This window comes from Pseudomonas sp. GW821-FHT03A09 (genome assembly GCF_059421065.1).
Map to the genome: position 1 here is coordinate 115343 of NZ_JBWKUX010000007.1, position 55583 is coordinate 170925.

General features: G+C 59.6%; 58 protein-coding genes and 1 pseudogene (2 of these 59 running past the window's edge). 44 read left to right on the forward strand and 15 right to left on the reverse strand.

Features of this window, described 5'->3' with window-relative positions; genetic code table 11:
• From AC07V4_RS14865 to metG, 4 genes and pseudogenes are all read right to left on the reverse strand, one after another.
• Window positions 1-173: the 5' portion of a PA3496 family putative envelope integrity protein gene (locus AC07V4_RS14865; RefSeq protein WP_492637115.1), read on the reverse strand. Its footprint begins 10 nt before the window's first position; only the first 173 of its 183 coding nucleotides appear in the window; its start codon is at window positions 171-173; its stop codon lies beyond the left edge, outside the window.
• A 107-nt stretch (window positions 174-280) separates the two neighbouring features.
• Window positions 281-919 carry an endonuclease III gene (nth, locus tag AC07V4_RS14870; protein ID WP_106577263.1) on the reverse strand — a complete coding sequence of 213 codons (639 nt, stop codon included), beginning with the start codon at window positions 917-919 and terminating at the stop codon, window positions 281-283.
• Between the two features lie 870 nt (window positions 920-1789).
• Window positions 1790-2188 (reverse strand): annotated as a pseudogene (rsxB, locus tag AC07V4_RS14875) (electron transport complex subunit RsxB); the annotation flags it as partial.
• Window positions 2189-2264: 76 nt separating this feature from the next.
• Window positions 2265-4316, reverse strand: a complete 2052-nt coding sequence (gene metG, locus AC07V4_RS14880; protein WP_492637114.1) for a methionine--tRNA ligase — start codon at window positions 4314-4316, stop codon at window positions 2265-2267.
• A 171-nt stretch (window positions 4317-4487) separates the two neighbouring features.
• Between metG and apbC the strand changes: the two genes are divergently transcribed.
• Window positions 4488-5582, forward strand: a complete 1095-nt coding sequence (gene apbC, locus AC07V4_RS14885; protein ID WP_492637113.1) for an iron-sulfur cluster carrier protein ApbC — start codon at window positions 4488-4490, stop codon at window positions 5580-5582.
• A gap of 491 nt (window positions 5583-6073) precedes the next feature.
• Here apbC and fdxA read toward each other — a convergent pair whose 3' ends face one another.
• The gene (gene fdxA / locus AC07V4_RS14890; protein ID WP_003208688.1) at window positions 6074-6397 is read right to left on the reverse strand and encodes a ferredoxin FdxA; all 324 of its coding nucleotides are present in this window, start codon (window positions 6395-6397) and stop codon (window positions 6074-6076) included.
• A gap of 142 nt (window positions 6398-6539) precedes the next feature.
• Window positions 6540-9131, reverse strand: a complete 2592-nt coding sequence (mutS, locus tag AC07V4_RS14895; protein ID WP_492637112.1) for a DNA mismatch repair protein MutS — start codon at window positions 9129-9131, stop codon at window positions 6540-6542.
• Window positions 9132-9549: 418 nt separating this feature from the next.
• On the opposite strand from mutS, the gene AC07V4_RS14900 reads away from it, so the two are divergent.
• The 23 genes from AC07V4_RS14900 to recX all read left to right on the forward strand — a co-directional run bounded on the left by AC07V4_RS14900 (window position 9550) and on the right by recX (window position 24762).
• Window positions 9550-10284, forward strand: coding sequence for a LexA family transcriptional regulator (locus AC07V4_RS14900; protein ID WP_492637111.1), 735 nt, complete (start codon window positions 9550-9552; stop codon window positions 10282-10284).
• 599 nt (window positions 10285-10883) lie between these two features.
• A complete protein-coding gene (locus tag AC07V4_RS14905; protein ID WP_431749583.1) occupies window positions 10884-11222 on the forward strand; it encodes a phage holin family protein in 339 nt (112 codons plus the stop codon).
• A 22-nt stretch (window positions 11223-11244) separates the two neighbouring features.
• Complete coding sequence (locus AC07V4_RS14910; RefSeq protein ID WP_492637110.1) at window positions 11245-11760, forward strand: hypothetical protein; 516 nt, start codon at window positions 11245-11247, stop codon at window positions 11758-11760.
• A gap of 3 nt (window positions 11761-11763) precedes the next feature.
• A complete protein-coding gene (locus tag AC07V4_RS14915) occupies window positions 11764-12372 on the forward strand; it encodes a phage baseplate assembly protein V (protein ID WP_492637109.1) in 609 nt (202 codons plus the stop codon).
• Window positions 12373-12384: 12 nt separating this feature from the next.
• Window positions 12385-12717, forward strand: a complete 333-nt coding sequence (locus AC07V4_RS14920; protein ID WP_064450996.1) for a hypothetical protein — start codon at window positions 12385-12387, stop codon at window positions 12715-12717.
• On the forward strand, window positions 12714-13709 hold the full coding sequence (locus AC07V4_RS14925) for a baseplate J/gp47 family protein (protein WP_492637108.1): 996 nt from the start codon (window positions 12714-12716) through the stop codon (window positions 13707-13709). Before AC07V4_RS14920 ends, AC07V4_RS14925 begins: the two co-directional genes overlap by 4 nt.
• Window positions 13706-14347 carry a phage tail protein I gene (locus AC07V4_RS14930; RefSeq protein WP_431749587.1) on the forward strand — a complete coding sequence of 214 codons (642 nt, stop codon included), beginning with the start codon at window positions 13706-13708 and terminating at the stop codon, window positions 14345-14347. The genes AC07V4_RS14925 and AC07V4_RS14930 overlap by 4 nt, the downstream gene beginning before the upstream one ends.
• Window positions 14344-14874 (forward strand): hypothetical protein, encoded by a 531-nt coding sequence (locus AC07V4_RS14935; RefSeq protein WP_492637107.1) that lies wholly within the window; start codon window positions 14344-14346, stop codon window positions 14872-14874. The genes AC07V4_RS14930 and AC07V4_RS14935 overlap by 4 nt, the downstream gene beginning before the upstream one ends.
• A 48-nt stretch (window positions 14875-14922) precedes the next feature.
• Entirely contained in the window at window positions 14923-15705 is a 783-nt protein-coding gene (locus AC07V4_RS14940) for a phage tail protein (protein WP_492637106.1), read from the forward strand.
• 11 nt (window positions 15706-15716) lie between these two features.
• Complete coding sequence (locus AC07V4_RS14945; protein ID WP_492637105.1) at window positions 15717-16019, forward strand: hypothetical protein; 303 nt, start codon at window positions 15717-15719, stop codon at window positions 16017-16019.
• Window positions 16020-16108: 89 nt separating this feature from the next.
• Window positions 16109-16282 (forward strand): hypothetical protein, encoded by a 174-nt coding sequence (locus AC07V4_RS14950; protein ID WP_492637104.1) that lies wholly within the window; start codon window positions 16109-16111, stop codon window positions 16280-16282.
• A 2-nt stretch (window positions 16283-16284) separates the two neighbouring features.
• The gene (locus AC07V4_RS14955) at window positions 16285-17451 is read left to right on the forward strand and encodes a phage tail sheath protein (RefSeq protein WP_492637103.1); all 1167 of its coding nucleotides are present in this window, start codon (window positions 16285-16287) and stop codon (window positions 17449-17451) included.
• The gene (locus AC07V4_RS14960; RefSeq protein WP_431749592.1) at window positions 17451-17957 is read left to right on the forward strand and encodes a phage major tail tube protein; all 507 of its coding nucleotides are present in this window, start codon (window positions 17451-17453) and stop codon (window positions 17955-17957) included. The genes AC07V4_RS14955 and AC07V4_RS14960 overlap by 1 nt, the downstream gene beginning before the upstream one ends.
• A gap of 137 nt (window positions 17958-18094) precedes the next feature.
• Window positions 18095-18667 carry a phage tail assembly protein gene (locus AC07V4_RS14965; RefSeq protein WP_492637102.1) on the forward strand — a complete coding sequence of 191 codons (573 nt, stop codon included), beginning with the start codon at window positions 18095-18097 and terminating at the stop codon, window positions 18665-18667.
• Window positions 18664-18789, forward strand: a complete 126-nt coding sequence (locus tag AC07V4_RS14970; RefSeq protein WP_017844653.1) for a hypothetical protein — start codon at window positions 18664-18666, stop codon at window positions 18787-18789. Before AC07V4_RS14965 ends, AC07V4_RS14970 begins: the two co-directional genes overlap by 4 nt.
• A gap of 5 nt (window positions 18790-18794) precedes the next feature.
• Window positions 18795-20285: a glycine zipper domain-containing protein gene (locus AC07V4_RS14975; protein WP_492637101.1), complete on the forward strand. Its 1491-nt coding sequence runs from the start codon at window positions 18795-18797 to the stop codon at window positions 20283-20285.
• Window positions 20285-20668 (forward strand): phage tail protein, encoded by a 384-nt coding sequence (locus AC07V4_RS14980; protein ID WP_492637100.1) that lies wholly within the window; start codon window positions 20285-20287, stop codon window positions 20666-20668. The genes AC07V4_RS14975 and AC07V4_RS14980 overlap by 1 nt, the downstream gene beginning before the upstream one ends.
• Window positions 20661-20873, forward strand: a complete 213-nt coding sequence (locus AC07V4_RS14985) for a tail protein X (RefSeq protein ID WP_492637099.1) — start codon at window positions 20661-20663, stop codon at window positions 20871-20873. Before AC07V4_RS14980 ends, AC07V4_RS14985 begins: the two co-directional genes overlap by 8 nt.
• Before the next feature lie 9 nt (window positions 20874-20882).
• Window positions 20883-21890: a phage late control D family protein gene (locus AC07V4_RS14990; RefSeq protein ID WP_492637098.1), complete on the forward strand. Its 1008-nt coding sequence runs from the start codon at window positions 20883-20885 to the stop codon at window positions 21888-21890.
• Between the two features lie 69 nt (window positions 21891-21959).
• Entirely contained in the window at window positions 21960-22511 is a 552-nt protein-coding gene (locus AC07V4_RS14995) for a glycoside hydrolase family 19 protein (RefSeq protein ID WP_492637097.1), read from the forward strand.
• 132 nt (window positions 22512-22643) lie between these two features.
• Window positions 22644-23144, forward strand: a complete 501-nt coding sequence (locus AC07V4_RS15000; RefSeq protein WP_492637096.1) for a CinA family protein — start codon at window positions 22644-22646, stop codon at window positions 23142-23144.
• Window positions 23145-23227: 83 nt separating this feature from the next.
• Entirely contained in the window at window positions 23228-24286 is a 1059-nt protein-coding gene (gene recA, locus AC07V4_RS15005) for a recombinase RecA (protein ID WP_123714828.1), read from the forward strand.
• An 8-nt stretch (window positions 24287-24294) separates the two neighbouring features.
• The gene (gene recX, locus AC07V4_RS15010; RefSeq protein WP_431749603.1) at window positions 24295-24762 is read left to right on the forward strand and encodes a recombination regulator RecX; all 468 of its coding nucleotides are present in this window, start codon (window positions 24295-24297) and stop codon (window positions 24760-24762) included.
• Window positions 24763-25033: 271 nt separating this feature from the next.
• Here the strand turns inward: recX and AC07V4_RS15015 are convergent, their stop codons facing one another.
• Together AC07V4_RS15015 and AC07V4_RS15020 are read right to left on the reverse strand one after the other, a co-directional pair.
• Entirely contained in the window at window positions 25034-26146 is a 1113-nt protein-coding gene (locus AC07V4_RS15015; RefSeq protein ID WP_492637095.1) for an LOG family protein, read from the reverse strand.
• Window positions 26147-26441: 295 nt separating this feature from the next.
• Entirely contained in the window at window positions 26442-26882 is a 441-nt protein-coding gene (locus AC07V4_RS15020; protein ID WP_492637094.1) for a PA3611 family quorum-sensing-regulated virulence factor, read from the reverse strand.
• Between the two features lie 166 nt (window positions 26883-27048).
• Between AC07V4_RS15020 and AC07V4_RS15025 the strand changes: the two genes are divergently transcribed.
• The 3 genes from AC07V4_RS15025 to AC07V4_RS15035 all read left to right on the forward strand — a co-directional run bounded on the left by AC07V4_RS15025 (window position 27049) and on the right by AC07V4_RS15035 (window position 29109).
• A complete protein-coding gene (locus AC07V4_RS15025) occupies window positions 27049-27768 on the forward strand; it encodes a tRNA-uridine aminocarboxypropyltransferase (protein WP_492637093.1) in 720 nt (239 codons plus the stop codon).
• A 252-nt stretch (window positions 27769-28020) separates the two neighbouring features.
• Window positions 28021-28671: a response regulator transcription factor ErdR gene (erdR, locus tag AC07V4_RS15030; RefSeq protein WP_431749229.1), complete on the forward strand. Its 651-nt coding sequence runs from the start codon at window positions 28021-28023 to the stop codon at window positions 28669-28671.
• Window positions 28672-28746: 75 nt separating this feature from the next.
• Window positions 28747-29109 (forward strand): diacylglycerol kinase, encoded by a 363-nt coding sequence (locus tag AC07V4_RS15035; RefSeq protein ID WP_017137081.1) that lies wholly within the window; start codon window positions 28747-28749, stop codon window positions 29107-29109.
• A 3-nt stretch (window positions 29110-29112) separates the two neighbouring features.
• Here AC07V4_RS15035 and AC07V4_RS15040 read toward each other — a convergent pair whose 3' ends face one another.
• Window positions 29113-30039 carry a LysR family transcriptional regulator gene (locus AC07V4_RS15040; protein ID WP_431749230.1) on the reverse strand — a complete coding sequence of 309 codons (927 nt, stop codon included), beginning with the start codon at window positions 30037-30039 and terminating at the stop codon, window positions 29113-29115.
• A 123-nt stretch (window positions 30040-30162) separates the two neighbouring features.
• On the opposite strand from AC07V4_RS15040, the gene fpr reads away from it, so the two are divergent.
• Window positions 30163-30942, forward strand: coding sequence for a ferredoxin-NADP reductase (fpr, locus tag AC07V4_RS15045; protein WP_003189055.1), 780 nt, complete (start codon window positions 30163-30165; stop codon window positions 30940-30942).
• 117 nt (window positions 30943-31059) lie between these two features.
• Here fpr and tsaA read toward each other — a convergent pair whose 3' ends face one another.
• The 5 genes from tsaA to rimO form a co-directional block, all read right to left on the reverse strand.
• Window positions 31060-31755 carry a tRNA (N6-threonylcarbamoyladenosine(37)-N6)-methyltransferase TrmO gene (gene tsaA, locus AC07V4_RS15050; protein ID WP_492637092.1) on the reverse strand — a complete coding sequence of 232 codons (696 nt, stop codon included), beginning with the start codon at window positions 31753-31755 and terminating at the stop codon, window positions 31060-31062.
• A 3-nt stretch (window positions 31756-31758) separates the two neighbouring features.
• Entirely contained in the window at window positions 31759-32220 is a 462-nt protein-coding gene (locus tag AC07V4_RS15055) for a YehS family protein (RefSeq protein ID WP_492637091.1), read from the reverse strand.
• A gap of 68 nt (window positions 32221-32288) precedes the next feature.
• Window positions 32289-32999 carry an rRNA pseudouridine synthase gene (locus AC07V4_RS15060; protein WP_492637090.1) on the reverse strand — a complete coding sequence of 237 codons (711 nt, stop codon included), beginning with the start codon at window positions 32997-32999 and terminating at the stop codon, window positions 32289-32291.
• 187 nt (window positions 33000-33186) lie between these two features.
• Window positions 33187-33654 carry a GNAT family N-acetyltransferase gene (locus AC07V4_RS15065; protein ID WP_492637089.1) on the reverse strand — a complete coding sequence of 156 codons (468 nt, stop codon included), beginning with the start codon at window positions 33652-33654 and terminating at the stop codon, window positions 33187-33189.
• A 97-nt stretch (window positions 33655-33751) separates the two neighbouring features.
• Window positions 33752-35092, reverse strand: coding sequence for a 30S ribosomal protein S12 methylthiotransferase RimO (gene rimO / locus AC07V4_RS15070; protein ID WP_492637088.1), 1341 nt, complete (start codon window positions 35090-35092; stop codon window positions 33752-33754).
• Window positions 35093-35381: 289 nt separating this feature from the next.
• On the opposite strand from rimO, the gene AC07V4_RS15075 reads away from it, so the two are divergent.
• The 4 genes from AC07V4_RS15075 (at window position 35382) to AC07V4_RS15090 (ending at window position 39645) form a co-directional block, all read left to right on the forward strand.
• Complete coding sequence (locus AC07V4_RS15075) at window positions 35382-37283, forward strand: potassium transporter Kup (protein ID WP_492637087.1); 1902 nt, start codon at window positions 35382-35384, stop codon at window positions 37281-37283.
• Between the two features lie 225 nt (window positions 37284-37508).
• Window positions 37509-38615 carry an NADH:flavin oxidoreductase/NADH oxidase gene (locus tag AC07V4_RS15080; RefSeq protein ID WP_492637086.1) on the forward strand — a complete coding sequence of 369 codons (1107 nt, stop codon included), beginning with the start codon at window positions 37509-37511 and terminating at the stop codon, window positions 38613-38615.
• Between the two features lie 103 nt (window positions 38616-38718).
• Window positions 38719-39264, forward strand: coding sequence for a GNAT family N-acetyltransferase (locus AC07V4_RS15085; RefSeq protein WP_492637085.1), 546 nt, complete (start codon window positions 38719-38721; stop codon window positions 39262-39264).
• A 195-nt stretch (window positions 39265-39459) separates the two neighbouring features.
• Window positions 39460-39645, forward strand: coding sequence for a hypothetical protein (locus AC07V4_RS15090; protein WP_492637084.1), 186 nt, complete (start codon window positions 39460-39462; stop codon window positions 39643-39645).
• Window positions 39646-39767: 122 nt separating this feature from the next.
• Here AC07V4_RS15090 and AC07V4_RS15095 read toward each other — a convergent pair whose 3' ends face one another.
• Window positions 39768-41393, reverse strand: a complete 1626-nt coding sequence (locus tag AC07V4_RS15095; protein ID WP_492637083.1) for a glucan biosynthesis protein D — start codon at window positions 41391-41393, stop codon at window positions 39768-39770.
• A gap of 313 nt (window positions 41394-41706) precedes the next feature.
• On the opposite strand from AC07V4_RS15095, the gene AC07V4_RS15100 reads away from it, so the two are divergent.
• The 12 genes from AC07V4_RS15100 to AC07V4_RS15155 all read left to right on the forward strand — a co-directional run.
• Complete coding sequence (locus AC07V4_RS15100) at window positions 41707-42414, forward strand: tellurite resistance TerB family protein (protein ID WP_492637082.1); 708 nt, start codon at window positions 41707-41709, stop codon at window positions 42412-42414.
• Window positions 42415-42661: 247 nt separating this feature from the next.
• A complete protein-coding gene (locus tag AC07V4_RS15105) occupies window positions 42662-44284 on the forward strand; it encodes a methyl-accepting chemotaxis protein (protein ID WP_492637081.1) in 1623 nt (540 codons plus the stop codon).
• Entirely contained in the window at window positions 44284-44796 is a 513-nt protein-coding gene (locus tag AC07V4_RS15110) for a chemotaxis protein CheW (protein WP_492637080.1), read from the forward strand. Before AC07V4_RS15105 ends, AC07V4_RS15110 begins: the two co-directional genes overlap by 1 nt.
• Window positions 44793-46052 carry a CheR family methyltransferase gene (locus AC07V4_RS15115; RefSeq protein WP_492637079.1) on the forward strand — a complete coding sequence of 420 codons (1260 nt, stop codon included), beginning with the start codon at window positions 44793-44795 and terminating at the stop codon, window positions 46050-46052. The genes AC07V4_RS15110 and AC07V4_RS15115 overlap by 4 nt, the downstream gene beginning before the upstream one ends.
• Window positions 46049-46750, forward strand: a complete 702-nt coding sequence (locus AC07V4_RS15120) for a chemotaxis protein CheW (protein WP_492637078.1) — start codon at window positions 46049-46051, stop codon at window positions 46748-46750. The genes AC07V4_RS15115 and AC07V4_RS15120 overlap by 4 nt, the downstream gene beginning before the upstream one ends.
• Window positions 46747-49032 carry a hybrid sensor histidine kinase/response regulator gene (locus AC07V4_RS15125; protein WP_492637077.1) on the forward strand — a complete coding sequence of 762 codons (2286 nt, stop codon included), beginning with the start codon at window positions 46747-46749 and terminating at the stop codon, window positions 49030-49032. The genes AC07V4_RS15120 and AC07V4_RS15125 overlap by 4 nt, the downstream gene beginning before the upstream one ends.
• The gene (locus tag AC07V4_RS15130; RefSeq protein ID WP_492637076.1) at window positions 49029-50039 is read left to right on the forward strand and encodes a chemotaxis response regulator protein-glutamate methylesterase; all 1011 of its coding nucleotides are present in this window, start codon (window positions 49029-49031) and stop codon (window positions 50037-50039) included. Before AC07V4_RS15125 ends, AC07V4_RS15130 begins: the two co-directional genes overlap by 4 nt.
• A gap of 51 nt (window positions 50040-50090) precedes the next feature.
• Entirely contained in the window at window positions 50091-51092 is a 1002-nt protein-coding gene (locus AC07V4_RS15135; protein WP_492637075.1) for a diguanylate cyclase, read from the forward strand.
• Between the two features lie 239 nt (window positions 51093-51331).
• Window positions 51332-52427, forward strand: a protein-coding gene (gene prfB / locus AC07V4_RS15140; protein WP_109790603.1) for a peptide chain release factor 2 whose coding sequence is annotated in 2 segments (ribosomal slippage) — window positions 51332-51403 and window positions 51405-52427 — 1095 coding nt in all. Because the reading frame shifts where the segments join, the coding sequence is not laid out codon by codon here.
• 81 nt (window positions 52428-52508) lie between these two features.
• On the forward strand, window positions 52509-54011 hold the full coding sequence (lysS, locus tag AC07V4_RS15145; RefSeq protein WP_208938574.1) for a lysine--tRNA ligase: 1503 nt from the start codon (window positions 52509-52511) through the stop codon (window positions 54009-54011).
• 106 nt (window positions 54012-54117) lie between these two features.
• Window positions 54118-54834 (forward strand): TetR/AcrR family transcriptional regulator, encoded by a 717-nt coding sequence (locus AC07V4_RS15150; RefSeq protein WP_431753389.1) that lies wholly within the window; start codon window positions 54118-54120, stop codon window positions 54832-54834.
• 76 nt (window positions 54835-54910) lie between these two features.
• A protein-coding gene (locus AC07V4_RS15155; protein WP_431753390.1) for a flavohemoglobin expression-modulating QEGLA motif protein crosses the window boundary here: on the forward strand, window positions 54911-55583 show its 5' portion. Its footprint extends 605 nt past the window's final position; only the first 673 of its 1278 coding nucleotides appear in the window; it begins with the start codon at window positions 54911-54913; the stop codon falls past the right edge of the window.

Below are 55583 nucleotides of genomic sequence, written 5' to 3' on the forward strand. Positions count from 1 at the left end.
AAGTCGTAGTCGGACAGCTGTTTTTGCAGGCGTCGCTCTTCCAGAAGGTTGTCGATAGTGCGGCGTTTGCTCAAATTTGTCTTGGCTACCTCTGCAACAGGGGCTTCCCCATCGTCATCCGAATCTGCAACGAGGTCGTCTTCTACATCCAATTGTTCTTTGCCAGTGCTCATAAGGTTAACTCCAGGCTAAGACTGCCGTTGGCGCTCCTTATAACGATAATCCATGAAAGGGTAAAAAAGATTTTTTCAATCGGCTGATCGAAAAAACTAATGAACACTCAATCGTCGGACGTCTTGTCCTTGTATTCACACAGGTCTTCGATGCGGCAGCTCCCGCAGCGGGGTTTGCGGGCCTGACAGACGTACCGCCCGTGAAGGATTAGCCAATGGTGGGAATCGAGCAAATATGGCTTGGGTACGAACTTCATCAATTGCTTTTCCACTTCCACCACGTTCTTGCCACGCGCAATACCGGTTCGGTTGCTGACACGGAAAATATGCGTGTCCACCGCCATGGTCAGTTGCCGGAACGCAGTATTGAGCACCACGTTAGCGGTTTTACGCCCTACACCGGGGAGGGCTTCCAACGCTTCGCGGGTTTGTGGCACCTCACTGCCATGCAGTTCAACCAGCAGGCGGCAGGTCTCAATGACGTTCTTCGCCTTGCTGTTGTACAGGCCTATGGTCTTGATGTACTCCGACAACCCATCTACACCCAAGGCGTAAATAGCTTCCGGTGTATTGGCGACTGGATACAGTTTGGCTGTGGCCTTGTTGACGCCAACGTCCGTGGACTGGGCCGACAGGATCACCGCAATCAGCAGCTCGAACGGTGACGAGTAGGCCAGTTCGGTTTTGGGTTCCGGATTGTCTTCGTGAAACCTGCGGAAAATTTCCAGGCGTTTTGCTGCGTTCATGGGGCAGGCGTTTCCTTGCAGACGGACAGCGAGTGTTAAAAAATGAGGCTGGGTTTTGCAGGATAAACCATCGCCAGCGCACTCTGCAGTGACTGTCGCGACTCAAGCGCCGGTATGGGCGTCTACACGGCGCTGCGCTTCGTCCAGCTTGTCTTGTGCGGCTTCCAGTTCACCCGCTGTTCGGTCGGGTTGGCGTTGCAACTTGCTGACCTCGGCTCGTGCATAAGCCAGGGCAGTTTTCAGTTGGCGCAGTTGGGCATCGATGGGGCGTTTCTCCACGCGCTGCAAATCGGGCCTGGGTTGCTCGCTCTCATTCTCTGCGTCGTGCAAAGCTTGCTCCGCGCTGACCAACGCAGCGCTCAAGGTTTCTAATTGCTGTTCGTCAGCGTTCAGGTCCTGAGCCTTTTTCAGTTCGGCGCGCCGCATGGCCAGTTGGATTTTTGCGCGTTTGAGCGCCGGGTCTTTTTGAGTGGCTGGCGTTGCCGGGCTGGCCACTTCAAGGGCTGCAAGGGCTTGTTCCGCTGCTTCGAACTGCTGTTGCAACACGACCAGTTGCGACTGTTGATCAAAGGTCGGTGGGTGTCCAAACGCTTTCAAGGATTTGTGCAACTGAGCACGGCTCATCGCGACTGTAATCTTGGCTTTCTTGACCGCCGCATCCTGGGCCGTATCGGTCGGCATAGGCAAAGCCGGCGCAGAGCGTTTGGCTCGAGCCAGACGCTCGGCAAGTTTGAAGGCCTCTTCTCGTTGCAGGCGCGCATTGCGTTGCTCAAAGCGTCGCCGCGCCCGATCGCGCTTGAGGTCGCGTTCATGGCGCTGCTGATCGTTGGTTGCCAGGCCACCCACAATCGGCAGCACGGAGGTCGACGGGCGCATCTCAATGCAATCGACAGGACAGGGCGCGACACACAGGTCACAACCGGTGCATTCATCAATGATGACGGTATGCATCAACTTGGCTGCACCGACAATCGCGTCCACCGGACAGGCCTGGATGCACTTGGTGCAGCCGATGCACTCGGCCTCGCGGATATAGGCGACCTGGGCCGGGGCTTCACCTCGGCTGGTGTCCAGTTCCATGATCGGCACTTGCAGCAATTGCGCCAGGCCGGCGATGGTTTCCTCCCCACCGGGAGGGCACTTGTTGATCGCCTCGCCGAGGGCGATACCCTCGGCGTAAGGCTTACAGCCCGGGTGCCCACATTTGCCGCATTGAGTCTGCGGCAGCAGCGCGTCGATACGTTGAGTCAGGTTCGTGACCATTGGCATGCCAGTTGAACAAACAGGGCTATGTAGTGAGCGGGCTTGCCCCTCGCTGGGGGGGCAAGCCCGCTCACTACAGCCGTTACTTGATGCGTTGACCCGGCTTTGCGCCGCTGTCCGGGCTGAGCAGATAGATTTCTTCACCGCCAGGGCCAGCCGCCATCACCATTCCCTCGGAAATACCAAACTTCATCTTCCGGGGTTTGAGGTTGGCAATCATCATGGTCAGGCGACCATTGAGCTTGGACGGGTCTGGATAGGCGCTTTTGATCCCGGAGAACACGTTGCGCTGCTCGTCACCGATGTCGAGCGTAAGGCGCAGCAACTTGTCGGCACCTTCCACGGCTTCGGCCTTGACGATCAGGGCCACGCGCAGGTCTACGGCTGCAAAGGCGTCAAACTCGATTTCCGGGGAAATCGGGTCCTTGGCCAGTTCACCGTTGCCGGCTGGAGTGGACTCGCCGGTGTCGGTCTGGCTCGCAACGAGGTCTTCTTTCGAAGCGTCTGTCATTGCCTGGACCTTGATCGGGTCGATACGGGTCATCAGTGGCTTGAACTCGTTCAACTGATGGTTGCTGAGCAGAGTCGTGTGGTCGTGCCAGGTTAGCGGTGCAACGTTGAGGAATGCCTCGGCGTCGGCGGCCAGCAGTGGCAGTACCGGCTTGAGGAAGATCACCAGCTGGCGGAACAGGTTGACGCCCGTGGCGCAGATCGCCTGGACTTCGGCCTGCTTGCCCTCCTGCTTGTTCAGTGACCAAGGGGCTTTGTCGGCAATCCAGGCGTTGGCGCGGTCGGCCAAGCCCATGATCTCGCGCATGGCGCGGGCAAAGTCGCGGGCTTCATAGGCGTCGGCGATGCTTGGCGCGGCGGCCAGGAAGGCTTCGGTCAATTCCGGCGCGGCGTTCTCGCCCACCAGCACGCCAGCGTTGCCCTTGTGGATAAAGCCAGCGCAGCGGCTGGCGATGTTGACCACTTTGCCGACCAGGTCCGAGTTGACCTTCTGTACGAAGTCTTCCAGGTTCAGGTCCAAGTCGTCGACGCCACGACCCAGCTTGGAGGCGTAGTAATAGCGCAGGTATTCCGGCGACAGGTGGTCCAGGTAAGTGCGTGCCTTGATAAAGGTGCCACGGGACTTGGACATCTTCTGGCCGTTGACCGTCAGGTAGCCGTGCACGGCGATGCCGGTTGGCTTGCGGTAGCCCGAACCTTCAAGCATCGCCGGCCAGAACAAGGCGTGGAAGTTGACGATGTCCTTGCCGATGAAGTGGTACAGCTCGGCGGTGGAGTCCTTGCCCCAGAACGCGTCGAAGTCCAGCTCCGGCGTGCGGTCGCAGAGGTTCTTGAAGCTGGCCATGTAGCCGATTGGCGCGTCCAGCCAGACATAGAAGTATTTGCCTGGCTCGCCCGGGATCTCGAAGCCAAAGTACGGCGCATCGCGGGAGATGTCCCACTGTTGCAGGCCGCTGTCTAGCCATTCGGCCAGTTTGTTGGCCACGGCGTCCTGCAGAGTGCCGCTGCGCGTCCAGGTTTGCAGCATCTGCTGGAAATCCGGGAGCTTGAAGAAGAAGTGCTGGGAATCCTTGAGTACCGGAGTGGCGCCGGAGATGGCCGACTTCGGGTCTTTCAGGTCGGTGGGCGCATAGGTGGCACCGCATTTCTCGCAGTTGTCGCCGTACTGGTCTTCAGTGCCGCATTTCGGGCAGGTGCCCTTGATAAAGCGGTCGGCCAGGAACATTTTCTTTTCCGGGTCGAAATACTGGGTGACCGAACGCTGGTCGATGTGCCCGGCATCCTTCAACCGCAAATAGATCTGGCTCGACAGCTCACGGTTTTCTTCGGAGTGGGTCGAGTGGAAGTTGTCGAAGTCCACCAGGAACTCGGCAAAGTCGGCGCTGTGTTCAGCCTGCACATTGGCGATCAGTTGTTCCGGGGTGATGCCTTCCTTTTCGGCGCGCAGCATGATGGCCGAACCGTGGGCGTCGTCCGCGCAGACATAGATGCATTGGTTGCCGCGATGCTTCTGGAAGCGCACCCACATATCGGTCTGGATGTACTCAAGCATATGGCCAAGATGGATGGAACCATTGGCATAGGGCAGGGCGCTGGTGACGAGGATCTTGCGTGGCTCGGACATGGGGCTCGGCTACTTGATGAAACGGAGGTCGGCCACTATAAAGCGCCGGGAAATATATTTCACCCCGTGGCGCTGTTTCAAAATCATCCAGGCACTCGAAAGCATGCCGTTGAGCGGCGGGAACGGTTAGGATAGCCGCCTGTTTCAGTCAGTCTTTTTCGGGAGTAGCCCATGAGCGCCGTCAATCGCGCAGCGGTGGAAGCCGTTCTTCGCCAGTACACCGACCCCTATTTGAATCAGGATCCGGTCAGTGCCGGTTGTGTGCGTGCCATCGAGGTCCAGGGCGACCAGGTGTCGGTCCAGTTGGAGTTGGGTTATGCCGCTGGTCTGTTCAAAAGCGGTTGGGCGCAGATGCTGCAAATGGCCATCGAGGGCCTCGACGGCGTAGCTTCCGCCAAGGTCGACATTCAGTGCGTGATTGCCCCGCACAAAGCCCAGGCGCAAATTCCGGGACTGGCCAACGTCAAGAACGTGGTGGCAGTGGCTTCCGGCAAGGGCGGTGTGGGTAAATCCACCACGGCGGCCAACTTGGCCCTGGCCCTGGCGCGTGAAGGCGCGCGGGTGGGTATTCTCGATGCGGATATCTATGGCCCGAGCCAGGGCGTGATGTTCGGCATTGCCGAGGGTACGCGGCCGAAGGTGAAGGACCAGAAGTGGTTTGTACCGATTGAATCCCTGGGCGTGGAAGTCATGTCCATGGCCTTCCTTACCGATGACAACACGCCGATGGTCTGGCGTGGGCCGATGGTGTCCGGCGCCTTGTTGCAGTTGGTCACTCAGACTGCCTGGGGCGACCTGGATTACCTGGTGATTGACATGCCGCCCGGCACCGGTGATATCCAACTGACCCTGGCGCAGAAAGTCCCCGTGGCCGGTTCGGTGATCGTGACGACGCCCCAAGATCTGGCGCTGCTCGACGCGAGGAAAGGTGTGGAGATGTTCCGCAAGGTCAACATTCCTGTACTCGGTGTTGTGGAAAACATGGCGGTGCACATCTGCTCCAACTGCGGCCATGCCGAGCACCTGTTTGGTGAGGGAGGGGGCGAGAAGCTGGCGACCCAGTATGGCGTCGAACTGCTGGCCTCATTGCCGTTGTCGATGGTCATTCGTGAGCAGGCCGATGGTGGCAAGCCTACCGTAATGGCCGAGCCGGACAGTCAGATCGCCATGATCTATCAAGAGCTGGCTCGCCATGTGGGGGCGCGGATTGTCCTGCAGGAAGCCTCGGCGCCGGCAATGCCGACGATTACTGTCAGCGACGACTAAGTCGGTTGAAGGAGGAGAGGCCTCGACTTTGTCGGGGCTTTTTCTTGCCCGTGGAACGGCAGATGGACCGGCGTCGCGCGTTTACGCAATTGCGCGTGTAAGCATTCGCTTACTTTTCCGTAAGTGTTTGGTTTTTTTGTCCTGCATGGACGTCTCGAGTCTTCGAGAGTGTTTTCTAACTAATTGAAATAAAACAATTATTTGTTGGCTTTGGTGAGTGATTGTTTGCGTGTGCGCCGCTGGCATCCCGTTGAACTTCCTTTGGAACTCTCTAACATCAGCCCTGTGTCCACGGATTGACACAGCCATCAAGGAACGATGGTTTGAAGGAACGTCGCAGGATGCGATTCATCAGGATGATGAAAAGGAATACAGGGACTAGGGAAAAAATGTGGGCGGGTCATACCGCCCCTTTTTTGCCCGCAAGAAAGTAAAACTGGCCACCCAGAAACGCAAAAAGGCCCGCAAGGGGCCTTTTGGGGGCGACGCTATCAGCGTTCGAGGTCTGCAATCTTACCTTTTTTGCCATCCCACTCCGCGGCATCCGGCATCGGATCTTTGCGTTCAGTGATGTTCGGCCAGATTTCCGCCAGCTCAACGTTCAACTGAATAAATTCCTGCATCTCGGCCGGGACTTCGTCCTCGGAGAAGATAGCGACGGCCGGGCATTCTGGCTCACACAGGGCGCAGTCGATGCACTCGTCCGGGTGGATAACCAGGAAGTTCGGGCCTTCGTAAAAGCAGTCCACCGGACATACTTCCACGCAGTCGGTGTACTTGCACTTGATGCAGTTGTCGGTGACGACGAAGGTCATTTCTAATTTTCTCCTCAGGCGGCGGCAGCGAAACCCTTTGTGGCAGGGCTCGCGAGGTTCGGGAGCGATAGTCTGCAGGCCAGGCTAAAAGCCTGCAGCATCCCAAACCGCGCGAGAGTCTACCAGCTTGCAAGCGTCTGCGTTATATCCGAACCTGCAGTGCATATAACATTTCGAGCGCTTTGCGCGGCGTCAAGCCATCCAAGTCAAGCTTAGCCAATTCATCCAGCACCGGATGGGGCAGGCTGGCGAACATATCGCTTTGATGTGGTGCGCTGGGCTTGCTGGTGGCCTTGGCGGGGCTGGCGACCACGGTCTCGTGAGGCAGCGCCGTGGTCTCCAGCCGGCTCAGGTGCTCGCGGGCGCGGGTGATCACGTCATTCGGCACACCGGCCAACTGCGCCACCGCCAGGCCGTAACTCTGGCTGGCCGGGCCTGGCAATACGTGGTGCAGGAACACGATACGCTCATTGTGCTCGGTGGCGTTGAGGTGCACGTTGGCGACCAGCGGCTCGCTTTCCGGCAAGACGGTCAGTTCGAAGTAGTGAGTGGCGAACAGCGTATAGGCACGCAGGTGCGCCAGGCGTTCGGCCGCCGCCCACGCCAGGGACAGGCCGTCGAAGGTGCTGGTGCCGCGCCCCACTTCGTCCATCAGTACCAGGCTGCGCTCGGTGGCGTTGTGCAGGATGTTGGCGGTTTCGCTCATTTCCACCATAAAGGTCGAGCGGCCACCGGCCAGGTCATCGCTGGAACCGATCCGCGTGAAAATGCGGTCCACCAGGGACAGCTCGCAACTGGCCGCCGGCACAAAGCTGCCGATATGCGCCAACAACACGATCAACGCGGTTTGACGCATGTAGGTGGATTTACCACCCATGTTCGGACCGGTGATCACCAACATACGGGTATCATCGTCCAGCGACAGGTCGTTGGCCACGAACGGTGTGGTCAACACCTGCTCCACTACCGGGTGACGGCCCTGCACGATGCGCATGCACGGCTCGCTGACAAACCGCGGGCAGTTCAGGTCAAGGTTCAGCGCGCGTTCGGCCAGGTTGCTCAGTACATCCAGTTCGGCCAGCGCGGCGGCGGTGTCTTGCAGCGGCGCCAATTGGCTGATCAAGTCTTCGAGCAAGTTCTCATACAGCATCTTTTCCCGAGCCAGGGCACGGCTCTTGGCCGACAGCGCCTTGTCTTCGAACTCTTTCAGTTCTGGGGTGATAAAACGCTCGGCGCCTTTGAGGGTCTGGCGACGCTGGTAGTCGATCGGTGCCGATTCGGCCTGCTTGCTTGGCAACTCAATGAAGTAGCCGTGCACGCGGTTGTAGCCGACTTTCAGGTTAGCCAGGCCAGTACGCGCTTTTTCGCGGGCTTCCAGGTCTATCAGGAACTGCCCGGCGTTTTCGCTCAGGGCTTGGAGCTCGTCCAGTTCGCTGTCGTAACCAGTCTTCAATACGCCGCCGTCGCGGATGATTGCCGGCGGGTTGTCGATGATGGCCTTTTCCAGCAGCGCCGCGAGTTCTGGGTAGGTACCTGCTGTAATGGCAAGCTGTTGCAGGTGTGGGGTATCCAGCTCGGTCATCGCCACTTGCAATTGCGGCAATGCGCCAAGGGCATCGCGCAGGCGTGCCAAGTCCCGGGGCCGCGCATTGCGCAGGCCGATCCGTGCCAGGATGCGCTCGATATCGCCGATTTCTTTCAGTTGCGGCTGCAGCTTTTCAAAGCGATAGCCGTCCAATAGACAAGTAATGGACGTCTGGCGCGCCTGCAACACGGTCAAGTCGCGCAGCGGGCGGTTCAACCAGCGAGTCAGCAAGCGGCTGCCCATGGCGGTCTGGCAACGGTCCACTACCGATTGCAGGGTGTTGTCGCGTCCGCCGGCGAGGTTGGTGTCCAGCTCCAGGTTGCGACGGCTGGCGCCGTCGAGCACCACGGTGTCGTCCAGGCGTTCATGACGCAGGCTGCGCAAATGCGGCAGGGCGGTGCGCTGGGTTTCCTTGGCATAGCTGAGCAGGCAACCGGCGGCGCCGATGGCCAGGGTCAGGGTTTCGCAACCGAAGCCTTTAAGGTCTTGCACCGAGAATTGTTGGCACAGGCTTTTCAGGGCTGAATCACGCTCGAAATCCCACGGCGCACGCCGCTTGGTCCCACGACGTTTTTCGGCCGGCAAATCCTTTGGCCAATCATCCGGAATCAACAACTCTACCGGGTTGATGCGCTCCAGCTCAGCCAGCAGGTTCTCCCAGCCCTTGATCTCCAGTACGCTGAAGTTGCCGCTGGTGATATCCAGTACCGAAAGCCCAAACAGGCGCTCATCACCCAACACCGCTGCGATCAGGTTGTCGCGCCGCTCATCCAGCAATGCCTCATCACTCACCGTCCCCGGTGTGATAATCCGCACTACCTGACGTTCTACCGGCCCTTTACTGGTGGCTGGGTCGCCAATCTGCTCGCAGATCACCACCGACTCGCCCAGTTTCACCAACTTGACCAGGTAGCCTTCCAATGAATGGTAAGGAATCCCACACATCGGAATCGACTGCCCCGCCGATTGCCCACGCGCGGTCAAGGTGATGTCCAGCAGCTTGGCGGCCTTCTTCGCATCTTCGTAGAAGATCTCGTAGAAGTCGCCCATGCGATAGAACATCAACTGATCAGGGTGCTGGTTTTTCAGGCGCCAGTACTGCTGCATCATCGGGGTGTGGGAGGACAGATCGGACGTGTTTTTACTCATTGGATAGTAGGCAAATTCGTTGAAAGTGATGGGGCAAAGGGCGCGCGTGGTCCAGTGTCAATCAGTTAAGGAATGCGGACGTCCAAACAAAGCAGGTCGAATGTGGGAGCTGTCGAGCTATAGCGAGGCTGCGAAGGGATCGCCGCGCTGTACCTGCCAGACCGCAGCGCCTGCATCGCAGCCTCGCTGAAGCTCGACAGCTCCCACATTTTATCTTCGGTGTCTGCCCAGTCGGGGAGGGGCGTTCAACTGATCGGCATTGGGCGCTTGGCCCAGCATTTTTTGCGATGGGCGGAAGGTTAACACGTGAAGTCGGCCCTTCGCAGTGCACAAATAAACAGGTAAACAACCTTGCAAATGCATAAATTATGCAAATTAGCATTTGCCAACCCCCAAAACTCCCGTCACTATCCGCGCTATGCAAAAACGCAACGTTTCTATCGTCTTAAGAGAACTGCTGGATCGCGACCGGATCTCCCCCACGGAGCTTCACCGGCGTACCGGCGTGCCTCAATCCACGTTGTCACGGATCCTCAGCGGCAAGATCGTTGATCCGTCTGACAAGCACATTTCCCGCATCGCCGAGTACTTCCGCGTGAGCACCGACTACCTGCGCGGGCGCGCGGCAGTGGGCGCGCAGCGGGATGAAGGGCGCGACCCGATGCATTCGGAACTCAAGGATATAAGCCTGTGGGATGACGACACACCCGTTAATGATGACGAGGTGTCGATCCCCTTTCTGCGTGAGGTTGAATTGGCTGCTGGATCAGGAAGATTCGTCATCGAGGAAAGCGAGAAGGCCAGCCTGCGCTTCGGCAAACGCAGCCTGCGGCATAACGGTGTGCAGTTTGACCAGGCCAAATGTGTGACGGTGCGTGGCAACAGTATGTTGCCGGTGCTGCGCGACGGCGCCACGGTGGGAGTGAATGCGGGCAAGAGTGGCATTGGTGACATCGTCGATGGCGACTTGTATGCCATCAATCACAATGGCCAGCTTCGCGTGAAACAGCTCTATCGCTTGCCTTCGGGGATTCGCCTGCGCAGTTTCAATCGCGATGAGCATCCGGATGAAGACTACAGCTTCCAGGATATCCAGGATGAGCAGATCAGCATCCTCGGTCATGTGTTCTGGTGGGGCATGTACGCCCGTTAACCCTTTTACGTAAGACAAAACCCGCCAATGTGCGGGTTTTTTTTCGCCTGCTGAAAACCGCCAAACCCTTTGCCTGCAAAGCTGAAATTGCATCAATGCATCGGCCGCGCAAAAATAAATGCATTTACGCATTGACTGTGTATGCATACATGCATATTCTTCATCTCAAGCCAGCCAACAAGGCCTGGTGGAGGTGGCAAGGATGCTGCCAAGGAAGACAAGGAAGGCACGCGACATCGGCAAGGACGCCATCAAGGAGATGGCAGGGATGCCAGGCAACACCGGCAAGGATGCCGACGCTCTTTAGTTTTACCGCTTTAAAAAAGGCAGCGATGAACCGGCCTCATAACGGTTCAGAGGGTTGGCAACTGACCCGGGTGTGCAGCGTAAAGCACCAGAAGCAGTTATCCGGCAGACAGGGATCGTGGTCGGAAAAACATTGAGGAAAGAACCGTACCGCGCCAGTAGCGCCGAACGTTCGAATATGGACCGCATTACTGAAAAGCCCGGGCGACCGGGCTTTTTGGAATGCCTACCTATAAATGGATTTACCCAACACACCGGCCTTGTGCCGCAGATGCTCAGCCAGGAGGCGTGACATGACAAACGAGCAGCAAGCGTTGGCGGAAATGCCGATCTGGCTGGTGATCGTACTGGCCCTGATCGGCGGGGTCTCCGGCGAAATGTGGCGCGCCGACAAGGAGGGCGCCCGTGGCTGGTCGCTGCTACGGCGCCTGGCCCTGCGTTCCGGGGCCTGCATGGTTTGCGGGGTCTCAGCATTGATGCTGTGTTACGCCGCTGGCATGTCGATCTGGACAGCCGGTGCCATTGGTTGCCTGACCGCCATGGCCGGTGCCGACGTTGCCATCGGCCTTTATGAACGGTGGGCCGCCAAGCGCATCGGAATCAATGAAAGCTCCCGCCAGGGGCCGCAGTAACCGTTGCAAGGACGCTATTTAAATGACGCTTATCGAAAAGCCATCCCAACTGCCCCAAGCCATCGGCGAGGCGCTGCACGCTGCCTTCCCGGACCTGAAGGTTGGCAGTCATCAAGACTTCCAAGGCTCCGGGAGTGAAACCGGTGTGATGATCACGGTCGAAGGCAACGGTCCGGGCATTCGCTCCCGGGAAGGACGCAAGGCCCACGCCCTGTCGATCTCGCTCAAGGCCATGGTGGCTCCAGGTGCATTGCCCTTTGATGCTTGCGACCTGGCCAGCCAGCTCATGGATCTGGTGCTGGATAACCGCTGGAACCTGCCCCAGGCACAGTGCGATCTGCCGGCGAATATCGTTGCGGCTCCCACCCCACGTACGACCGCAGGAACGGACTACGACACCTGGACCGTTTCTTTCATCCAAACCCTCTATCTCGGACCGACGTTGCTCAACGATCCCACAGGCCAGCCGCTGTTCGCCTGCACTTGGGAAGTCTCGAACATCGACGATCCCGCTCAATACAAGCCACTGTCGGAGTAGCCCATGTTCGACGCGCTGTTACGCATGCAACTGGGGCCGATCGTCGAGCGCCTGGCGGAAATGGAAGCCCAGCTCGAAGACCTTTACCGCCGCGCCGAAAGCTTTTGTCGGATCGGCGTGTGCCAGGAGGTCGACGCGGCCAGTAATACCTGCAAGGTCAGCCACGGTGAATTGCTCACTCCGGCCATCCGCTTCTTCAACCCCAGCGCCGGAGCGCAAACTGAAACCCGCATCCCATCCGTGGGTGAACAATGCCTGTTGCTCAACTACGGCGGTGGGGAAGGTGGCGGGCAGTCCGTTGCCCTGTTCGGTTTGAACAGTGATCGCTTCCCGCCGGTTTCCAACCTTCCGACATTGACTAGGCGTCGCCATCAAGACGGCACCCAAAGCGATTACGACGACGCCAGCCACACCTTCAATTGGGTCAACGGCCCCACCACGTTCAGCGGCTCTCGCGAGCAGGTCGACGTCAAGGTCGGCGCCGCCAGCCTGACGCTCAACGCCCAAGGCATCACCCTGCAAACCGGCGGCACCAGCCTGATATTGGATGCCGGCGGCGCGCACTTCAGCGGCCCGGTGGTGGACCACCAAGGTCGAATCATCAGCCCGTGATAAGGACATCCCATGATCGGCATCGATCGCAACACCGGGGCAGCCGTCGATGACTGGCTGCAATTCGTGCAGCGTGCCACCCGAGCGCTGACCACCCCCGTAGGCACTCGCCAGAAGCGCCCACTGTACGGCTCGATGATCCCGCAATTGCTCGGCCAGAACCTCGGCGATGACTTGCTGATTCTTGCCCAAAGCCACGCCGCCCAGGCGTTCTACAACACCCAGAACGGCATTGGCGACTTTCAACCCCAGGTCATCGTCGCCACCCGCCAAGGCGCCGGCCTGTTGCTGCGTTTCGCCGGCACCTGGAAAAACCGCCAACAAACCTTCGAGGTCGTGACATGAGCATGCTGATCCCAGGCCAGAACCAACTGGCGGAACCGGCCATCATCGCGGTGGATGAGTTCGAACCCTTGCTGGCCGAATTCAAGGCGTTTGTCGTCGACTACATCGCCACCCGCGCGCCGCAAAGTGCAGCCAAACTGAAGGTCAGCCTCGACAACGAAAGCGAACTGCTGACCCTGGCCCTGGAGGCCTTTTGTGTGCGCCTGCAAACCCACGAGCGCCAATACAATGCGCGTATCAAGCAGATGCTGGCGTGGTGGGCCACAGGCACTAACCTGGATGCGCGCCTGGCCGACATGGGCCTGGAGCGCCAAGAGCTCGACCCCGGCGACCCGGCCGCATTCCCGCCAGTGCCGCCGACCTTGGAAAGCGACGACGACGCCCGTCTGCGCTATTACCTGGCACCCCACGCCCCGGCAGCGGGTTCACGCATGCAGTACCGCCGCGAAGTGTTCACCCTCGGCGAGCGGCCGACGGTCAAGGTGCAAAGTGCGACACCCGGCGTGGTCACCGTCAGCTACACCTTCGACCCGGACGGCTATGCGGCCCAGGTCAAGGACGGCAACGGTCGTCGCACGGCGCCGGGGGAAGTGATGGTCACCGTGCTGTCACGGGAAGGCGACGGCACACCATCGACTGATTTGCTTGACGGTGTGCGCCGTCATTTCGCACGCCCCGATGTGCGGCCGGAGACCGATCTCGTCACCGTCCAGGGCGCGCAGATTCAACCGTACAAGATTCGTGTGGTGGCCAAGATCAACGCCGGCCCGGACTCCGGGCTCACCCAAGTAGCCGCCCAGAAACTGCTGCAAACCTATGCCGACTCCTGCCATCGCCTGGAAGGGCGGGTGGACCCCAGCTGGATCGACTACGCCATTCACAGCGCTGGCGCGGCACAACTGCAGATCCTCGAACCGCTGCAGCCGATTATCAGCACTGCGTTCCAGGCCCCGTATTGCACGGGTGTTGAAGTGGAGGTGCGCACGCTATGAGTGACGAACCCAAAGCGAGTCTGTTGCCGGCCAACAGTTCACCGCTGGAAAAGGCCTTGGACCTGGGCTTCGGAAAGTTGCTCGAGCGGGTTGTACCGCCGTTTCCGGCGTTGATGAACCCGCTGCAAACGCCTACCGAATTCCTGCCCTACCTGGCCGCCGATCGGGGTGTGAGTGAATGGGATGCCAGCGCCAGCGAGGCCGAAAAACGCCTGACCGTGGCCTTGTCCTGGCAGATCCAACGCCAGGCGGGGACGCCCAAGGCATTGAGCTACGCGGTGGAGTCGCTGGGTTTCACCCCCAACATCAGCGCCTGGTATCAACAGCGCCCGCTGGGTGTGCCTTACACCTTCGACGTGCAGGCAATCATCGGGCGCAGTTGGTCCAGTGGTGACCATAACCGGCTGATCCGCCGCATCAACGCGGCGCAGAGCGAGCGAGACCGGGCGACGATCACCGTTGTTCATGAGACCGAAGGTCAGCTGGCGTTTACGCAGGTGCTCCATGCCCCATTCAGCGACGGTGAGCTGTATTTGGACGGCGCACTGCCGGAATTGGCGCTGGTTGCTCGACTTAACAGTGCCGGGGTTGCCCAGCACTACACCATTAACGACTACGACCTCAGGGCGCAGCCATGACAGATGACATTACGCGCCTGGTGCGCTTCACCTCCAAAGGTTTGGATGAAGTGCTGCAGGCAAAGAACCAGGGCCTGAAAGGCGAAATCACCCACATCGGCGCCGGCACCGGCCGCTACAACCCGGACGGCACGGAAGTGGCCTTGCGCGACGAACGCCAACGGGTTGCCATCGTGGATTACGAAGACCTGGGCGACCGCCAACTCAGGATGGCCGTGCTGTTCGATGGCGAGGGTGAATATGAGATTGGCGAGTTCGGTTTTTACCTCGCCAGCGGGACTCTGCTGGCGGTGTATTCCGTGGCAGGGAAGTTGCTGACGTATAAAGCGGCGGCGGCGCGGGTGCTGCAGAAGTTTACGCTGGATATTTCGCCGTTGCCGGCGGATAGCGTGACGATTGTGGTGGGGAGTGAAAACCTGAATGTGTTGTTGGCTGAAGAGATCGCGATCATGGCGGCGGCTTCGGTGGACAATATGTCCCGGCATGTGAATTTGATGCTCAGGGTTATGCATCTCGAAGCGAAGTAATGGCGCTTACAAAAGTGCTGAAAAGACAAAGTTGACAGGGAGTTGATGATGGGAATTGAAGCGACGATTACGAAAGTTGTGGATGCGTGCAATAAGCTTACCGACACAGTGACCAACCAGATTGGCAAGATTGATGCGCGCATGGATACGGCGTCCAGTCAGTTCACAACGTGGCGTAATAGCGTGCAGGCCAAGGATATTAATGGGCGTGCACTTTATAAGCAGGAGATTGATCTGACCGGTTTGTCGACCGATGTAGTTTACCCAGTATGGTGGACTATGCCGGGTAACGAGGCGGGTGAAACCGAGATTACGATTTCTCGTTTTTTTGCACGAGACAGTGACAAGGCACCCTTCGGTGAAGGGATTTACCATATTGCGGGCTTGAACTTGCAGTTAGAGGGCGTGGGCTTTCCATGGAATGGTGATGCTAACTTTTTGACGATCAAACGCATATCGCAAACGTATCGTGAAACGGTGCGCGGCATTTCGTTCGGCATGATTTGTACCGCACGAGCAGTCACAGGACTAAAACCTCTGTATCTCGGTCTGGTGGCAGGTCAACTGACGACTGCCCCACAATTTTCCGGTTTGTACCTGAGAGGCGGGCTAAGTTACACCATTACCAAAACCTTTGATTACCCGGTTAACTTCAGCAAGCTGGATACTGAAGTGATTATGAAGGATGACGTCACTGCCGATTGGGAAGTGCGTTGGGCAGTGAAGCCTTATTCTTTGGCCCAAGCGGAAGCTGCTCTTGGCAAAACCTTGGAAGAAAAGCGTTTGGCTTATTCGTATGACAACGACTCTCGATACACCGCCAAGGTTTAAGGACGGATCAAATGACTTTGTTTATTGAAAAACTGGTGACCCCAGCCGGTGCCGCGTTGATTAACGTGCCCGCGAATGCGCAAACCCTCCAAGGGCTTGGGTTTAACGATGAGGCCGCTCGTGCACTGATCGATAAAGCCACCGCCGCTGCCACATTGGCCACCACCATTGCCGCGCGTCGCGCTGCCTACGTCAGTGAGGCGGACCCCATGTATTTGGAGTGGCAATACGACGGCACTACCGAGAAAGAAAAAGACTGGCGTGCCAAGGTCGCGGAGATCAAAGCCCGCTTCCCATTGCCGGAAGATAAGTAACCCTCCCCACCGCGAAAGCGGTTTTTTTACGCCCACCAAAGCCCCTCCCCGCAGGGGCTTTGGCGTTTCTCACCCGGAGAATTCCACCCATGCACAACCGACAAACCTACACCGTCCTCATCCCATTCCCCACCGGAGGTGGCCATTGGTCCACCGTCGGCGAGGAGCTGGAGCTGCTCGACGTCGAAGCATCCGCCCTGCGCACCGCTGGCCGCCTGGAACTGACCAGCGTCCTTAACTCCACCTCCAAGAAGGCTGACTAATCATGGCTGAGGTTTTGAACTTCGAGCACAACGGCATCACCGTCAATGCCACCGAATCCCCCGAGGCCATGGGTGGCCTGGGTGACAACGTTATCGGGCTGATCGGCTCCGCACCGAACGCCCATGCGTCGATCCCGAAAAATGCCCCGTTCCGCATCAACAGCTTTACCACCCAGGCGCTGCTGGACCCTACCGGCGCCGAGTCGGGCACGTTGTTTCACGCCGTGTACCAGATCCTCAAAGTGGTCAAGGTGCCGGTCTATGTGGTGATCGTGGAGGAGGGCGCAACCCCGGCTGACACGGTCAACAACGTGATCGGCGGCAACGACCCTGTCACCGGTCGCAAGCTGGGCCTGGCGGCCCTGAGCAGTGTGCCGGAAGACCTGACCATCATCGGTGCTCCAGGCTTCACCGGCACCAAGGCCGTGGCTGGTGAGTTCGCCGCTTTCGGCAAGCGCATCAAGGCCCGCGTGGTACTGGATGGCAAGGACGCGTCCGTCGCCGACCAAGTGACCTACAGCGGTGAGCTGGGCGGTGCCGATCTCGGTTTCGACCGTTGCCTGCTGGTGCACAACATGCCGTCGGTGTACTCCAAGGCCGCCAAGAAAAACGTGTTCCTGTCGCCATCGTCCCTGGCCATCGCCGCACTGGCCAAGGTCAAGCAATGGGAAAGCCCAGGTAACCAGGTGACCTTCGCCGAGGACGTTTCCCGCGTGGTCGAGTACAACATCCTCGACACTTCCACCGAAGGCGACCTGCTCAACCGTTACGGCGTGAGCTACTACGCTCGCACCATCCTCGGTGGTTTCTCGCTGCTGGGTAACCGTTCCATCACCGGCAAGTTCATCAGCTACGTCGGCCTGGAAGATGCCATCAGCCGCAAGCTGGTCAAGGCCGGCCAGAAAGCCATGGCCAAGAACCTCACCAAGTCCTTCATGGACCAGGAGGTCAAGCGCATCAACGACTGGCTGCAGACCCTGGTCGCCGACGAAACCATCCCTGGCGGCAGCGTTTACCTGCACCCGGAACTCAACAGTGTCGAGAAGTACAAGAACGGCACCTGGTTCATCGTCATCGACTACGGCCGCTACGCGCCGAACGAACACATGATTTATCAACTCAACGCCCGCGATGAAATCATCGAGCAGTTCCTGGAGGACGTTCTCTAATGTTTACCAACCGAGTCAGACAGGCCATTGCGGCCACCCTTCAAGGCCTGCCGTTGTCCGCGACCGTCGAAGAGTTCACCCCGCCGAAGATCGAATTCGACATGGAATCCATGTCCGGTGGCCGTTTCATCGCCGAAGAAATGGCCAAGAGCGGCAAGGTGCTCAACGCCAAGCTGGTGCTGCAAGGCGCCGGTCCGGAAATCATGTTGGCCCTGGGCGTGCGCCTGGGTGACGACATCCTGTTGAACGTGCGTGAAGCCGGTCAGGACCAAGACGGCAAGACCTACTTCACCTACCACACCGTCGGCGGCAAGCTCAAATCCCTGGAGGAGGCGAAGCTGAAGATGGGCGACAAGGCACTGACCACCCTGGAACTGTCCTGCCGCACCTACAACCGCCTGGAAAACGGCATCCCGGTGATCGACATCGACGTGCGCACTCAGAAGTTCGTGCTCAACGGCGTCGACATCCTCGGCGACGCCCGTCGCGCCGTACTGATGCCTTAAGAGAAACCATGACCTGAAGTGGGCACGATCAAATGTGGGAGCCGGTCTTGCCCGCGATGGCAGGCAAGCCAGCTCCCACATTGATCGCGTCCATCTTCAAAGCGTTTTTCAACCCCGTTTGACCAAGGAATTGCCCCATGGCCTGGATGCCCCCGCTGCACCTTCTGCTCTCGCCGATCACCGCCGACACCGGCGTGACGATCGAGCAGATTCAACTCAAGCCACTGTTCTACGCCGCGCAAAAAGACGCGCTGGCCCGGGCCGGTGATGACGAGGACGACCAGTTCTTCGAACTGGCGAAACTCGCCACCGGCCTGTCGGAAAAAGAACTGGACCAACTCAAGCGCCCGGACTACGTAAGCATTGCGCAGTACGTGCATGAAATGTCGACGCTCCCGGCGTCGTTCTTCCTGAAAACACGCGAAGACGCGACCCACGACCAGCCCGTTCACCTGCTGCTGCCCCTCGACGCCGTCGGTCGCAGCCTGACCGAGCTGTCCCTGGAAATGCCCGCCTTGCGCGCCACCAAAGTGATGAAAAAACTCGCCACCAACAAAGAGCGCGCCGAGTTCATCACCGCACACTGCACTGGCCTGATGATCCCCGATCTCGCTGGCCTGACCGTGCCCGACTGGACGGAACTGCAGGAGCGCATCGACGATTTTTTAAATCAACCGGCGGACTTCTTTCGGAGCGCGACATCGAAGTGATCCTCGATGTAGTGCCACTGATCTACTCGGTCAATGAGGCGGAGATCCTCGACTGGGACGCCGGCAAAGCATTGCGTCGCTACGACATCGCGATCACTCGCCTTGGCGTTAAACAGGAGTAAGCGGGATGCAAGAGACTCAATTTGGGATGAGGCTCGCCCAGGAAGACAAACGCTGGCTGCTGGGCGACGCGGACCTCGGCAGTGTGTTGGCGCCGTTTGATGCAGGCCTTGCCGCGCCAGTGAACCTGGACGCCGCGCCGCCACCCCAACAGGACCCGCAGTCGGTGCTCACCTCGGCACTGGTGACCGTCAGCGTGGACATCAACGCCCTGACGCTGGAGCAAGTACACCTGCGCGAGGCGTTGGAAACGCTCACCAGCACGTTGTTCATTACCGGTAATACGCTGGCAACCAAGACGGTTGATGTCACTGGCGAACTTGCCAAAAGCCCGCCAAAAGAACCTGATCCAGCTTCGGTCACCTGGGTGGATAAAGGCCTGCAGGGTGCAACGGATGCCGGTAAGTTCGTCGGCAAAGAACTGCTCACCAGCTTGTGGGATAAGGCCAAGGAAAGGGTTTCGGACAAGGCGCTTGATGCCGTGGCTGACAAGTTTCCAACCGCTGCCAAGTGGCTCAAGAAGGACGATAAGGGCAAGGACGGCAAGGCTGACAAAGAGTGTTGCTGCACGGGAGCACTGCCTGCCGATATCCGTGGCCCGCTTGGTACCGCCACAGCTCAGTTGCCTGAGAGTGTGGGTGAAACCGCCAGGGAGAAGGACAAGAGCAAAAGCAAAAGCCCCAAAGGTCAATCGAAGGGGCCGCGCGGCAGGCGTTACAAGACCCGCCAGGCAACATCACGGGCGATCAAATCCAGCGTCGTCAGAAAGCAGACGGAGCTGAAGTCGCAACGTACTGCCACCTCAACCCCGATCTCGCCCCCGCTCAATGTTATGGGGCAGCCGCAGCAGCTGTTCGACAGCAAACTGGCGAGCAAAGGCTCGACCCCTCTCCCCGGCAATTCGTTTACCACCTACGCAGCACCTCCGGCAGCCCGCCCCGCAGCCCGTCGCGCAACCAAGGGCCTGGCGACAGGACTGTCGGGCGCACTAGTCAAACTGGAGTCGGCCAGTGCTCGTCGCCTCGGCCCACTGAAGTACGTCGACACCGCCCTGGATGTCGTGCAGGGCGTACGCAATGGTGACGCCAAAGCTATCGGCGCCGGGCTCAGCACTGCCGGTGGTGCCTGGGCGGGAGCGTCTGCCGGTGCAGCCATCGGCACGATGATTTTCCCCGGCGTCGGCACAGCGGTCGGCGGCGCAATCGGTGGGTTGCTTGGCAGTGAGGCTGGTAGTTGGCTCGGTGACAAGCTGTTCGGTTCGAGTGATCGCTTGCCTGCCCCTGCAGACGTCAGTAAAAACCTGAACAACGCCCAAGCCGACAACCGCCAAATCAACTTCGCCCCGCAAATCACCATCAACGCACCGGAGCAGGCGAGCTATCAACAGCTGGCGGAGTTGGTGGTGCAACAGATCGAAGCGCAATTTTCGCCGCTGTCGATGGACGACCTTCTGGGGTCGCGACGGGATGCGGCACTGACCGATATGGGAGGAGTGTGATGCGACAACAGATGGCATTGGGCACGTTTATTTTCGGGCTGTCCCGTGGTTTCGCCTACGACACCCTGGACCGCACCAGCAGTGGCGGCTGGGTCGGGTTGCCTATCGTTGCAGGTAAACCCAAGTCCAGCCAGGTCGGGCAGGGACTCGAAACGCTGACCTTCGGCGGCAAGGCCGCGCGCGCGACGGGTATGGCGCGGCTGGATGAGTTGCGTGTGCTGCAAGACCTGCGTGCACCGTTGCCTCTGGTTGATGGTGTCGGTCTCAGTTGGGGGCTGTGGACCATCAAGTCGGTGAGCGAAAAGCAATCCAACGTGATCGACGATGGCACCGCCATGGTGATCAATTGGTCGCTGGTATTGGAGGAGTTCGTCAATGCGTAGGGTCCGAAGTATTGCCGGTGATTCGGTGAACCTGTTGCTGTATCGCGAACTCGGTCGCTGTGACGACGCCGCCGAGGAAATGCTGTGGTTGTTGAATCCGACGTTGGCCGAACAGGGCGCAGTATTGCCGGCGGGCGTCAGTGTGATCGTGCCTGAACTGGATAGACAGCCCATCGCGAAAAAACCGGTTTCGGCCTGGGATTAAGGAGCAACCATGACACTTGGATATACGCCAGTGGTGGAGATCTACGGGGCCAATGCCACGTTGCTCAACGAGCGACTATTGGAGTGGGAGCACACCGATGCGGCTGGTTTCGTCTCGGATCATCTCAAGTTGACCCTCGATATCGAAGGCCTCGAAGGGCTGCCCGACCTGGGTGGGAAAATCGGCTTGCGCGTCGGTTATCTGGAATCCGGCCTGGTGGACAAAGGGCAGTTCAAGATCACCAAGCGCACACCGTCGCTATTCCCGATGCGGCTGGTACTGGAAGCCACGGCGGCACCGTTTGATCAGGACGGGTTCAAACAACGCCGCACCGCCAGTCACGGGCCGATCACCCTGGGTGCGCTGTTCCGTCTATTGACGACGCGCTACGGTTATTCACCCCGGGTGGCGCCTGATCTGGAGGGCAAGCTGATCCCGCACATCGACCAGACGAACGAAAGCGACATGGCTTTCCTGACGCGCTTGGCCAGGCGTTTCGACGCAGTGGCCAAACCTGTCGACGAACTCTATGTGCTGGGCCGAAAAGGTCAGCTCACCTCGCTGTCGGGCAAGACCCTGCCGGACGTGCGACTGTCGCTCACGCGCGACAATCGGCCGGGAGATCGCGCGTTTATCAGCGCCAAACTGACCGATGCCAGTCGTGCCAAATACTCCGGTGCGCAAGCGTCCTGGTGGGATGGAGCGGCCGGTAAAAAGCGCGTTGTGCAGGTCGGTATCGAGCCCTTCAAAGAGGTCACGCAGCGTTATCAGAATGAGGCCGAAGCGCGCTCTGCTGCAGAGGGAGAGATGCGCCGAGTCGGGCGTGAAGGGCTGCGGGTCGATGTGATTTGCCCCGGAGATCCGTCATTCGCCGCTGAAGGTCTGTTGCTGTTGGATGAGTCATGGCCAGGCTTCATGCAGGGGCGTTGGTCGATCAATACGGTGACCGCCAGTGGCAAGCGCAAAGACAGCTATCGATGCACGATCAACGCGAGTGGTTTGTCCCCGGCAGAATAACCCGAGCGGTTGATGCCCCTTTCAGGCGTGGTCGAATACTCGGTACTTCGTCTCAAGGAGTGAGTCTTTATGCAAACGTCACAGCTTCAGGCGATCATGACCAACGCCGGCTTACGAGCCGGCGTTTTTATATCGGCTTTAAACGCCGCTATGGAGCGTCATCAGATCACTACCTCCAAGCGCATCGCGGCGTTTCTCGCCCAAGTCGGCCACGAATCCGGCCAACTGCGCTACGTACGCGAACTGGGCAGCGAGCAATACCTGAGCAAGTACGACACTGGCACCTTGGCTGCCCGCCTGGGCAACACGCCCGAGGCGGATGGCGATGGCCAGAAGTATCGCGGCCGGGGGCTGATCCAGATTAGCGGTCGACGTAACTATCTGGCTTGCAGCCAGGCACTGTTCGGCGACGATCGTCTGCTGCAACAACCCGAACTGCTGGAACAGCCGCAGTGGGCGTGTGATTCCGCCGCCTGGTTCTGGCAGAGCAATGGCTTGAACGAGCTGGCCGACCAAGGTCAGTTCACCACCATAACCCGGCGTATCAACGGTGGACTCAATGGTATGGAGGACCGTTTGCGGTTGTGGGCCCGGGCGAAGTCAGTGTTATGCGTGACTTAACCGTCATGCGTGCCTGCTGATGGCGGTTGTACACACCGTCGCGCAGTAACCTGTTGATGCACGCTGTAACTTGCATGGCCGATACGCTCCTGTAGGGTAGGCGAACCCCCCCGCCCATTCCTGGAGACGACCGTGAAGGAAATCACTCAACTGGCTGCTGAACTGGGCCGTCGCTTGCAAGTGCTCAATGCTCACGTCACCACCGCCGAGTCCTGCACCGGTGGCGGTATTGCCGAAGCCATCACGCGCATACCGGGCAGTTCGGCCTGGTTCGAGGCGGGGTATGTCACCTATTCCAATCGACAGAAGACCCGGCAGTTGAATGTGCCGGAAGACCTGTTCCGCAAAGTAGGTGCCGTCAGTCAGGAAGTGGTGGCGGCGATGGTCCGTGGCGCACAGGAAAAAAGCCTGGCGCGCTTTGCCGTGGCGGTCAGCGGGGTGGCGGGGCCGGATGGCGGGTCGCCGGACAAACCGGTGGGCACCGTATGGCTGGCGTTTGGCGTGGGTGACGAGGTCACGGCTGAGCTGGAGCACTTCACCGGTAACCGGGATGAGGTCCGCCGACAAACGGTAAAGGCCGCGCTGGAGGGCTTGATGCGACGAGCTGCAGCAGAAATAGAAAATCAGGGGTAGGCGATCTCGGATCTTTGTGGAACAATACTGTCTACTTATACAGGTGTTGGCCGTCAGGCCTTATTGATTACGTGAGGACTTTAATGGACGACAACAAGAAGAAAGCCTTGGCTGCGGCCCTGGGTCAGATCGAACGTCAATTCGGCAAGGGTGCCGTAATGCGTATGGGCGATCATGACCGTCAGGCGATCCCGGCTATTTCCACTGGCTCTCTGGGTCTGGACATCGCGCTCGGCATTGGTGGCCTGCCAAAAGGCCGTATCGTTGAGATCTACGGTCCTGAATCTTCCGGTAAAACTACCCTGACGCTGTCGGTGATCGCCCAGGCGCAAAAAATGGGCGCGACCTGCGCGTTCGTCGATGCCGAGCACGCCCTGGACCCTGAATACGCTGGCAAGCTGGGCGTCAACGTAGACGACCTGCTGGTTTCCCAACCGGACACCGGTGAGCAAGCCCTGGAAATCACCGACATGCTGGTGCGCTCCAACGCCATCGACGTGATCGTGGTCGACTCCGTGGCAGCCCTGGTACCCAAGGCTGAAATCGAAGGCGAAATGGGCGACATGCACGTGGGCCTGCAAGCCCGCCTGATGTCTCAGGCGCTGCGTAAAATCACTGGTAACATCAAGAACGCGAACTGCCTGGTGATCTTCATCAACCAGATCCGGATGAAGATCGGCGTGATGTTCGGTAGCCCGGAAACCACCACTGGTGGTAACGCGCTGAAGTTCTACGCTTCGGTTCGTCTGGATATCCGTCGTACTGGCGCGGTGAAGGAAGGTGACGAGGTTGTCGGTAGCGAAACCCGTGTTAAAGTCGTGAAGAACAAGGTGGCTCCGCCGTTCCGTCAGGCTGAATTCCAGATTCTCTACGGCAAGGGTATCTACCTGAACGGCGAGATGATCGACCTGGGCGTGCTGCATGGCTTCGTCGAGAAGTCCGGTGCCTGGTATGCCTACAACGGCAGCAAGATCGGCCAGGGCAAGGCCAACTCGGCCAAGTTCCTGGCGGATAACCCGGATATCGCCGCCACCCTTGAGAAGCAGATCCGTGACAAGCTGCTGACCGCAGCGCCGGACGTGAAAGCTGCCGCCAACCGTGAGCCGGTTGACGAGATGGAAGAAGCCGACACTGACATCTGAAGCAAACGATGACTGTTGTACTGGATACACTCGTCGCCGTTCGGCGCACTGCGATGGACCTGCTCGCTCGCCGCGAGCATGGTCGAGTCGAGCTGACGCGTAAGCTGCGTCAGCGCGGCGCAGAGCCCGAAATGATCGAAACAGCCCTCGATCGTTTGACGGAAGAGGGGCTGCTTTCCGAATCCCGCTACCTCGAAAGTTTTGTTTCCTACCGAGCCCGTTCCGGTTATGGCCCTGCGCGAATTCGCGAAGAGTTGAGCCAGCGCGGCCTGCAACGCGCTGATATTGATCTCGCCTTGCGTGAGTGTGGCATCAGTTGGCAGGCGCAGTTGGAAGAGACTTGGCGACGTAAGTTCTCCGGACATTTGCCGATTGATGCCAAGGAGCGTGCGAAGCAGGGGCGCTTCCTGAGTTATCGCGGGTTTTCTATGGAAATGATCAGCCGCTTGTTAAGTGGCCGTGACCTGGAAGACTGAACCGCTGTTGTAGTGAGCGGGCTTGTCCCGCGCTGGGTGGCGCAGCCGCCCCAACAAAGGCGTCGCTGTGTTTCAGAAAAACCGAGGTGCCTGGATTTGGGCGGCTTCGCCCCCCAGCGCGGGACAAGCCCGCTCACTACAGATGATGCGTTCTACACCCGCCGTTTAAGTGACTGGTATTACCTTGGCTTACGCAGTAGCCCCAATTGCTACACCCGCTCACTAAAAAGGCCCACTATGAAAATAGTGGGCCTTTTTTTTTGCTTAAAATTCAAGCCGGCTCCGGCGCCACCCGTTGCTGTGTCTTACCCTGGGCCTGCGCCCAGTTTTCCGGCAAGTTGATGTAGTCCACCAGCTCCCGCAACCGGCCTTGATCCCGCCCATTGAAGTTGAACACCAGCCGGGTCAAATGGCTGAACCTCGGCTCGTCCTGTTCCTCGCCCGTGTAGGCCAACTGCTGGAATTCGCCACTCAGACGCAGGCTGGCAAACTCGCTCTGCAAGTGGGCCAATGCACGATCACTCAGCGGATGATTCATGCGCAGCACAAACTCGCGCTTCAACCAGCGCGTGGAATGGAAGTTGGCATAAAACCGATTGATCTCTTCCACTGCTTCTTCAGCGCTGTACACCAGGCGCACCAACTTGAGATCGGTGGGCAGGATGTAACGATTGGCTTCCAGCTGATTGCGGATAAAATCCAGGCCACCTTGCCAGAACCCGCCACCTGGCGCGTCCAGCAGCACCACCGGTACCAGTGGGCTCTTGCCTGTCTGGATCAGCGTCAGTACTTCCAGCGCCTCGTCCAACGTGCCAAAACCACCTGGGCATAGCACCAACGCATCTGCTTCCTTGACGAAGAACAGCTTGCGGGTGAAGAAGAAGTGGAATGACAACAGATTATCGGTGCCATCGATGGTCGGATTGGCGTGCTGTTCAAATGGCAATGTGATGTTGAAACCGAGGCTGTGTTCCAGGCCTGCGCCTTCATGCGCGGCCGCCATGATGCCGCCACCGCCGCCGGTGATCACCATCAGGTCCGACTGGGCCAGCATCGCACCGACTTCCCGGGCCAAGGCATACAGCGGGCTTTCGACGGGCGTGCGTGCCGAACCGAACACTGTCACTTTGCGTCGATCCTTGAACTGTTCCAGCACGCGAAAGGCATTATCCAGCTCGCGGATCGCTTGCAAGGTGATTTTGGCATTCCAGCGATTGCGGTCGTCTTGAGCCATGCGCAAGACGGTAAGGATCATGTCGCGATAGAGAGGGATATTCGGGCTGTTGGGGGCGATTGTCTGGAGCTGCGCATCGACCTGCTGCGTGAGGTCAGTCCCGTGTTCTTCAAAATGTCGGATCAGGCGATCATTCGATTCGTAAGGCATTCAACTTCTCCTTTTTTACAGGGCCTGGGTAGTCGACGAGCGCATCGTCGGGGGCCACGACACTGCATGTGTCGTTGCATGCCGCAGGAGGGCAGGCCTCTTTTGCCCTGAAAATGTTACAGAACAGCAGGGGGAACTGCTGTGAGCGAAATGAGGGGATGGCTTGATCATGGGCCGAAAAACCCTTGGCTGGCAACCGCTTATTGGTCATTCAGCAGGGAGTTTAGTGGCTGGCAGGAACTGAAGTGGGGGAAGTGCGCACCACTGGACAGCGGCGCGCGGGGAGCAGCAAAGGTTACTTTTTCTTTTTGGCCGCAGCCGGTGCAGGGCAATCGGCTTCTACGAACTTGACTGACGCCACAGGGCGGTTGGTCTTGTTCTCGGTGATTTCGTAGCGCATCACCGCGCCCTTGGCCATCAGTTCACGATAACCCTGGTTAAGGCATACGCTTTGGCCTAGCTGGAAATACACGGCTTTGGGGTTGTCGCGCATTTGTTGCGCCCGGTCTGCTTGCACACTGAGGTGATCAATCAGTTGCATGCCTTCAACGGTGTAGGCCACTTCCAGGGTTTTTTCATCGATTTCCCGAGGCAGGTCCTTATTGCTTTCGGCCGCGACGCTTTGCAGCTTCCTGTTCATTTGGGCCTCCAGCAGCGAGGCCGCGTGGGCGCCAGCGGGCAAGACCAACGCAAGGGCGACGGATGGGGCGACAAGACGCAGCATGGAACGCAGCATGAAACTCTCCTGATTCGGTTACTGGTGCATAGACCAGCCACTACGCTGTGCGTTCAGTGGCGCGCAATTATAGGTGAGCCGTTGCCACTACAGCCAGGCGTATCGCTGGTAAACTGCCGCCACTTAAGCCTTCACCGAGTTTTCCTGTGTCGATTTACCCTATCCCATGAGTCACGCCGTCTCCCGCCTGCGTACTGAACGTCTGGCACGCGCCGTCAGGCCCTTTCTCAATCGTGGTTCCCGTGCCGAGCGGTGCCCAGGCTGTCGGGTGATTCCCGAGTATTGCCTGTGCGCCTGGCGGCCACAGGTGCAGGCCAAGTCCGCGATGTGTCTGCTGATGCACGATGTCGAGCCGATGAAACCCAGTAACACCGGTTGGCTGATAGCCGATGTGATCGACGACACCACGGCGTTCGCCTGGTCTCGTACCGAAGTCGACCCCCAGTTGCTGACGTTGCTGGCTGATCCGCAATGGCAACCGTATATCGTCTTTCCCGGCGAGTTCGTCGCGCCTGAACGGGTCGTCAGCGAGGTCAAGTTGGAGGCGGGCAAGCGCCCACTCTTCATCTTGCTGGACGGCACCTGGAGTGAGGCGCGCAAGATGTTTCGCAAAAGCCCCTACCTGGAGCATTTGCCGGTGTTGAGTCTGGCGCCGGAGCAACTGTCGCGCTACAAACTGCGTCGCTCCAAGCGCGATGACCACTTCTGCACTGCCGAAGTCGCGGCGCTGTGCCTGGAATTGGCTGACGATCAATCGGCCTGCGAAGTGCTGGATGCCTACCTTGATGTATTCAGTACGCATTACCTAGCGGCCAAGTTCCAGATGCCTTTGGACCTGGCGGACCCTGTCCATACGCGCTTGGCACCCTATATTCCGACGGTATAACCAGACGACGTTTGCATGATGGCACCGAAGCCGGTCAACCCGCTAAAATGCCCATGGGCGTACTGCTTGACCCTCCAGGCTACGCTGGGCATGCTGGGCGCCGATTGGGGCGCAACCGTGAATTTCCGGCGTTGTTTCAAGTGACTTTGACGCCGGACCTGCCCTGTGGCGATGGCTGCCTGGCCGCCGCCATGTGAATTGGCGAACCCTGAACCCATCAGGGCTCCCATAAAAAACAGGATCATTTAATCAATGGCCACATACGAAATCCTGATAGCCGATGACCATCCGCTGTTTCGCAGTGCGCTGCATCAGGCCGTAACCCTGGGCCTTGGCCCCGATGTCCGACTGGTCGAAGTGGCCAGCATTGCCGAACTGGAGGCCCGTCTCACCGAAAAATCGGACTGGGACCTGGTGCTGCTCGACCTGAACATGCCCGGCGCCTACGGCTTTTCTGGTTTGGTATTGCTGCGCGGGCAATACCCGCAGATCCCGGTGGTCATGGTGTCCGCCCAGGAAGAAGCTGACGTGGTGGTGCGCTCCAAGGAGTTCGGTGCCAGCGGCTTTATTCCCAAGTCCAGTGCCATGGCGCAGATCCAGGAAGCTGTACGCAAGGTGCTGGATGGCGATGTATCCTGGCCGCCACAAGCGTTTGAAGAGATCAACGTCTCCGACGAAGCCAAGGCCGCCCGTGACGGCTTGGCCAGCCTGACGCCCCAGCAGTTCCGGGTGTTGACCATGGTCTGCGAAGGTTTGTTGAACAAGCAGATTGCCTACGAGCTGAGTGTGTCGGAAGCGACCATCAAGGCCCACGTAACCGCAATCTTCCGCAAGCTGGGCGTGCGCACGCGCACCCAGGCGGCGTTGCTCTTGCAACAACTTGAGTCAATTTCACAGCATTAAGATGTATCCGATTCACGCTTTTTTGACTTTGCGTGATCTAGTTTCCCCACTTCTTTGGTTCAGTTGCCTACATCTATGTCGCCTTTCAAGGGTCAAACCGGTATCAAACGTATCTTCAACGCAGGGGGCTACTCCCTGGATGGCCTGCGCGCGGCTTTCACTGGCGAGGCGGCTTTCCGTCAGTTGGTGTTGCTGAACGTCATCCTGATTCCGTTGAGCTTTTTCCTGCATGTCAGCCGGGTTGAACGCGCCTTGCTGATCGCCGTGTGCTTGCTGGCGCTGATCGTCGAGTTGCTCAACTCGGCGGTGGAGGCCGCCATTGACCGGATCTCCCTCGACCGTCATCCCTTGTCGAAAAACGCCAAGGACATGGGCAGCGCCGCGCAGTTTGTAGCGCTGACCATGATCACCCTGGTGTGGGCCGTGATCCTGATCTAAGGATCAGGCAATGTTTGGCAGCACGATCTCGTCGCTGCGCTGAACCCCGGCGGTGAAAGCGCGGCACAGTTCCAGGAACTCGCGCATGGCGGAGGTCTGGTATTTCTGCTTATGCCAGATGAAGTAGAATTGCCGGGCCAGGTCCAGGTCCGGTGTTTCAACTGGCACCAGGCTGCCACGGCGGAACGCATCCCTCAGTGCCAGTCGGGAGATACAGCCAATTCCCAACCCGGATTCCACTGCTCGCTTGATCGCCTCGGTATGTTCCAGCTCCAGGCGGATATTCAGCGCGCTGCGATGATGGCGCATGGCTTGGTCAAACGTCAGGCGCGTGCCCGAGCCTTGTTCGCGCAAGATCCAGGCTTCATGGGTCAACTCTTCCATGGTCGCCACACCGCGCTTGGCCAAGTGATGCTGTGGTGCGCAGAACACCACCAGCTCATCTTCTACCCAGGTTTGCACCTCGATATCCGGGTGGCTGCAGTCGCCTTCGATTAGACCCAGGTCAATTTCGTAGTGCGCCACCTGGTGCACGATATGCGCAGTATTCTGCACGTGCAGTTTCACCTGGCTCTCGGGGTGTTGCTGCATAAAGCTGCCGATCAACAGCGTGGCGAGGTAATTGCCGATGGTCAGGGTGGCGCCGACCGCCAGGGAGCCGAAGCCGGACTTGCCGTTGAGCAGGTCCTCGATCTCCTTGGCCTGGTCCAACAGCGCCACGGCCTGGGGCAGCAGCTGGTGGCCGAGGGCGTTGAGGCTCAGGCGTTTGCCGGCGCGGTCGAATAATTGGCAGCTGGATTGACGCTCCAGCTCGGTGATCGAGGTGCTGGCGGCGGATTGAGATAGGGCCAGAAGGCCAGCAGCGCGGGAGACGCTTTCCTGCTGGGCGACGGCGACGAAGACTTGCAGTTGACGGAGAGTAAATCGCATATCGATATAACCGATAACCCTTATCTTAATAATCCAGTTAACAGATATTGTCGCCGCCATTAGAATGCTGTGCAATTGCGCAACTACATTTGGCGCAGACCCATTTCCAGGAGTCCCCCGTACATGAGCAACATGAACCACGAGCGTGTCCTCAGTGTTCATCACTGGAACGACACTCTGTTCAGCTTCAAGTGCACCCGCGATCCGGGCTTGCGCTTCGAGAACGGTCAGTTCGTGATGATCGGCCTGCAACAGCCCAACGGCCGCCCGCTCATGCGCGCTTACTCCATTGCCAGCCCGAACTGGGAAGAGCATCTGGAGTTTTTCAGCATCAAAGTGCCCGATGGTCCGCTGACTTCCCAATTGCAGCATTTGAAGGAAGGTGACGAGATCATTATCAGCAAAAAACCGACAGGCACCCTGGTGCTTGACGATTTGAAGCCGGGCAAACACCTGTACCTGCTCAGCACCGGCACTGGCCTGGCACCGTTCATGAGCGTGATCCAGGACCCGGAAACCTACGAGCGTTTCGAAAAAGTGATCCTGTGCCACGGCGTGCGTTACGTCAATGAAGTCGCCTACCGCGAATTCATCACCGAGCACTTGCCGCAGAACGAGTTCTTCGGCGAGGCCCTGCGTGACAAGTTGATCTACTACCCAACCGTGACCCGCGAGCCGTTCGAAAACGAAGGCCGCCTGACCGACTTGATGCGCAGCGGTAAGCTGTTCAGCGACATCGGCCTGCCACCGATCAACCCCGAGGACGACCGCGCCATGCTGTGCGGCAGCCCAAGCATGTTGGATGAAACCAGCGAAGTGCTGAACAGCTTCGGCCTGAAGGTTTCGCCGCGCATGCGTGAGCCGGGTGACTACCTGATCGAGCGTGCGTTCGTAGAGAAGTAAACATCGATACAAAAAATGTGGGAGCTGGCTTGCCTGCGATGCAGACGCTGCGGTCATTCAGTTGAACCGAGGCGTTGCTATCGCAGGCAAGCCAGCTCCCACAGTTGTTTGCGGCGTTTATTCAGCTGGAAGCACTTCCAGCACACAAATCACCCCAGCCTCGGGATAGTGCCAACGCACATCCACATCCCAGAACTGCGCACCATACTCACGTTCAGGCCCGGGCGTCTGGTACGCCGGGCGGGGATCTTGCGCCAGACACTGCTCAATCAATGCCACTAACGGCTCATCCAGCCGCTGGGCATGGTCTTGTGCTTGATGCAGCGCGGTCTTCAGCCACTGCACGGGAATCAGTGCGGGTGCACCACTGGCTATGTCATTGGTTGCAGTGTCGATGATGTCCGCATACGGCACATACGGCTTGATATCCAGCACTGGCGTGCCATCGAGCAAATCGATCCCGGATATCCACAGCCGCCCTGGCTCCACCTTGTCCAGCTTCACCACCGATTGGCCGATGCCATTGGGCCGGTGGGTCGCACGGGTGGCAAACACACCCATCGACGTGTTGCCGCCCAGGCGCGGTGGGCGCACTTTCAGGCGCGGCTTGTCTTCCAAGGCCTGATGAAACAGGAACAACAGCCATACATGGCTAACCTGCTCCAGGCCTTGCACTGCCTCACCGCCGTCAAACGGCGCCACCAGCTCCAACACACCACGGGCGGCAGGCGCCAGTTGCGGTTGGCGCGGAATGGCGAACTTCTCCTTGAAGCAGGAGCGCACAAAGCCGACGGGGGAGACGTTGTAGCCCATGGCTCAGGTACGAACCCGTAGCGTCAGGCCCTTGAGGAAGTTACGCAGCAACTGGTCGCCGCACGGGCGGTAGTTGGTGTGGCCGAACTTGCGGAACAGCGCGCTCAGTTCGGGCTTGGACACCGGGAACTCGGCAGCCTTGAGGATCGCGTGCATGTCGTCTTCCTTCAGTTCGAAGGCCACGCGCAGTTTCTTGAGGATGATGTTGTTGGTCACCGGGGTTTCGATAGGCTGCGGTGGACGGCTTTCATCCTTGCCACGCTTGAAGATCACCAGGCCATCAAGGAAGTGGGCCATGACTTGGTCCGGGCAGAACACGAAGCCTTCTTCCTCGTCCTTCTTGAGGTAGGTCAGCAGGTCTTCCTTGGTCACGTCCATGCCGCCGAGCTTGATGATCTCGACCATCTTGTTGTCGCTGATGTCGAGCATGTAGCGCACGCTGCGCAGTACGTCGTTGTGAATCATGGTGGGCAATCCTGGTATCAACTGAGGACGCCGCCGAAATCAGGCAGCGTCGAGAAAAAGGGGGCGGCTTAGAACTTCTCTTTGCCGGACAGGTAACGCCATTGGCCAACCGGCACCTTGCCGATGGACACACCGCCAATGCGGATGCGGCGGATGGCGATGACTTTCAGGCCAACCGCTTCGCAAAACAGGGCAATCACCCCCGGCTGCGGGTTTTTCATCGCAAAGCGCAGGCGGTTTTCGTTCTGCCAGCTGGCTTTGACCGCCGGCAGTTCCTTGCCTTTATACGTCAGGCCGTGATTCAGACGGTTGAGGCCGTGGGCAACCATGTCGCCTTCGACCTCCACCACGTATTCCTGCTCGATCTTGGCGGCATCGGCGGTCAGCTTGCGCAGAATCTTCCAGTCCTGGGTAAACACCAGCAGGCCGCTGGCCTTGGCTTGCAGGTCGGCGCTGGCGGTCAGGCGCAGGAAGTGGCCCTTGAGCGGGCGCTTGCCGAAGCGGTGTTCATCCGAGAGTGTGTCGGCGCTGATCGACGCCATGGCCGTTTCGGCATCCACGCCAGCCGGGGCGTGCAGCAGGATGGTCACCGGCTCCGGCGCGGTGGCCTTGGCCTCGGGGTCGAGTTCGACCTTTTGGGTGGTGACCTTGAACTGCGGTTCGTCGATGACTTCGCCGTCCACCGAGACCCAGCCGCCTTCAATAAACAGCTCAGCCTCCCGACGGGAGCAACCGACCAGTTCGATCAGGCGTTTGGAGAGGCGTATGGGGTCAGTCATGACAAGGGCCGTAACAAAAGGGGGCAGCTATTGTACCTGCCTGGCGCCGGTTAATCCCGGACCTATTTCGGCGCATATGCTTTTTGTGGGAGCTGGCTTGCCTGCGATGCAGGCGACTCGGTGTATCAGGTGTACCGAGGCGATGCCATCGCAGGCAAGCCAGCGCCCACAGGTGTTCGGTATTTTGTCAGCCATTACTGATTTGCTGTTGGCGCAAACGCATATGCAGCAACGGGTACGGCTGCCCCAGGCCATCATGCTCCGTACGTCCGACCACTTCGAACCCCTGCTTGAGGTAAAAGCCCAATGCTTGGGGGTTCTGCTCGTTCACTTCCAGCTCATCGGCGTTCATATGCTCGATCGCATAACGCAGTAACTGCTGGCCAAGGCCCTGGCCTCGGTGTTGCGGGTCGATAAACAGCATCTCGACCTTGCCGGCGGCCACTCCGGCAAACCCGGTGATGCGCTGGTGCGTGTCCTTGGTGCAAATCAGCATCACCGTATCCAGATAATGAGTCAGCACCAGGTGTCTCAGGTGCTCGATGTAGTTGTCCGGTAAAAAATCATGGGTGGCCCGCACCGAGGACTCCCAGATCTCAGTCAATTTTTGATAATCGCTGGTTTTAGGTGTGTGGATGACCGAATGCCGACGCATGCTCGCTGCCCCTGCCGATGATTGGCGATGGGCAAACGATAGACCTAAAAAAGCCCCACATCTTGATCAGATGCAGGGCTTTTCAAGGTGTTGCCGATCAGTCGCGCTTTTCAGCCCACAGGTCGTATTCGTCGGCGTCAGTCACGGTGCACCAGACCTTGTCGCCTGGCTTCAAACCGCTGGCGTCGTCGATAAACACGTTGCCGTCGATCTCCGGTGCGTCGAAGAAGCAACGGCCGACCGCGCCTTGCTCGTCGACTTCGTCGATCAGCACTTCGATCTCTTTGCCGATGCGCAGTTGCAGGCGCGCCGAGCTGATGGCCTGCTGGTGCGCCATGAAACGCTCCCAACGGTCTTGCTTGACGTCGTCCGGCACCACGGCCAGGTCCAGCAAATTGGCGGGGGCGCCTTCGACCGGCGAGTACTGGAAGCAACCCACGCGGTCCAGCTGCGCTTCGGTCAGCCAGTCCAGCAGGTATTGGAAGTCTTCTTCGGTTTCGCCAGGGAAGCCGACGATGAAGGTAGAACGGATGATCAGATCCGGGCAGATCTCGCGCCAGTTCTTGATGCGCGCCAGGGTCTTGTCTTCGAAGGCCGGGCGTTTCATCGCCTTGAGCACTTTCGGGCTGGCGTGCTGGAACGGGATGTCCAGGTACGGCAGGATCTTGCCGGCGGCCATCAACGGAATCAGCTCATCCACATGCGGGTACGGATAAACGTAGTGCAGGCGCACCCACACGCCCAGGCTGCTCAAGGCTTCACACAGTTCGGTCATGCGGGTTTTCACCGGCGCGCCGTTCCAGAAACCGGTGCGGTATTTCACGTCGACGCCGTAGGCGCTGGTGTCCTGGGAGATGACCAGCAGCTCTTTCACGCCGGACTTGACCAGGCGCTGGGCTTCGTCGAGTACGTCACCCACCGGGCGACTGACCAGCTTGCCGCGCATCGACGGGATGATGCAGAAGCTGCAGCTGTGGTTGCAGCCTTCGGAAATCTTCAGGTACGCATAGTGGCGCGGGGTCAGCTTGATGCCCTGTGGTGGCACCAGGTCGATCAGCGGGTTGTGGTCCTGGCGCGGTGGCACCACTTCGTGCACGGCGTTGACCACCTGCTCGTACTGCTGCGGACCGGTCACGGCCAGCACGCTTGGGTGTACGTCGCGGATGTTGCCTTCTTCCACGCCCATGCAGCCGGTCACGATGACCTTGCCGTTTTCCTTGATGGCCTCGCCGATCACTTCCAGGGACTCGGCTTTGGCGGAGTCGATGAAACCGCAGGTGTTGACCACCACCACGTCGGCGTCCTGATAAGTGGACACCACGTCATAGCCTTCCATACGCAGTTGCGTCAGGATGCGCTCGGAGTCTACAAGCGCCTTCGGGCAGCCCAGTGAAACAAAGCCGACCTTGGGATTGGCCGTCGCGGGAGTGGTGGACATGTCTAACCTCGGTATTGAATGACGCCGCCGCCGTGAAGGGCAGGGCAGCGGACGGGCGCTTGGTGCGCCTCTGATCAAAAAGTGCGCAATTCTAGCGACGGGCAACGCACTTGACCAGCTTTATGCAGGGAAATACGACGAGTGCTGCGCTATGCTTCGCGCCGTTGCGTGTAGGTAAATTCCTAAGGTCAACAAAACGTCTGTTACGAGAAGTAAAACAGCGCATGCTAGGGTCAGTTTAGTCGCGCTGTTAATAAAAGACCTCAGGTCAAAAGGGCAGGAGTGGTTGATGGGTCAGGCAAGTAGTCAGGCAGCAGGTGCCGAGCATTCCAACGCAAAACCGATTGGCATGCTGGTGGCGGCGGTCGGGGTGGTTTACGGCGATATCGGTACCAGCCCGCTCTATACCCTTAAAGAAGTATTCACTGGCGGTTACGGGGTTCAAGTCAACCATGACGGGGTCTTCGGCATTCTGGCGCTGATTTTCTGGTCGCTGGTCTGGGTCGTCTCGATCAAATACGTGTTGTTCATCCTGCGCGCCGACAACCAGGGCGAGGGCGGCATCATGGCCCTGACGGCGTTGGCGCGGCGGGCGTCGTCGCCGTATCCGAAATTGCGCTCGGTGCTGGTGATCCTCGGTCTGATTGGCGCGGCGCTGTTTTATGGCGACAGCATGATCACCCCGGCGATCTCGGTACTGTCGGCGGTCGAGGGCCTGGAGTTGGCCTTTGACGGCCTCGAACGTTGGGTGGTGCCACTGTCGCTGGTGGTGCTGGTGGGGTTGTTCCTGATCCAGAAACACGGCACCGACCGTATCGGCAAACTGTTCGGGCCGGTGATGGTGGTGTGGTTTCTGGTGTTGGCCGGGCTCGGTATCCACGGCATCGCGCAACACCCTGAAGTGCTCAGCGCGCTGAACCCGGTGTGGGGCGTGCGTTTCTTTGTATCTCACCCCGGCATGGGCGTGGCGATTCTTGGTGCCGTGGTGCTGGCCTTGACTGGTGCCGAAGCGCTGTACGCCGACATGGGCCACTTCGGCCGCAAGCCAATCGCCCGGGCGTGGTTCGCCCTGGTGCTGCCGGCGCTGGTGCTCAATTACTTCGGCCAGGGTGCGTTGCTGCTGGAAAATCCCGAAGCGGCACGTAACCCGTTCTACCTGCTGGCGCCGAGCTGGGCGTTGATCCCGCTGGTGGTGCTGTCGACCCTGGCCACGGTGATTGCTTCCCAGGCGGTGATTTCCGGTGCGTTTTCCCTGACCCGCCAGGCGATCCAGCTGGGTTACATCCCGCGCATGCATATCCAGCACACCTCCAGCGCCGAGCAAGGCCAGATCTATATCGGCGCGGTGAACTGGTCGTTGATGATCGGTGTGATCCTGCTGGTGCTGGGCTTCGAGTCCTCCAATGCCTTGGCTTCTGCTTATGGCGTGGCGGTGACCGGTACCATGTTGATTACCAGCATCCTGGTGTCGGCCGTGATGTTGCTGCTGTGGAAATGGCCACCGGTGCTGGCGATTCCGGTACTTATCGGCTTCCTGTTGGTGGATGGCCTGTTCTTCGCCGCCAACGTGCCGAAGATCGTCCAGGGCGGCGCCTTTCCGGTACTCGCGGGGATTGTGCTGTTTATCCTGATGACCACCTGGAAGCGCGGTAAAGAACTGCTGATGGACCGTCTCGACGAAGGCGGGCTGCCGCTGCCGATCTTTATCAGCAGCATCCGTGTGCAGCCGCCCCACCGCGTGCAGGGCACCGCTGTGTTCCTTACCGCGCGCCCCGACGCGGTACCCCATGCGTTGTTGCACAACCTGCTGCATAACCAGGTGCTGCATGAGCAGGTGGTGATGCTGACGGTGGTCTACGAAGACATTCCACGTGTGCCGGCCTCACGGCGCTTCGAAGTGGACGCCTACGGGGAAGGGTTCTTCCGGGTGATTCTGCATTTCGGTTTTACCGATGAGCCGGACGTGCCCGAAGCTTTGAAGTTGTGCCATCTGGACGATCTGGATTTCAGCCCGATGCGCACCACCTACTTCCTCAGCCGCGAAACGGTGATCGCCGCGCGCATCAGGGGCATGGCCCGCTGGCGTGAAAGCTTGTTCGCCTTCATGTTGAAGAATGCCAACGGCAACCTGCGCTTCTTCAAGCTCCCGGTAAACCGGGTGATCGAGCTGGGCACCCAGGTCGAAATGTAAGAAATCACACAACGGGAGCCGGCAATCGGCTCCCGCTTTGCTTCTGAACCCTGTGCAATCCAGCGTTGTCGACTAGGCTCTAAGCACTGTTATGCAGGAGCGGGGTTGCCCGCGAAAAAATTCAACGGTAGTGCGTTTATCCTGGCTGAACGCAGCGCCTATGAGGCTTTCGCGAGCAAGCTCGCTCCTGCAATAAGTGCCCAAAAAGTCCAGAAGAGGTGCGCCATGAGTCAGCTGCTCGAACCCTACACCCTGCGCCAACTGACCCTGCTCAACCGCATAGCGGTGTCGCCGATGTGCCAGTACTCCAGCGAGGACGGCCTGGCCAATGACTGGCACCTGGTGCACCTCGGCAGTCGTGCCGTCGGTGGTGCCGGGCTGATTTTTACCGAAGCCACCGCCGTCACTGCCGATGGCCGCATCACTGCCCAGGACCTGGGCCTGTGGAAAGACGAACAGATCGAACCGTTGCAACGCATCACCCGGTTTATTGCCGCCCAAGGCGCGGTGGCCGGGATTCAACTGGCCCATGCCGGGCGCAAGGCGAGCACCCATCGGCCTTGGATCGGCCAGCACGGCAGCGTCAAGCTGCAAGACGGCGGGTGGGTTCCGGTGGGGCCATCGCCGATTGCCTTCGATCCCAATCACACCCAGCCCACGCCGCTGGACGAAGGACAGATCCAGCAAGTGATCGCCGATTTTGTCGCGGCCGCCAAGCGCGCCTTGACCGCTGGCTTCGAAGTGGTAGAAATCCACGCCGCCCACGGTTACCTGCTGCATCAATTCCTGTCACCCATCAGCAACCAGCGCCAGGACCAATACGGGGGTTCCTTTGAAAACCGTATCCGCCTGGTGTTGGATGTCACTAAAGCCGTACGCGCCGTCTGGCCCGAGGAGTTGCCGCTGTTTGTGCGGGTGTCGGCCACCGATTGGGTGGAAGACGGCTGGAACCCCGATGAAACCGTAGAGTTGGCGCACCGCCTCAAAGACCTCGGCGTGGACTTGATCGATGTGTCTTCCGGAGGTACTGCCGCCAATGCCGAGATCCCAACCGGCCCGGGCTACCAGACACGCTTTGCCGAGCGGGTGCGCAAAGAGTCGGGCATTGCCACGGGCACCGTGGGCATGATTACCGAGCCGGCCCAGGCCGAACACATCCTGCGTACCTGCCAGGCCGACATCATCTTCCTCGCCCGTGAATTGCTGCGTGATCCGTACTGGCCCTTGCACGCCGACGATGACCTGGGCGGGCGCAAAGCGATCTGGCCGGCGCAATATCAACGGGCGACCCATCGTGATCAGCCGATCCATGAGTCGGATCTGAGGGACTGATCCTTCGCGCGCTTCCACGAAACCCACCCTGGTACGGTGGGTTTTTTCTTGCTCGCGTTTAATGGAACGCCGATCCTTGGTCGCTTGAAAGCAGGAGGCCCCCATGTTGGTCGAACGAGCGTTAAACGAAGACGATATCCCGCTGCTGGCAACTATCGACCGCACCGAGCTGATCCACGAGTGTTATCGCATGGAAGGCGATGAACTGGTGCTGTATGCCTCCCATCACGATATGCGGGGCTGGCCTGAAGGCGAGGCGGAGCAGGATGCCGTGGCGCTGCTGGCCTGCCTCAAGCGTGGCGGGTGGTTGTGGGGCGCCTTCGAGGGGGCGGTGTTGGTCGCCGCCGTGGTGGTGGACAACCGTCCACTTTTCAACCAGAACTTGCACATGCGGCAATTGAAGTTCCTGCATGTCAGCCATACGGCCCGTGGCCTGGGGCTTGGCGGGCGCTTGTTCGCCCTGGCCTGTGAGCACGGCCGGCAGGCTGGCGTGGACGCGTTGTACGTTTCCGCTACGGAGTCGCGTAATACCGTGGAGTTCTATCTGCGTCATGGCTGCCTGTTGCTGACGCGGCCTGATCCGGAGTTGTACGCGCAGGAACCTTGCGACATTCATCTATACCGGCCACTGCGTGAGAAAGGGTTGTAGGTCTTTGTTACCGAAGTAATTTTTTAAGTGAATACTCTAAAAAAATCCCACGTGTGGCGAGATAGTTTCTACGCTTAGGGTAAGCCTGGTTTCTGGCCCAGGGAATCAGGCTGTTTGCCCGCGCAGGCGTCGTGCTTCACGGGAGTTGGGAAATGGGCGCCAGGAGTAATTGACTGATATCAGGAGTAGCGGTCCATGACCAAATCCTATGGTGTAGCGGGTGCGGTGGCGTGTTTTCTGAGCCGCCGGATGTCTTTGCGGGGTCGAAGGTTGAGTTCAGATGAGGCGGAGTTATTGGCGCAGTACCGTGCGCTTACCGAAAGCGATCAGGTGGCGATGCGGTATTTGATTGGGGCGATGAAGAGCGTGTCACGGTTCTAGGCCACCCTGATAATAAAGTGGGAGGGGGCTTGCTCCTGATAGCGATGTATCAGCCACTGAATGCTTGGCTGGCAATCCGTTATCGGGAGCAAGCCCCCTCCCACAGTGTGGCGCGCGGTGCGTCAGGTGTACTTACGCTGCTCCGGGGCCGGCGGGAAGTACTGATACAGCCAGGTTTCACTCAGTGTGCGGTCCTGGGTGCGGATAAACAGGCGCAGCTCCACCGGCTCCACGCTGTCGCTGGTCGGGTACCAATCGAACAGAATGCGATAGCCCTTGATGTTGTCGAGCACCAACACGCTGAAATCCTTCACTTCACCGTGGGAGCAGGTCACCACCGGCTCGATCCCGGTACCGGCTGGCAAGCGGTCCAGGCCGCCACCCTTGAAGTCCACGGCAAACCGGCGTGCCCACACTTCAGGGTAATGCTCTCCCGGCGCCCAACCTTCGGTAAAACCACCCATGCCTGAACGCGTGGCGTCGACCTGTGCCAACGGCGTGCTTACCGGTGGCAAGGCGCTCCAGTACAGCTTGTAGCCATAGTTGAGCGAATCGCCAGCGGCCACCGGTTTTTTCGGCGTCCAGAAGGCCACGATGTTATCCAGGGTTTCGCCGGTGGTGGGGATCTCCAGCAGGTCGATGGAGCCTTCGCCCCATGCCGTAGTGGGCTCCACCCACAGGCTTGGGCGCTTGCTGTACCAGTCCACGGTGTCCTGGTAGCTGGCGAACTCATGGTCGGTCTGCACCAGGCCAAAGCCTTTCGGGTCGGTGTCGGCAAAGGCGTTGAATTGCAATTTGGCCGGATTGTTCAGCGGGCGGCAGATCCACTCGCCGTTGCCGCGCCACATTGCCAGGCGGTCCGAGTCGTGGATTTGTGGGTGAATGGTGTCGCACATACGACGTTCATGGGTGCCGCAACTGAACATGCTGGTCATCGGCGCGATACCCAGTTGTTCGATGGTCGTGCGCGCATTGATATGTGCATCGATGGCCATCACCACCTGGTTGGCCTGGCAGTCGATATCGAAGCGGTAGGCGCCGGTGGCGCTCGGCGAGTCAAGCAGGGCGTAGACCACAAAGCGCGTGGCATCCTTGTCCGGGGTTTCGAACCAGAACTGCGTGAAGTCTGGGAATTCCTCGCGCTTTTTCGCGTAGGTATCAATCGCCAGTCCACGCGCCGAAAGGCCGTATTGGCCGGTGGAATCCACGGCCCTGAAGTAGCTGGCGCCGAGAAACGACAGCACATCGTGCCGGTCCAGTTCCGGCGCCTTGAACAGCTTGAAGCCGGAGAAACCCAGGTCGCCGGTCAACTGTTTAGTGTCTACTGTGGTTTTCGCGTAGTTGAACAGTGAGGGGCGGAAATGCACCTCCCGTGCCTCTCGGGTCCTGGGATCAACGCTGTGCATGCGCACCGGTGTCTTGAAACCCATGCCGACGTGGAAGAACTGCACGTCGAGTTGGCCGTTCAATTCCTTCCACAGCGAATGGTTGCCGTCGTAGCCAATGGCGTTGAAATTCTGTGGTGTCATGGTCGCCAGGGTCGGCGGCAGCACCTGTTTGGTGTCCTTGTAAGCGGTCCCGGCGAGTTGCTTGGCCTGGGCTTTGAGCGAATCAAAGTCAAAGGCCACGGCCTTGCCATCGACGGCGCGGTTGCCAGCCCAAGCCTGGGCAGCCAACAGGCCGCTGGCCGACAAGCCGGTGTAAGCCGCAATGGCCATGGACGCTTTGAGCAAATTCCTGCGGTGCATAGAGACAACCTGTCGTGAGCAAATCCCGCGCCGGCCCTGGCGCGTAGCGGATCAGAAAAAACGGTTCGGACATGCCTTCGACCAAACGCAACGGACAATAAACAGACGGCGGATAGCTTAAGCGGTTCGATCGCGTAGGAAAATTGGTTGATGGCGGGGTGATGGCTTTGTATGTGAAACAAGGCATTTCGTCGCCCCACTGCCGTTGTATCGAGCGTTACATCTGGAAGCACTCTAGATCGTGGCTTTTTGGCACTTAGTTTTACGCTGGGAGCCTATTGGTCCTACGAACCCAAGTGTCTGGAGGCTGCGAATGAATACCCGTGGATTGCTCGATCAGTTGCTCAAGTCTGGCCAGGATATGTTGCAGAACAAGGCGAGTGGCCAGCGTCAGCAGGACAATAAAGGTGCTTTGGGCGGATTGCTCGGCGGTGGCGGCCTGGGTAGCCTGCTCGGCGGTGCGGGCGGCGGCGCGCTGGCAGCAGGGGCCATGGGCCTGTTGCTGGGAAACAAAAAAGCCCGCAAGTTTGGCGGCAAGGCCCTGACCTATGGCGGGTTGGCGGCGCTTGGTGTGATTGCCTACAAGGCCTACGGCAACTGGCAGGCGCAACAGGCCAGCGCGCCCCAAGGCGAACCGCAGACCATCGACCGTCTGCCGCCGGCCCAGGTCGAGCAGCACAGCCAGGCCATCCTCAAGGCATTGGTGGCGGCCGCCAAGGCCGACGGACACGTAGATGAGCGCGAGCGCGCGCTGATCGAAGGGGAGTTCACCAAGCTGGATAACGACCGCGAGCTGCAAAGCTGGTTGCACGCCGAACTCAACAAACCGCTCGATCCAACCGACGTCGCCCGCGCGGCCAGCACGCCGGAAATGGCCGCGGAGATGTACATCGCCAGCGTAATGCTGGTGGACGAAGAAAACTTCATGGAGAAAGCCTACCTCGATGAGCTGGCCCGCCAACTCAAACTTGAGCCCGGTTTAAAAGCCGAGCTAGAAAAGCAGGTGCGGTTAACCCCATAACCCCAGTTTTTTACGCAAAACCCCATGTGGGAGGGGGCTTGTGTGGGAGCTGGCTTGCCTGCGATAGCATCACCTCGGTGTCTCTGATAAACCGAGGTGTCTGCATCGCGGGCAAGCCCAGCTCCCACACAAGCCCCCTCCCACAATTATTTGCGTCTTGTGCTCGATCCCTCAAAAGCTGTTGATAAATACAGGCATAGGCTCAGCTATACTCCCCTCCATTTGAATGGGCCTTCGAGGAATTACTGTGAAGAACTGGACCTTGCGCCAACGGATCTTGGCTAGCTTTGCGGTCATTATCGCCATCATGCTGTTGATGGTTGTGGTCTCCTATTCACGGTTGCTGAAGATTGAGGTCAGCGAAAACGCTGTTCGGGACGACGCAGTGCCGGGTGTGTTTTTCAGCTCGATGATTCGCAGCGCCTGGGTCGACAGCTACCTGCAAACCCAGGAACTGGTTGGGGCGCACCGGAACCAGGGCATTTCAGAAACCGATAAACAGGACTACAAGTCTTTCGAGGCTCGTCTTGAGCAGCATATGGCCAGCTACGCGAGCACGATCAATATCGATCAGGATCGAACTGAGTTCGACGCCTTTGAAAAGCTCCACCAGACCTACAACAAGATTCTTGCCCAGGTCCTGGACGCGCATCAGGCCAACAACGCCGTTGAAGCGCAAAAGCTGTTCGACGAGCAATTGACGCCGGCCTGGACCGCAGGCCGCATGAAGCTCAATGACATTATCAATGAGAACAAGCAGGTCGCGGATAACGCTACGGCGGCCATTGATGACGCCGTTACTGCCGCCAAAGTCAGTATGTTCGTGTCGTTGGCCGTGGCCATTCTCGCTGCCGGCCTGTGCGGCCTGCTGCTGATGCGCGCGATCATGGCGCCGATGCAGCGTATCGTCGATATCCTCGAGACCATGCGCACTGGCGACCTGAGCAAGCGCCTGAACCTGGAGCGCAAGGACGAATTCGGTGCCGTCGAAACCGGCTTCAACGACATGATGGTCGAGTTGACAGCCCTGGTGTCCCAGGCCCAGCGCTCGTCGGTGCAGGTGACGACCTCGGTGACCGAGATCGCGGCGACCTCCAAGCAGCAGCAGGCGACAGCGACTGAAACTGCTGCCACTACTACTGAAATCGGCGCAACTTCTCGCGAGATCGCTGCAACTTCCAAGGACTTGGTCCGTACGATGACCGAAGTGTCCACCGCCGCCGACCAGGCTTCGGTCGCGGCCGGTTCCGGTCAGCAAGGGCTGGCGCGTATGGAAGAAACCATGCATTCGGTGATGGGCGCGGCTGATCTGGTCAATGCCAAGTTGGCGATCCTCAACGAGAAGGCCGGCAACATCAACCAGGTGGTCGTGACCATCGTCAAGGTTGCCGACCAGACCAACCTGCTGTCCCTCAATGCTGCCATCGAAGCCGAGAAAGCCGGTGAATACGGACGCGGTTTTGCCGTGGTTGCCACCGAAGTGCGTCGCTTGGCCGACCAGACCGCCGTGGCCACCTATGACATCGAGCAGATGGTGCGTGAGATCCAGTCAGCGGTGTCGGCGGGCGTGATGGGCATGGACAAGTTCTCCGAAGAAGTGCGCCGCGGCATGTTCGAAGTGCAACAAGTCGGTGAGCAGTTGTCGCAGATCATCCATCAGGTACAAGCCCTGGCACCACGGGTGCTGATGGTCAACGAAGGCATGCAGGCCCAGGCCACCGGCGCCGAGCAGATCAACCATGCGTTGGTGCAGTTGGGCGATGCCAGCAGCCAGACCGTGGAATCCCTGCGCCAGGCCAGCTTTGCCATTGATGAACTGAGCCAGGTTGCGGTCGGTCTGCGCAGCGGCGTATCGCGTTTCAAAGTCTGATGAGCGACCTCGCGGCTAAACGCGGCGCCGTCCCGGCAGCGAAAAAGGCGTTGTTCCTGGTGTTTCACATCGGCGGCGAACGTTATGCCCTCAAGGCCACGGAAGTGGCCGAGGTGCTGCCGCGCCTGCCACTCAAGCCCATCGCGCATGCGCCGGTCTGGGTCGCTGGAATATTTGCTCACCGTGGGGCGCTGGTGCCGGTGATCGACCTCAGTGCGTTGACTTTCGGCGTAGCCGCACAGGCGCGTACCAGCACGCGGCTGGTATTGGTCAGCTACCAGCCGCAATCCTGGATCGAGGCGCGTTGGTTGGGGCTGATCCTGGAGCAAGCCACCGATACCCTGCGTTGCGACCCAGCTGAGTTCCAGCCTTACGGTCTCGACAATCGCCAGGCCCCTTATTTGGGGCCCGTGCGTGAAGATGCCCAAGGCTTGATGCAATGGATTGGCGTGGCCGACCTGTTGACCGATGACGTCCGCGCCTTGCTGTTTTCTGCCGAGCTGAGCCTATGAGCAGCGATCTACGTTTCTTTACCTTCTTGAAAGAACGCATTGGCCTGGACGTCGCCTCGGTGGGCGAGGCGATTATCGAGCGCGCCGTACGCCAGCGCAGCCAGGCCGTACAGGCAGCGACGCTGGAGCATTATTGGCAACAGCTGCAAAGCTCCCATGACGAGCAGCAAGCGCTGATCGAAGCAGTGATCGTCCCCGAAACCTGGTTTTTCCGGTATCCCGAATCGTTTGCCACCCTGGCCCGGTTGGCCAAGGCACGCCTGGCCGAAATCAACCAGCTGCGCGCGTTGCGCATTCTCAGCCTGCCGTGTTCTACCGGCGAGGAACCCTATTCGATTGCCATGGCCTTGCTCGATGCTGGCTTGGCACCGCACCAGTTCAAGGTGCAGGGGATGGATGTCAGCCCGTTATCGGTAGAGCGGGCCCGGCGTGGGGTGTATGGCAAGAATTCCTTTCGCGGCAGTGATATCGAGTTTCGCGAGCGCCACTTCGCGGAAGGGCCAGACGGTTATCGCATTGCCGACCGCGTTCGTGAGCAAGTGCGGCTGCAAGTCGGCAACTTGCTCGATCCGGCATTGCTCGCCAATGAGCCGACCTACGATTTTGTGTTCTGCCGCAACTTGCTGATCTACTTCGACCAGCCGACCCAGAAACAAGTGTTCGATGTGCTCAAAGCGCTCACCCACGTAGACGGCGTGTTGTTTATCGGCCCGGCCGAAGGCAGCTTGCTGGGGCGCCACGGCATGCGTTCGATAGGCGTGCCGCAATCCTTTGCGTTCAGCCGACACGTGGAGCCGGTCAAGCCGGAGCCCGTGTTTGTGCCAATGCCGGCACCCGTGCCGCAGCGCAGCGCAGCACCGATTCCGCCCAAGCCGCGCCCGTTCAGCACCGTCACCGCCCAGGTGCTGCCGATCAAGGCGCTGCAGACGGATGCCGGTGATTTGCTCAGCCGGATCGCCACCCTGGCCAACGAGGGTAAAAGCATCGAGGCCCGTGCTGCCTGTGAGCAGTATTTGAGCAACCATCCGCCGGCCGCCCAAGTGTTTTACTGGCTGGGGCTGCTCAGTGATGTGGCCGGAAGCGCCCTGGAAGCCCAGGGCTATTATCGAAAAGCCTTGTACCTGGAACCGCAGCATCCGCAGGCCCTGATGCACCTGGCCGCGTTGCTTGAGTCCCAGGGCGACAGTGCGGGGGCGCGCCGTTTGCAGGCGCGGGCCGCCCGTAGTGAGCGAGCTGACAGTGAGTCCAAACGATGAGTAGTCCTGACGTGCTCGACACCGCCGGCCTGGACCTGACCCTGACTGATACCCAAGCCATCGACGACTGCTGGAACCGTATCGGCATCCATGGCGACAAGTCCTGCCCCTTGCTGGCCGAACATATTCACTGTCGCAATTGCTCGGTGTATTCCGCCGCCGCCACGCGACTGCTTGACCGCTATGCCTTGCAGCAGGATGAGCGTCACGCGGTGGCCGCCGTTGCCGTCGATGAGCAGGTGGTTACCCGTTCCCTGCTGATGTTCCGCCTCGGCGAAGAATGGCTGGGCATCGCCACCCGTTGCCTGGTGGAAGTGGCGCCGTTGCAACCGATTCATTCCCTGCCGCACCAGCGTTCACGGGCATTGCTCGGCGTGGCCAACGTGCGCGGCGCACTGGTGGCATGTCTGTCGCTGGTGGAACTGCTCGGCCTGGACGCCACCCATAACGGCGCGTCGGGCGGGCGCAGCATGCCGCGCATGTTGATCATCGCAGCACAAGACGGTCCGGTGGTGGTGCCGGTAGATGAAGTCGACGGCATCCATGCCATCGATGAGCGCACCCTGCAGGCGGCGTCGGTCTCCGGCACCCAGGCCAGTGCGCGATTCACCCAAGGCGTGTTGCAGTGGAAAGGCCGCAGCTTGCGCTGGCTGGACGAGGCGCAATTGCTGTCCGCCGTGACCCGGAGCCTCACATGACCCCCGACCAGATGCGCGATGCCTCGCTGCTGGAGCTGTTCAGCCTGGAAGCCGATGCACAGACCCAGGTATTGAGCGCGGGCCTGCTGGCCCTGGAGCGCAACCCGACCCAGGCCGACCAACTGGAAGCCTGCATGCGCGCCGCCCACTCGCTCAAGGGCGCGGCGCGCATTGTCGGGGTGGATGCAGGTGTCAGCGTGGCCCATGTCATGGAGGATTGCCTGGTCAGCGCCCAAGAAAACCGCCTGTACCTGCAACCCGAACATATCGACGCGCTGCTGCAGGGCACCGACTTGTTGATGCGCATCGCCACGCCTGGCAATGACGTAGGTTCGGCGGATATAGACGCCTATGTGGCGTTGATGGAGCGGCTGCTCGACCCGTCGCAACCGATTGCCAAGGCCGCGCCACCCCCACTGTCCGAACCCGCCCCGGCGCCGTTGGTTGAAGCGTTGCCCCCGGAGCTTGAGCCTGAGGCCGCGCCGTCGGTCATGTCCACGCCACCGCGCCAGAGCAAGCCCATGACCGAAGGTGGCGAGCGCGTGTTGCGCGTCACCGCCGAGCGCTTGAACAGCCTGTTGGACCTGTCCAGCAAATCCCTGGTGGAAACCCAGCGGCTCAAGCCTTACTTGGCGAGCATGCAGCGCCTCAAGCGTATTCAGAGCAACAGCGCGCGAGCATTGGATGCGCTGGACGGCCAACTCAGAGCCCTGGATTTGAACCTCGAAGCCCAGGAAGCCCTGGCTGACACTCGCCGCTTGCTGAGCGAAGCCCAGGCCCTGCTGGCGGAAAAAACCGCCGAACTGGATGAGTTTGGCTGGCAGGCCGGGCAGAGAGCCCAGGTGCTCTACGACACGGCGCTGGCCTGCCGCATGCGGCCATTTGCCGATGTGCTGGCCGGCCAGGTGCGTATGGTCCGGGACCTCGGCCGCAGCCTCGGTAAGCAGGTGCGCCTGGAGATCGAGGGCGAAAAAACCCAGGTCGACCGCGATGTGTTGGAAAAGCTCGAGGCGCCGCTCACCCATTTGCTACGTAATGCTGTCGACCATGGTATCGAGATGCCCGAGCAGCGGATTCTGGCGGGGAAACCGGCTGAAGGGCTGATTCGCCTGCGTGCTTCCCATCAGGCGGGCTTGCTGGTGCTGGAATTGAGCGATGACGGGAATGGCGTCGACCTTGAGCGCCTGCGTGGCACGATTGTCGACCGGCACCTGTCGCCGCTGGAAACCGCCCTGCGCTTGAGCGAGGAAGAGCTGCTGACGTTCCTGTTCCTGCCGGGTTTCAGCCTGCGCGACAAAGTCACCGAAGTGTCCGGGCGCGGCGTCGGCCTGGACGCGGTGCAGCATATGGTCCGGCAATTGCGCGGCGCGGTGGTGCTGGAGCAAACGGCGGGGCAGGGCAGTCGCTTCCACTTGGAAGTGCCGTTGACCCTGTCGGTGGTGCGCAGTCTGGTGGTGGAGGTCGGCGACGAAGCCTACGCCTTCCCGCTGGCGCATATTGAGCGCATGTGCGACCTGGCGCCGGATGACATCGTCCAGCTGGAGGGTCGCCAGCATTTCTGGCACGAGGGCCGGCATGTCGGCCTGGTCGCCGCCAGCCAGTTGTTGCAGCGTCCGACGGCGCAAAACAATGACGAAACATTGAAAGTCGTGGTGATACGCGAACGCGATGCGGTGTACGGCATTGCGGTAGAGCGTTTTATCGGCGAGCGCACGTTGGTGGTGTTGCCGCTGGATGATCGCCTGGGCAAGGTCCAGGACATCTCTGCCGGCGCCTTGCTCGATGACGGCTCAGTGGTGTTGATCGTTGACGTTGAGGACATGCTGCGTTCGGTGGACAAACTGCTCAACACCGGGCGCTTGGAGCGCATCGCAAGACGCAGCCAGCAGGCTACTGAAGCCCCGCGTAAACGGGTGCTGGTGGTGGATGACTCGCTGACCGTACGTGAGTTGCAACGCAAGTTGTTACTCAACAGGGGTTATGAAGTGGCTGTCGCGGTCGATGGCATGGATGGCTGGAACGCGCTGCGTTCCGAAGACTTTGACCTGCTTATCACTGACATTGATATGCCTCGCATGGATGGTATTGAATTGGTCACACTCCTGCGCCGCGACAGTCGCCTGCAATCGTTGCCGGTGATGGTGGTCTCGTACAAGGATCGCGAAGAAGACCGGCGCCGTGGACTGGACGCTGGCGCCGACTATTATTTAGCCAAAGCCAGTTTCCACGATGACGCCTTGCTCGACGCCGTGGTTGAACTGATTGGAGGTGCCCGGGCATGAGGATTGCGATCGTCAATGACATGCCCCTGGCCGTGGAGGCGCTGCGCCGTGCGTTGAGTTTCGAGCCCGCCCACGAAGTGGTGTGGGTGGCCAGCAATGGCCAGGAAGCCGTGGAGCGCTGCGCCGAATTGACCCCGGACCTGATCCTGATGGACCTGATCATGCCGGTGATGGACGGTGTGGAAGCCACCCGGCAGATCATGGCCGAGACGCCGTGCCCGATCGTGATCGTCACGGTGGACCGCCAGGCCAATGTCAGCCGTGTGTTCGAAGCCATGGGCCATGGCGCCCTGGATGTGGTGGATACACCGGCGCTGGGCGTAGGCAACCCCAAGGATGCGGCGGCACCGTTGCTGCGCAAGATCCTTAACATTGGCTGGTTGATTGGTCAGCGCGGCAGTCGCGTGCGTGCCGAAACCGCGCCCCAGCGCGTCATCGGCAAGCGCCAGAGCCTGGTGGCCATCGGCTCGTCGGCGGGTGGGCCGGCGGCCCTGGAAGTCCTGCTCAAGGGCTTGCCACGGGACTTTCCCGCCGCCATTGTGCTGGTGCAGCATGTGGATCAAGTGTTCGCCGCCGGCATGGCCGAGTGGCTGAGCAGTGCATCCGGCCTGCCGGTGCGCCTGGCCCGTGAAGGCGAACCGCCACAAAGCGGTGTGGTATTGCTGGCGGGTACCAACCACCACATCCGGCTGTTGAAAAACGGCACGCTGGCCTATACCGCCGAGCCGGTGAACGAGATTTACCGGCCTTCCATCGACGTGTTTTTCGAGAGCGTCGCCAGCCACTGGAATGGTGATGCCGTTGGCGTATTGCTGACCGGCATGGGGCGCGATGGCGCCCAGGGCCTCAAGTTACTGCGTGAACAAGGATATTTGACCATCGCCCAGGACCAACAGAGTTCGGCGGTGTATGGCATGCCCAAAGCGGCGGCGTCGATTAATGCCGCTGTTGAAATTCGCCCATTGGATAGAATTGCGCCCCGATTGCTGGAGGTCTTTGCAAAATGATCAAGACCTCCCGTGGTGCTCGCTTGCAGGTAGTAATTCAGGTGACTGCACATGAATGATTTACAGCTCGACGACTTCAAGACCGACGAAAATGCCGCCATGGTGTTGCTGGTCGACGACCAGGCGATGATCGGCGAAGCCGTGCGGCGCGGCCTGGCCCACGAAGAAAACATCGACTTCCACTTTTGCGCCGACCCGCACCAGGCGATTGCCCAGGCCATTCGCATCAAGCCGACGGTGATTCTGCAAGACTTGGTCATGCCGGGTCTGGACGGCCTGACCCTTGTGCGCGAATACCGCAATCACCCGGCCACGGCGAATATCCCGATCATCGTGCTGTCCACCAAGGAAGACCCGCTGATCAAGAGCGCCGCCTTTGCCGCTGGGGCCAATGATTACCTGGTGAAGTTGCCGGACAACATTGAACTGGTGGCGCGCATTCGCTATCACTCGCGCTCCTATATGACGTTGTTGCAACGGGACGCAGCCTACCGTGCGCTGCGGGTCAGCCAGCAGCAACTGCTGGACACCAACCTGGTGCTGCAACGCCTGATGAACTCCGACGGTCTTACCGGGCTGTCTAATCGTCGTCACTTCGACGAGTACCTGGAACTGGAATGGCGCCGTGCCATGCGTGACCAGACCCAGCTCTCGCTACTGATGATCGACGTGGACTTCTTCAAGACCTACAACGACAGTTTTGGCCACGTCGAAGGCGATGAGGCCCTGCGCAAGGTCGCTGCTGCCATCCGTGAAGCCAGCAGCCGCCCTTCGGATTTACCGGCGCGGTACGGCGGTGAAGAGTTTGCCCTGGTGCTGCCGAACACTTCGCCCGGTGGGGCACGTCTGGTCGCCGAAAAGCTGCGTATGGCGGTGGCCGCGCTGAAAATCCCGCACATTGCGCCTACCGAAGGGTCGAGCCTGACCATCAGCATCGGGCTTTCAACCCTGACGCCGGTGCAGGGCACGGATGGTCGGCAACTGATCATGGCAGCGGACAAGGGCTTGTATACGGCCAAGCATAATGGGCGTAACCAAGTCGGTATCGAATAACCAGAGCCCTTACCCCATTCAAGTGTGGGAGGGGGCTTGCTCCCGATGGCAGTCTGTCAGTCAATGGTGTTGTGACTGACCCACCGCTATCGGGGGCAAGCCCCCTCCCACATTTGGATCTGCATTGGCCTTGGAGATTGTGTACAAAACCCGCCTTTTCGCCAAGCGGGCTGCCGTTTCCCCCCGTTTGCCGTTATACTCGCCGGCTTTCAAAAGTTCGCCAACGAGTGCTGCCCGCCATGGAAATCAACCCGATCCTTAACACCATCAAGGACCTGTCCGAGCGCTCCGAAACTATTCGGGGGTATCTTTGACTACGATCAAAAGCATGAGCGTCTGACCGAAGTCAATCGCGAGCTTGAAGATCCGAGTGTCTGGAACAAACCTGAATATGCCCAGGAACTGGGCCGCGAGCGCGCTGCGCTGGCGCAGATCGTCGACACCCTCGACGAACTGAACACCGGTCTGGCCGATTGCCGTGACCTGCTGGACATGGCCGTCGAAGAAAACGACGAAGGCGCAGTGGGCGATGTCGTCGCCGAGCTGGCCCGTCTCGAGGAAAGCCTCGCCAAGCTTGAATTCCGTCGCATGTTCAGCCATGAAATGGACCCGAACAACGCCTACCTGGACATCCAGGCCGGTTCCGGCGGCACCGAGGCCCAGGACTGGGCCAACATCCTGCTGCGCATGTACCTGCGCTGGGCGGATAAACGCGGTTTTGATGCAACCATCATGGAACTGTCAGCCGGTGAAGTCGCCGGGATCAAGGGCGCGACCGTGCACATCAAGGGCGAATACGCCTTTGGCTGGCTGCGTACCGAGATCGGCGTGCACCGCCTGGTGCGCAAGAGCCCGTTCGACTCCGGCAACCGTCGTCACACTTCGTTCTCCGCGGTGTTCGTCTCCCCGGAAATCGACGACAAGGTCGAGATCGAGATCAACCCGGCCGACCTGCGGATCGACACCTACCGTTCCTCCGGTGCCGGTGGTCAGCACGTAAACACCACCGACTCGGCCGTACGTATCACCCACGTACCGACCAACACCGTGGTCAGCTGCCAGAACGAACGTTCCCAGCACGCGAACAAGGACACCGCCATGAAAATGCTGCGGGCCAAGTTGTACGAGCAGGAAATGCAGAAGCGCAACGCCGCTTCCCAGGCGCTGGAAGACACCAAGTCGGATATCGGCTGGGGTCACCAGATCCGTTCTTATGTGCTCGATGCGTCGCGGATCAAGGATCTGCGCACTAACATCGAACGCAGCGACTGCGACAAGGTGCTCGACGGCGACATCGACGAATACCTGGAAGCCAGCCTGAAATCGGGCCTGTAAAGAACCCTGTAGGAGCGGGCTTGCCCGCGATCCCCAGCCGAAGGCTGGGGAAAACGTATCTGTGATGGAATTTCAAAAGACATGAGCGACCAACAACTCGACCCGCAAGCCCTGCAACAGGAAGAAAACTCCCTGATCGCCCTGCGCAAGGAAAAGCTTGCTGCCGAGCGCGCCAAGGGCAATGCCTTCCCGAACGACTTCCGCCGCGACAACTACTGCGATGCCTTGCAGAAGCAGTACGCGGACAAGACCAAGGAAGAGCTGGCCGAGGCTGCAATTCCGGTCAAGGTTGCCGGTCGCATCATGCTCAACCGTGGCTCGTTCATGGTGATCCAGGACATGACCGGGCGTATCCAGGTCTACGTCAACCGCAAGACTTTGTCTGAAGAAACCCTGGCCGCGGTGAAAACCTGGGACATGGGCGACATCATTGCCGCCGAAGGCACCCTGGCCCGTTCCGGCAAGGGTGACCTGTACGTCGAAATGACCAGCGTGCGCCTGCTGACCAAATCCCTGCGCCCGCTGCCGGACAAGCACCACGGCCTGACCGATACCGAACAGCGCTACCGTCAGCGCTACGTTGACCTCATCGTCAACGAAGACGTACGCCAGACCTTCCGTGTGCGTTCGCAAGTCATCGCGCATATCCGCAGCTTCCTGATGAAGCGCGACTTCCTCGAAGTCGAAACGCCGATGCTGCAGACGATTCCTGGTGGCGCCGCAGCCAAGCCGTTCGAAACCCACCACAATGCGCTGGACATGGAAATGTTCCTGCGTATCGCGCCTGAGCTGTACCTCAAGCGCCTGGTGGTTGGCGGCTTCGAGAAAGTCTTCGAGATCAACCGCAACTTCCGTAACGAAGGCGTTTCGACTCGTCACAACCCTGAATTCACCATGTTGGAGTTCTATCAGGCCTACGCCGACTACGAAGACAACATGGACCTGACCGAAGAACTGTTCCGCGAACTGGCCCAACTGGTCCTGGGCAGCACCGACGTGCCGTACGGCGACAAGGTGTTCCACTTCGGCGAGCCGTTCGTGCGTCTCTCGGTGTTTGATTCGATCCTCAAGTACAACCCTGAGTTGACCGCTGACGACCTGAACGATATCGACAAGGCCCGTGCCATCGCCAAGAAAGCCGGTGCCAAGGTGCTGGGCTTCGAAGGCCTGGGCAAATTGCAGGTGATGATTTTCGAAGAACTGGTGGAGCACAAGCTGGAACAGCCGCACTTCATTACCCAGTACCCGTTCGAAGTATCGCCGCTGGCCCGTCGCAACGATGACAACCCGAACGTCACCGATCGTTTCGAACTGTTCATCGGCGGCCGCGAAATCGCCAACGCCTACTCCGAGCTTAACGACGCGGAAGACCAGGCCGAGCGCTTCATGGCCCAGGTGGCCGACAAGGACGCCGGCGACGACGAAGCCATGCACTACGACGCCGACTTCGTTCGCGCCCTGGAATACGGCATGCCGCCGACCGCTGGTGAAGGCATCGGCATCGACCGCCTGGTGATGTTGTTGACCAACTCGCCGTCGATCCGCGACGTGATCTTGTTCCCGCACATGCGGCCACAAGCGTAACCGTAGCGAAATCCGAAGCCGCCTTTTATAAGGCGGCTTTTTTATGGGGCGTATACAAGCGTCAAGCGAACAGCGCCAGGTTTTGATCTATTCAAGGATGTGTGTGGTGAACCGCGTAATGGCTCAAGAAGGCGCCGCCGGCATTGCTGCTGCCGTGGCTGAAAGTGTCCAGTACCAGGGCCGCAAGGCCAGTCGCCGGGGCAGCGAGCAACGCCGGCAAGACATTCTCGATGCGGCCATGCGCATCGTCGTGCGCGACGGCGTGCGGGCTGTGCGCCATCGTGCGGTGGCGGCGGAGGCAGGCGTGCCGTTGTCGGCCACCACTTATTACTTCAAGGATATCGACGACCTGCTCACCGATACCTTTGCCCAATACGTCGAACGCAGCGCTGCGTTCATGGGTAAGCTCTGGGTGCGCAACGAGGGGCTGCTGCGCGAGATGGTCGCTTATGGCGATGGCAGCCCCGAGTCCCGTTCGCAACTGGCCGACGACATAGCGCGGTTGACCGCCGATTACGTCATGCGTCAACTGACCAACCGCCGCGAGTACCTGATGGCCGAGCAGGCGTTTCGTCAGGAAGCCTTGCTCAATCCGCGTCTGGCCGAACTGGTGCGTTCCCACCAGCAGATTTTGTTGCAGGGCACTGGGCAGTTTTTCCAGGTATTGGGCTCCCGCGAGCCACAACAGGATGCCAAAGTGTTGACGGCGATTATCGGTCGGATGGAGTATCAGGGCCTGCTTGGCGGCCCAGCGCCGCTGACCGGTGAGGAGATGCTTGAGATCCTCAAGCGTTACATGCATTTGGTGTTGGCCTCGGTCTGACACTACGCTGCTACAGGTGAGGCTCAACCTGCGCTTGTCGCGCGCGGGCCGACAACGTTTAAAGAGGAAGCACCAGGTGGACGATTACCAGCAGACGATACGCACCTTGTCTGATCGCATTGTGCTGGCGCAAACACCGATTCGCGTCCTTGACGCCGTGAAATGGGACGAGAGCATTCGCCAGGGGTTCCTCAAGGCCAAGGGCAAGGCCATGCCCGCGGTGGATCGCGATTACTACCTCAACCGGCCGCTGTCGTTCGATTCCAGTGCGGTGAAGCTGGAGTTCCAGAACATCGAGCGCGACATCACCCGTCGCCTCGGCCAGTTCAGCCCGGTGGGGCAGATCATGCGTCGCATGTGTCGCGAATACCGCATGGTGGTGCGCATGCTCGAAGCCCGTGGCACCGAGGACTTCGGCCTGATCTCCCAGGAACTGTACGGCGCTGCCTCCGATGCTTTCCACGCGGGTGACCCGACGCTGGCAGACCTTGGCTTGATGCTCTCCGACTATCTGAACAATATCGATGGCCGTGGTGACCTGAAGGACGAAGCCAAGACCCTGACGGCCAAGGATGCCGTCGCCTTGCTGCAAACCCGCCTGAACAAGGTGTTTGGCGAGGCCGAAGAAACCATCCGTGTGTTCGAGTCCGACGGTATCGTTGCCGACGCAGCGGCGGGCGCGGACTACATCAAGATCCGCGCCGATGCGATGTTCAACGAGCGTGACGTGCGTGCCCTGGAAGTGCATG

What these genes read in the sequence shown, in the direction of transcription:
- nth (WP_106577263.1), bottom strand. Translation starts at nt 919, where the DNA reads ATGAACGCAGCAAAACGCCTGGAAATTTTCCGCAGGTTTCACGAAGAC.
- metG (WP_492637114.1), bottom strand. Translation starts at nt 4,316, where the DNA reads ATGTCCGAGCCACGCAAGATCCTCGTCACCAGCGCCCTGCCCTATGCC.
- apbC (WP_492637113.1), top strand. Translation starts at nt 4,488, where the DNA reads ATGAGCGCCGTCAATCGCGCAGCGGTGGAAGCCGTTCTTCGCCAGTAC.
- fdxA (WP_003208688.1), bottom strand. Translation starts at nt 6,397, where the DNA reads ATGACCTTCGTCGTCACCGACAACTGCATCAAGTGCAAGTACACCGAC.
- mutS (WP_492637112.1), bottom strand. Translation starts at nt 9,131, where the DNA reads ATGAGTAAAAACACGTCCGATCTGTCCTCCCACACCCCGATGATGCAG.
- AC07V4_RS14900 (WP_492637111.1), top strand. Translation starts at nt 9,550, where the DNA reads ATGCAAAAACGCAACGTTTCTATCGTCTTAAGAGAACTGCTGGATCGC.
- AC07V4_RS14905 (WP_431749583.1), top strand. Translation starts at nt 10,884, where the DNA reads ATGACAAACGAGCAGCAAGCGTTGGCGGAAATGCCGATCTGGCTGGTG.
- AC07V4_RS14910 (WP_492637110.1), top strand. Translation starts at nt 11,245, where the DNA reads ATGACGCTTATCGAAAAGCCATCCCAACTGCCCCAAGCCATCGGCGAG.
- AC07V4_RS14915 (WP_492637109.1), top strand. Translation starts at nt 11,764, where the DNA reads ATGTTCGACGCGCTGTTACGCATGCAACTGGGGCCGATCGTCGAGCGC.
- AC07V4_RS14920 (WP_064450996.1), top strand. Translation starts at nt 12,385, where the DNA reads ATGATCGGCATCGATCGCAACACCGGGGCAGCCGTCGATGACTGGCTG.
- AC07V4_RS14925 (WP_492637108.1), top strand. Translation starts at nt 12,714, where the DNA reads ATGAGCATGCTGATCCCAGGCCAGAACCAACTGGCGGAACCGGCCATC.
- AC07V4_RS14930 (WP_431749587.1), top strand. Translation starts at nt 13,706, where the DNA reads ATGAGTGACGAACCCAAAGCGAGTCTGTTGCCGGCCAACAGTTCACCG.
- AC07V4_RS14935 (WP_492637107.1), top strand. Translation starts at nt 14,344, where the DNA reads ATGACAGATGACATTACGCGCCTGGTGCGCTTCACCTCCAAAGGTTTG.
- AC07V4_RS14940 (WP_492637106.1), top strand. Translation starts at nt 14,923, where the DNA reads ATGGGAATTGAAGCGACGATTACGAAAGTTGTGGATGCGTGCAATAAG.
- AC07V4_RS14945 (WP_492637105.1), top strand. Translation starts at nt 15,717, where the DNA reads ATGACTTTGTTTATTGAAAAACTGGTGACCCCAGCCGGTGCCGCGTTG.
- AC07V4_RS14950 (WP_492637104.1), top strand. Translation starts at nt 16,109, where the DNA reads ATGCACAACCGACAAACCTACACCGTCCTCATCCCATTCCCCACCGGA.
- AC07V4_RS14955 (WP_492637103.1), top strand. Translation starts at nt 16,285, where the DNA reads ATGGCTGAGGTTTTGAACTTCGAGCACAACGGCATCACCGTCAATGCC.
- AC07V4_RS14960 (WP_431749592.1), top strand. Translation starts at nt 17,451, where the DNA reads ATGTTTACCAACCGAGTCAGACAGGCCATTGCGGCCACCCTTCAAGGC.
- AC07V4_RS14965 (WP_492637102.1), top strand. Translation starts at nt 18,095, where the DNA reads ATGGCCTGGATGCCCCCGCTGCACCTTCTGCTCTCGCCGATCACCGCC.
- AC07V4_RS14975 (WP_492637101.1), top strand. Translation starts at nt 18,795, where the DNA reads ATGCAAGAGACTCAATTTGGGATGAGGCTCGCCCAGGAAGACAAACGC.
- AC07V4_RS14980 (WP_492637100.1), top strand. Translation starts at nt 20,285, where the DNA reads ATGCGACAACAGATGGCATTGGGCACGTTTATTTTCGGGCTGTCCCGT.
- AC07V4_RS14985 (WP_492637099.1), top strand. Translation starts at nt 20,661, where the DNA reads ATGCGTAGGGTCCGAAGTATTGCCGGTGATTCGGTGAACCTGTTGCTG.
- AC07V4_RS14990 (WP_492637098.1), top strand. Translation starts at nt 20,883, where the DNA reads ATGACACTTGGATATACGCCAGTGGTGGAGATCTACGGGGCCAATGCC.
- AC07V4_RS14995 (WP_492637097.1), top strand. Translation starts at nt 21,960, where the DNA reads ATGCAAACGTCACAGCTTCAGGCGATCATGACCAACGCCGGCTTACGA.
- recA (WP_123714828.1), top strand. Translation starts at nt 23,228, where the DNA reads ATGGACGACAACAAGAAGAAAGCCTTGGCTGCGGCCCTGGGTCAGATC.
- recX (WP_431749603.1), top strand. Translation starts at nt 24,295, where the DNA reads ATGACTGTTGTACTGGATACACTCGTCGCCGTTCGGCGCACTGCGATG.
- AC07V4_RS15015 (WP_492637095.1), bottom strand. Translation starts at nt 26,146, where the DNA reads ATGCCTTACGAATCGAATGATCGCCTGATCCGACATTTTGAAGAACAC.
- AC07V4_RS15020 (WP_492637094.1), bottom strand. Translation starts at nt 26,882, where the DNA reads ATGCTGCGTTCCATGCTGCGTCTTGTCGCCCCATCCGTCGCCCTTGCG.
- AC07V4_RS15025 (WP_492637093.1), top strand. Translation starts at nt 27,049, where the DNA reads ATGAGTCACGCCGTCTCCCGCCTGCGTACTGAACGTCTGGCACGCGCC.
- erdR (WP_431749229.1), top strand. Translation starts at nt 28,021, where the DNA reads ATGGCCACATACGAAATCCTGATAGCCGATGACCATCCGCTGTTTCGC.
- AC07V4_RS15035 (WP_017137081.1), top strand. Translation starts at nt 28,747, where the DNA reads ATGTCGCCTTTCAAGGGTCAAACCGGTATCAAACGTATCTTCAACGCA.
- AC07V4_RS15040 (WP_431749230.1), bottom strand. Translation starts at nt 30,039, where the DNA reads ATGCGATTTACTCTCCGTCAACTGCAAGTCTTCGTCGCCGTCGCCCAG.
- fpr (WP_003189055.1), top strand. Translation starts at nt 30,163, where the DNA reads ATGAGCAACATGAACCACGAGCGTGTCCTCAGTGTTCATCACTGGAAC.
- tsaA (WP_492637092.1), bottom strand. Translation starts at nt 31,755, where the DNA reads ATGGGCTACAACGTCTCCCCCGTCGGCTTTGTGCGCTCCTGCTTCAAG.
- AC07V4_RS15055 (WP_492637091.1), bottom strand. Translation starts at nt 32,220, where the DNA reads ATGATTCACAACGACGTACTGCGCAGCGTGCGCTACATGCTCGACATC.
- AC07V4_RS15060 (WP_492637090.1), bottom strand. Translation starts at nt 32,999, where the DNA reads ATGACTGACCCCATACGCCTCTCCAAACGCCTGATCGAACTGGTCGGT.
- AC07V4_RS15065 (WP_492637089.1), bottom strand. Translation starts at nt 33,654, where the DNA reads ATGCGTCGGCATTCGGTCATCCACACACCTAAAACCAGCGATTATCAA.
- rimO (WP_492637088.1), bottom strand. Translation starts at nt 35,092, where the DNA reads ATGTCCACCACTCCCGCGACGGCCAATCCCAAGGTCGGCTTTGTTTCA.
- AC07V4_RS15075 (WP_492637087.1), top strand. Translation starts at nt 35,382, where the DNA reads ATGGGTCAGGCAAGTAGTCAGGCAGCAGGTGCCGAGCATTCCAACGCA.
- AC07V4_RS15080 (WP_492637086.1), top strand. Translation starts at nt 37,509, where the DNA reads ATGAGTCAGCTGCTCGAACCCTACACCCTGCGCCAACTGACCCTGCTC.
- AC07V4_RS15085 (WP_492637085.1), top strand. Translation starts at nt 38,719, where the DNA reads ATGTTGGTCGAACGAGCGTTAAACGAAGACGATATCCCGCTGCTGGCA.
- AC07V4_RS15090 (WP_492637084.1), top strand. Translation starts at nt 39,460, where the DNA reads ATGACCAAATCCTATGGTGTAGCGGGTGCGGTGGCGTGTTTTCTGAGC.
- AC07V4_RS15095 (WP_492637083.1), bottom strand. Translation starts at nt 41,393, where the DNA reads ATGCACCGCAGGAATTTGCTCAAAGCGTCCATGGCCATTGCGGCTTAC.
- AC07V4_RS15100 (WP_492637082.1), top strand. Translation starts at nt 41,707, where the DNA reads ATGAATACCCGTGGATTGCTCGATCAGTTGCTCAAGTCTGGCCAGGAT.
- AC07V4_RS15110 (WP_492637080.1), top strand. Translation starts at nt 44,284, where the DNA reads ATGAGCGACCTCGCGGCTAAACGCGGCGCCGTCCCGGCAGCGAAAAAG.
- AC07V4_RS15115 (WP_492637079.1), top strand. Translation starts at nt 44,793, where the DNA reads ATGAGCAGCGATCTACGTTTCTTTACCTTCTTGAAAGAACGCATTGGC.
- AC07V4_RS15120 (WP_492637078.1), top strand. Translation starts at nt 46,049, where the DNA reads ATGAGTAGTCCTGACGTGCTCGACACCGCCGGCCTGGACCTGACCCTG.
- AC07V4_RS15125 (WP_492637077.1), top strand. Translation starts at nt 46,747, where the DNA reads ATGACCCCCGACCAGATGCGCGATGCCTCGCTGCTGGAGCTGTTCAGC.
- AC07V4_RS15130 (WP_492637076.1), top strand. Translation starts at nt 49,029, where the DNA reads ATGAGGATTGCGATCGTCAATGACATGCCCCTGGCCGTGGAGGCGCTG.
- AC07V4_RS15135 (WP_492637075.1), top strand. Translation starts at nt 50,091, where the DNA reads ATGAATGATTTACAGCTCGACGACTTCAAGACCGACGAAAATGCCGCC.
- lysS (WP_208938574.1), top strand. Translation starts at nt 52,509, where the DNA reads ATGAGCGACCAACAACTCGACCCGCAAGCCCTGCAACAGGAAGAAAAC.